44 protein-coding genes, 1 tRNA gene and 1 pseudogene are annotated in these 57,671 nt (G+C 43.4%); 17 read left to right on the plus strand and 29 right to left on the minus strand.

Going from position 1 to position 57,671, the window contains the following annotated elements; genetic code table 11:
- Positions 1-427: hypothetical protein (locus ACRBG0_RS19895; protein ID WP_431488604.1), on the minus strand; the 427-nt coding region annotated here is incomplete at its 3' end.
- Positions 428-1,117: 690 nt separating this feature from the next.
- On the opposite strand from ACRBG0_RS19895, the gene ACRBG0_RS19900 reads away from it, so the two are divergent.
- The 3 genes from ACRBG0_RS19900 (at position 1,118) to ACRBG0_RS19910 (ending at position 6,194) form a co-directional block, all read left to right on the plus strand.
- Positions 1,118-3,286 carry a S46 family peptidase gene (locus ACRBG0_RS19900; protein WP_431488605.1) on the plus strand — a complete coding sequence of 723 codons (2,169 nt, stop codon included), beginning with the start codon at positions 1,118-1,120 and terminating at the stop codon, positions 3,284-3,286.
- Positions 3,287-3,488: 202 nt separating this feature from the next.
- Entirely contained in the window at positions 3,489-5,129 is a 1,641-nt protein-coding gene (locus tag ACRBG0_RS19905; RefSeq protein WP_431488606.1) for an ankyrin repeat domain-containing protein, read from the plus strand.
- A 15-nt stretch (positions 5,130-5,144) separates the two neighbouring features.
- Positions 5,145-6,194 (plus strand): helix-turn-helix domain-containing protein, encoded by a 1,050-nt coding sequence (locus ACRBG0_RS19910; protein WP_431488607.1) that lies wholly within the window; start codon positions 5,145-5,147, stop codon positions 6,192-6,194.
- A 102-nt stretch (positions 6,195-6,296) separates the two neighbouring features.
- Here ACRBG0_RS19910 and aroF read toward each other — a convergent pair whose 3' ends face one another.
- The 15 genes and pseudogenes from aroF to pyrR all read right to left on the minus strand — a co-directional run bounded on the left by aroF (position 6,297) and on the right by pyrR (position 20,056).
- Positions 6,297-7,301 carry a 3-deoxy-7-phosphoheptulonate synthase gene (aroF, locus tag ACRBG0_RS19915; protein ID WP_431488608.1) on the minus strand — a complete coding sequence of 335 codons (1,005 nt, stop codon included), beginning with the start codon at positions 7,299-7,301 and terminating at the stop codon, positions 6,297-6,299.
- Positions 7,302-7,340: 39 nt separating this feature from the next.
- Positions 7,341-8,114 (minus strand): tryptophan synthase subunit alpha, encoded by a 774-nt coding sequence (trpA, locus tag ACRBG0_RS19920; RefSeq protein WP_431488609.1) that lies wholly within the window; start codon positions 8,112-8,114, stop codon positions 7,341-7,343.
- A 185-nt stretch (positions 8,115-8,299) separates the two neighbouring features.
- Positions 8,300-9,487 (minus strand): tryptophan synthase subunit beta, encoded by a 1,188-nt coding sequence (trpB, locus tag ACRBG0_RS19925; RefSeq protein WP_431488610.1) that lies wholly within the window; start codon positions 9,485-9,487, stop codon positions 8,300-8,302.
- Between the two features lie 5 nt (positions 9,488-9,492).
- The gene (locus ACRBG0_RS19930; protein ID WP_431488611.1) at positions 9,493-10,149 is read right to left on the minus strand and encodes a phosphoribosylanthranilate isomerase; all 657 of its coding nucleotides are present in this window, start codon (positions 10,147-10,149) and stop codon (positions 9,493-9,495) included.
- Between the two features lie 19 nt (positions 10,150-10,168).
- Complete coding sequence (gene trpC, locus ACRBG0_RS19935) at positions 10,169-10,984, minus strand: indole-3-glycerol phosphate synthase TrpC (protein ID WP_431488612.1); 816 nt, start codon at positions 10,982-10,984, stop codon at positions 10,169-10,171.
- Positions 10,985-10,990: 6 nt separating this feature from the next.
- Complete coding sequence (gene trpD / locus ACRBG0_RS19940; RefSeq protein WP_431488613.1) at positions 10,991-11,983, minus strand: anthranilate phosphoribosyltransferase; 993 nt, start codon at positions 11,981-11,983, stop codon at positions 10,991-10,993.
- Positions 11,980-12,576 carry an anthranilate synthase component II gene (locus tag ACRBG0_RS19945; protein ID WP_431488614.1) on the minus strand — a complete coding sequence of 199 codons (597 nt, stop codon included), beginning with the start codon at positions 12,574-12,576 and terminating at the stop codon, positions 11,980-11,982. Before ACRBG0_RS19945 ends, trpD begins: the two co-directional genes overlap by 4 nt.
- Positions 12,577-12,619: 43 nt before the next feature.
- A complete protein-coding gene (locus ACRBG0_RS19950; RefSeq protein WP_431488615.1) occupies positions 12,620-14,032 on the minus strand; it encodes an anthranilate synthase component I family protein in 1,413 nt (470 codons plus the stop codon).
- 240 nt (positions 14,033-14,272) lie between these two features.
- Positions 14,273-14,695, minus strand: coding sequence for a hypothetical protein (locus ACRBG0_RS19955; RefSeq protein ID WP_431488648.1), 423 nt, complete (start codon positions 14,693-14,695; stop codon positions 14,273-14,275).
- A gap of 41 nt (positions 14,696-14,736) precedes the next feature.
- The gene (gene holA / locus ACRBG0_RS19960; RefSeq protein WP_431488616.1) at positions 14,737-15,747 is read right to left on the minus strand and encodes a DNA polymerase III subunit delta; all 1,011 of its coding nucleotides are present in this window, start codon (positions 15,745-15,747) and stop codon (positions 14,737-14,739) included.
- A 59-nt stretch (positions 15,748-15,806) separates the two neighbouring features.
- Positions 15,807-16,298, minus strand: coding sequence for an asparaginase domain-containing protein (locus ACRBG0_RS19965; RefSeq protein WP_431488617.1), 492 nt, complete (start codon positions 16,296-16,298; stop codon positions 15,807-15,809).
- Between the two features lie 74 nt (positions 16,299-16,372).
- The coding region (locus tag ACRBG0_RS19970) for an insulinase family protein (RefSeq protein WP_431488618.1) at positions 16,373-17,935 on the minus strand (1,563 nt) is incomplete at its 5' end.
- A 2-nt stretch (positions 17,936-17,937) separates the two neighbouring features.
- Positions 17,938-18,411 (minus strand): annotated as a pseudogene (locus tag ACRBG0_RS19975) (insulinase family protein); the annotation flags it as partial.
- Between the two features lie 109 nt (positions 18,412-18,520).
- Positions 18,521-19,444, minus strand: coding sequence for an aspartate carbamoyltransferase catalytic subunit (locus ACRBG0_RS19980; protein WP_026211466.1), 924 nt, complete (start codon positions 19,442-19,444; stop codon positions 18,521-18,523).
- A gap of 9 nt (positions 19,445-19,453) precedes the next feature.
- Entirely contained in the window at positions 19,454-20,056 is a 603-nt protein-coding gene (gene pyrR, locus ACRBG0_RS19985) for a bifunctional pyr operon transcriptional regulator/uracil phosphoribosyltransferase PyrR (RefSeq protein ID WP_431488619.1), read from the minus strand.
- 23 nt (positions 20,057-20,079) lie between these two features.
- Between pyrR and ACRBG0_RS19990 the strand changes: the two genes are divergently transcribed.
- Positions 20,080-22,170: an HD family phosphohydrolase gene (locus ACRBG0_RS19990; protein ID WP_431488620.1), complete on the plus strand. Its 2,091-nt coding sequence runs from the start codon at positions 20,080-20,082 to the stop codon at positions 22,168-22,170.
- A gap of 331 nt (positions 22,171-22,501) precedes the next feature.
- On the opposite strand, the gene ACRBG0_RS19995 is transcribed toward ACRBG0_RS19990, so the two are convergent.
- Both ACRBG0_RS19995 and ACRBG0_RS20000 read right to left on the minus strand, forming a co-directional pair.
- Positions 22,502-22,666 (minus strand): DUF5522 domain-containing protein, encoded by a 165-nt coding sequence (locus ACRBG0_RS19995; protein WP_431488621.1) that lies wholly within the window; start codon positions 22,664-22,666, stop codon positions 22,502-22,504.
- A 14-nt stretch (positions 22,667-22,680) separates the two neighbouring features.
- Positions 22,681-23,232 carry a DUF6580 family putative transport protein gene (locus ACRBG0_RS20000; RefSeq protein WP_431488622.1) on the minus strand — a complete coding sequence of 184 codons (552 nt, stop codon included), beginning with the start codon at positions 23,230-23,232 and terminating at the stop codon, positions 22,681-22,683.
- A 139-nt stretch (positions 23,233-23,371) separates the two neighbouring features.
- On the opposite strand from ACRBG0_RS20000, the gene ACRBG0_RS20005 reads away from it, so the two are divergent.
- The 7 genes from ACRBG0_RS20005 (at position 23,372) to ACRBG0_RS20035 (ending at position 31,064) form a co-directional block, all read left to right on the plus strand.
- A complete protein-coding gene (locus ACRBG0_RS20005; protein ID WP_431488623.1) occupies positions 23,372-24,415 on the plus strand; it encodes an ABC transporter substrate-binding protein in 1,044 nt (347 codons plus the stop codon).
- An 80-nt stretch (positions 24,416-24,495) separates the two neighbouring features.
- On the plus strand, positions 24,496-26,361 hold the full coding sequence (locus ACRBG0_RS20010) for a M1 family metallopeptidase (RefSeq protein WP_431488624.1): 1,866 nt from the start codon (positions 24,496-24,498) through the stop codon (positions 26,359-26,361).
- Between the two features lie 222 nt (positions 26,362-26,583).
- Entirely contained in the window at positions 26,584-27,795 is a 1,212-nt protein-coding gene (locus tag ACRBG0_RS20015) for a glycosyltransferase family 4 protein (RefSeq protein ID WP_431488625.1), read from the plus strand.
- Between the two features lie 5 nt (positions 27,796-27,800).
- Positions 27,801-28,994, plus strand: coding sequence for a glycosyltransferase (locus ACRBG0_RS20020; protein ID WP_431488626.1), 1,194 nt, complete (start codon positions 27,801-27,803; stop codon positions 28,992-28,994).
- A complete protein-coding gene (gene ribB, locus ACRBG0_RS20025) occupies positions 28,966-30,120 on the plus strand; it encodes a 3,4-dihydroxy-2-butanone-4-phosphate synthase (RefSeq protein ID WP_431488627.1) in 1,155 nt (384 codons plus the stop codon). Before ACRBG0_RS20020 ends, ribB begins: the two co-directional genes overlap by 29 nt.
- A 41-nt stretch (positions 30,121-30,161) precedes the next feature.
- The gene (locus tag ACRBG0_RS20030; RefSeq protein ID WP_431488628.1) at positions 30,162-30,794 is read left to right on the plus strand and encodes a polyphosphate polymerase domain-containing protein; all 633 of its coding nucleotides are present in this window, start codon (positions 30,162-30,164) and stop codon (positions 30,792-30,794) included.
- Positions 30,795-30,818: 24 nt separating this feature from the next.
- A complete protein-coding gene (locus ACRBG0_RS20035) occupies positions 30,819-31,064 on the plus strand; it encodes an FUSC family protein (RefSeq protein WP_431488629.1) in 246 nt (81 codons plus the stop codon).
- 127 nt (positions 31,065-31,191) lie between these two features.
- Here the strand turns inward: ACRBG0_RS20035 and ACRBG0_RS20040 are convergent, their stop codons facing one another.
- From ACRBG0_RS20040 to ACRBG0_RS20050, 3 genes are all read right to left on the minus strand, one after another.
- Complete coding sequence (locus ACRBG0_RS20040) at positions 31,192-32,046, minus strand: MBL fold metallo-hydrolase (protein WP_431488630.1); 855 nt, start codon at positions 32,044-32,046, stop codon at positions 31,192-31,194.
- Between the two features lie 159 nt (positions 32,047-32,205).
- On the minus strand, positions 32,206-32,922 hold the full coding sequence (locus ACRBG0_RS20045) for an NUDIX hydrolase (RefSeq protein ID WP_431488631.1): 717 nt from the start codon (positions 32,920-32,922) through the stop codon (positions 32,206-32,208).
- A gap of 7 nt (positions 32,923-32,929) precedes the next feature.
- Positions 32,930-34,381 carry a nicotinate phosphoribosyltransferase gene (locus ACRBG0_RS20050; RefSeq protein ID WP_431488632.1) on the minus strand — a complete coding sequence of 484 codons (1,452 nt, stop codon included), beginning with the start codon at positions 34,379-34,381 and terminating at the stop codon, positions 32,930-32,932.
- Positions 34,382-34,567: 186 nt separating this feature from the next.
- Between ACRBG0_RS20050 and ACRBG0_RS20055 the strand changes: the two genes are divergently transcribed.
- Positions 34,568-35,155, plus strand: a complete 588-nt coding sequence (locus ACRBG0_RS20055; protein ID WP_431488633.1) for a hypothetical protein — start codon at positions 34,568-34,570, stop codon at positions 35,153-35,155.
- A 103-nt stretch (positions 35,156-35,258) separates the two neighbouring features.
- On the opposite strand, the gene ACRBG0_RS20060 is transcribed toward ACRBG0_RS20055, so the two are convergent.
- Positions 35,259-37,364, minus strand: a complete 2,106-nt coding sequence (locus ACRBG0_RS20060; protein ID WP_431488634.1) for a GEVED domain-containing protein — start codon at positions 37,362-37,364, stop codon at positions 35,259-35,261.
- 194 nt (positions 37,365-37,558) lie between these two features.
- Here ACRBG0_RS20060 and ACRBG0_RS20065 point away from each other — a divergent pair, with 194 nt between their 5' ends.
- Both ACRBG0_RS20065 and ACRBG0_RS20070 read left to right on the plus strand, forming a co-directional pair.
- Positions 37,559-40,516: a WD40/YVTN/BNR-like repeat-containing protein gene (locus ACRBG0_RS20065; RefSeq protein ID WP_431488635.1), complete on the plus strand. Its 2,958-nt coding sequence runs from the start codon at positions 37,559-37,561 to the stop codon at positions 40,514-40,516.
- Between the two features lie 115 nt (positions 40,517-40,631).
- A tRNA-Pro gene (locus tag ACRBG0_RS20070) sits at positions 40,632-40,705 on the plus strand.
- Positions 40,706-41,858: 1,153 nt separating this feature from the next.
- Here the strand turns inward: ACRBG0_RS20070 and ACRBG0_RS20075 are convergent.
- From ACRBG0_RS20075 to ACRBG0_RS20090, 4 genes are all read right to left on the minus strand, one after another.
- Positions 41,859-42,695 (minus strand): replication-relaxation family protein, encoded by an 837-nt coding sequence (locus ACRBG0_RS20075; RefSeq protein WP_431488636.1) that lies wholly within the window; start codon positions 42,693-42,695, stop codon positions 41,859-41,861.
- Positions 42,685-44,406 (minus strand): type IV secretory system conjugative DNA transfer family protein, encoded by a 1,722-nt coding sequence (locus ACRBG0_RS20080; RefSeq protein ID WP_431488637.1) that lies wholly within the window; start codon positions 44,404-44,406, stop codon positions 42,685-42,687. Before ACRBG0_RS20080 ends, ACRBG0_RS20075 begins: the two co-directional genes overlap by 11 nt.
- Positions 44,403-45,893, minus strand: a complete 1,491-nt coding sequence (locus tag ACRBG0_RS20085; RefSeq protein ID WP_431488638.1) for a hypothetical protein — start codon at positions 45,891-45,893, stop codon at positions 44,403-44,405. The genes ACRBG0_RS20080 and ACRBG0_RS20085 overlap by 4 nt, the downstream gene beginning before the upstream one ends.
- 110 nt (positions 45,894-46,003) lie before the next feature.
- Positions 46,004-46,423: a hypothetical protein gene (locus ACRBG0_RS20090; protein WP_431488639.1), complete on the minus strand. Its 420-nt coding sequence runs from the start codon at positions 46,421-46,423 to the stop codon at positions 46,004-46,006.
- Positions 46,424-46,588: 165 nt separating this feature from the next.
- Here ACRBG0_RS20090 and ACRBG0_RS20095 point away from each other — a divergent pair, with 165 nt between their 5' ends.
- Positions 46,589-47,812: a hypothetical protein gene (locus ACRBG0_RS20095; protein WP_431488640.1), complete on the plus strand. Its 1,224-nt coding sequence runs from the start codon at positions 46,589-46,591 to the stop codon at positions 47,810-47,812.
- A gap of 56 nt (positions 47,813-47,868) precedes the next feature.
- Here ACRBG0_RS20095 and ACRBG0_RS20100 read toward each other — a convergent pair whose 3' ends face one another.
- The gene (locus ACRBG0_RS20100; RefSeq protein WP_431488641.1) at positions 47,869-48,153 is read right to left on the minus strand and encodes a hypothetical protein; all 285 of its coding nucleotides are present in this window, start codon (positions 48,151-48,153) and stop codon (positions 47,869-47,871) included.
- A gap of 189 nt (positions 48,154-48,342) precedes the next feature.
- Here ACRBG0_RS20100 and ACRBG0_RS20105 point away from each other — a divergent pair, with 189 nt between their 5' ends.
- Positions 48,343-49,803 (plus strand): tetratricopeptide repeat protein, encoded by a 1,461-nt coding sequence (locus ACRBG0_RS20105; protein ID WP_431488642.1) that lies wholly within the window; start codon positions 48,343-48,345, stop codon positions 49,801-49,803.
- Here ACRBG0_RS20105 and ACRBG0_RS20110 read toward each other — a convergent pair.
- Together ACRBG0_RS20110 and ACRBG0_RS20115 are read right to left on the minus strand one after the other, a co-directional pair.
- A complete protein-coding gene (locus ACRBG0_RS20110; protein WP_431488643.1) occupies positions 49,796-51,091 on the minus strand; it encodes a hypothetical protein in 1,296 nt (431 codons plus the stop codon). The genes ACRBG0_RS20105 and ACRBG0_RS20110 overlap by 8 nt on opposite strands.
- Positions 51,063-51,857 carry an alpha/beta hydrolase gene (locus tag ACRBG0_RS20115; RefSeq protein ID WP_431488644.1) on the minus strand — a complete coding sequence of 265 codons (795 nt, stop codon included), beginning with the start codon at positions 51,855-51,857 and terminating at the stop codon, positions 51,063-51,065. Before ACRBG0_RS20115 ends, ACRBG0_RS20110 begins: the two co-directional genes overlap by 29 nt.
- Before the next feature lie 888 nt (positions 51,858-52,745).
- On the opposite strand from ACRBG0_RS20115, the gene ACRBG0_RS20120 reads away from it, so the two are divergent.
- The coding region (locus ACRBG0_RS20120) for a CARDB domain-containing protein (RefSeq protein WP_431488649.1) at positions 52,746-56,556 on the plus strand (3,811 nt) is incomplete at its 3' end.
- Positions 56,557-57,671 lie beyond the last annotated feature (1,115 nt).

Genomic DNA, 57,671 nt, shown 5'->3' on the forward strand with positions numbered 1-57,671 from the left:
GTTGATGGCGGCGCGGGTAGCATTCCAAAAGATTTTTTGCGAAAACGAGGTAGGCACGATACGTGAGGGCGTCTGCCCAAAAGACAACCTTTCTGCTTAGGAAAGCGCGCCAAAATTTAGTCATTAGCAACAGCCCTGTACGGTTGATGAGACCACAACCTCTTACTTGATTGGAGACTACTGTTTGGCCAAAGTAAATAGTAAGGAACTTGTCTCCAGCCAAGTCAATTTTTTGAATGCGCAGCCCCGTGAATCCTACGATACGTCCATTCCGGCGATAAAGTGCATAATGCGTGTTTCGATCAATACGCTCACGGAAATTTTTCTCCGAGTAATTGTAGTAGGGCTCGTAGATTGCCCACATTTCAGCAATTACCCATTCTTCTAAATCATTACCACAAAGTTCTATTTTGATCCTTTTCTGCATTGTCTTTTGTTATGTTGACAATACAAAACTGCTAGAAACACCATTGATTTAGAATAGCAACCGGGTAAGTGGTCACTTCTGGAGGGTAATGTGCATGTTTAATGATAAATAGCGAAAATTATGGGCGAGTAGAATAAAAAATACCAGCATCGTTCTTTATCCAGGTAAATGATAGACATAAAAAAAGCCCTGTCAGCCAAATGCTAACAGGACCCAAAAGTCATCCCTATGATTAATTCTTTAGCGTAATAGGAATTACGCAATATTCTTAGCGTAAACGCTTTAACAAAAATAGACTTCCTTTTTTTCGCTACAAAATAATATCGGCTTCCTTTACGAAACGTACACTAAACTAACGGGAACGGTGACTTTATGGACTTTTTTAGGCTTCCCAAAGTCGATTCTTGATTTTTTTTTATAAAAAAGTAAATATATAAGCAGCGTTTTTAAAACATAGGGCATCTAAGCCTTATACACGAGTTGATTTTCAGAGCGAACCTTTAACAGATTTTCCTTCAAATGAAGCACCACTGAGCGTAATGCGAGTGGTGCTTTCTTCATTTTACCCGTATCTCCTCTATTCCCAAGCCCTTCCTCTTTTATCCTTTTAGATTGTTCTTATCTTGTGAAAAATTAAGGCACAGGTAAATTAAGTGTACTTAGCTATATCAAATTAACCAATTTATCTATATGAGATCTTTTCTTTTGACAAGCTTAATGGTGATCACATTAAGCATTACTAGTTTTGCAGGGGAAGGCATGTGGCTTCCGCTACTACTTGGCCAACTCAATGAATCTGAGATGCAGGCCATGGGCATGAAAATGACGGCTGAAGACATCTACAGTGTCAACCAAGGAAGCCTTAAAGATGCCATTGTCCACTTTGGCGGTTTCTGCACCGGAGAAGTTATCTCTTCTCAGGGCCTCTTGCTAACCAATCATCACTGTGGATTTGGACAAATCCAGTCGCACTCCAGCTTGGAGAATAACTATCTCGAAGATGGCTTTTGGGCAATGACCAAAGAGCAAGAATTACCTAACCCCGGTCTTTATGTCACCTTCATTGTTAGAATCGAAGATGTAACGGAAAGGGTGAATAGCGTTCTGAAACCAGAAATGGATCCCAAAGAACGGCAGTCTGCGACTGATAAAATCCTGGCAGACATCAAATCTTCAATCACAAAGGAGGAATATCAGGACGTCTCCATTCGTCCTTTCTTTAATGGCAACCAATATTTTGCGTTTATCACAGAAACTTACAATGACGTAAGGCTGGTGGGTACTCCTCCGTCTAGTATTGGAAAATTCGGCGCTGACACCGACAACTGGGAATGGCCCCGCCATACAGGCGATTTCTCTATGTTTCGCATCTATGCTGGCCCCGATGGTAAACCAGCGGAATACAGCGAAGACAACGTTCCAATGAAGCCCCGCCACTATTTGCCTGTTAGCATGGATGGTGTGGAAGAAGGAGATTTTACGTTAATTTTCGGCTTTCCTGGTAGAACCAATGAATACCTTCCTGCGGTTGCGATGGACCAGATGGTCAACAAACTAAGCCCTGTACGTATTCGCTTACGCGATAAATCTTTGGCCATTCTTGATCAAGCGATGCGCGATAACCCCGAAGCTCGCATCCAGTACGCCGCCAAACAAGCAAGTATTGCCAATGGTTGGAAAAAATGGAAAGGAGAACGCCTAGGTATCGAAGCAACTGATGCTATAGAAAAACGTTTGCAAATGGAGCAAGATTTTGTAGCAGCAATCAAAGCAGATGAAGATTTGTATGAAGCTCACAAAAATCTCTTGCCTGAGTTTGATTACCTCTACAATAAGATAGAGCCTCTGGCTATCAGCCGTGATTATGTTATCGAAATCGTTTACCGAAATGTAGAACTCTTTCGACTGACAACAACGTTAAAACGGTATTTGAATATCTACAGAAACAATGGCATTGAGGCACTCGAAGACCGTCTACCTGGATTACAATCCTACCTGGAAGAATTTTACAAAAACTACAACCCAAAAATTGATCAAAAGATAGCAATGGTTATGATGCAGGTTTATCATGAATCTGTTGCACCAAAACATCAGGCCACTTATGCCAAAGATCAACTTGAGTTTGCTAGCGGTGATGTTGAACTCCTTATAAATAAAATCTTTGGTAACTCCTTCCTCACCAAAGGAGATTTAATGCTAGAAATTTTCAGCGAATATCCCGCAAAATTTTTCGAAGAGCTAGAAGGCGATTATGCCTACCAATACATCAATGAGCTACTTAGCTTTTCAGAAGAGAATATCTTCAACCCTTATAATGAAGTCAACGACCAAATCCAAGATGCTCAGCGCCGTTATATGGCTGCGCTTATGGAGGTCTTCCCTGATCGGCGCTTCTACCCTGATGCCAACAGCACCATGCGGGTTACCTATGGCCAAGTTGATGGCTATTCTGTAAGCGAAGATGAAACCTACGAATTTGCAACCGACCTTGATGGTGTTATTGAAAAATACGTCCCCGGTGATTACGAATTCGATGTCCCTGCCAAACTTCGGAAACTCTACGAAGAAAAAGATTTTGGTGAATACACCAACGACGAAGGTCGGGTTCCTGTTTGTTTCCTGGGTTCAAATCATACAACGGGAGGCAACTCAGGTTCTCCTGCTATTGATGCCCACGGTAACCTCATTGGTCTCAATTTCGACCGTACTTGGCATGGCACGATGAGTGACATTAACTACGACCCCGAGATTTGCCGCAACATCATGGTTGATGTAAAATACATCTTGTTTATCGTCGATAAGTTTGCTGGCGCAGGTCATTTGGTTGAAGAAATGACCCTGGTGCACCCTAAACAATAGGCGAGGTAATAAATTACCGCATTTGTATCAATATGAGTCATTCTGGATTTTAGCCTTAGCCAAAATTCGGGATGACTCATGTTTTTTCATTCTAGTTGTAAACAACAATTGTAATTAACAGGCTTCGCCGCAGAAACAGAGATACTTCCAATTGCTATCTGCACCTTTACGACCAATAAGTTCGTCTAAAAAAGATAGAGAGATGCGGTTAAGCTTTATTATTCTAATCACCCTTTTCGGAGGCCCTTGTCTTATTGCGCAACAAATCACTGACATCCTATTGGAGGATCAACTTGAAGCGTTTCGAAAACATTCTCCCGAGTTTCGAAAATCGCCCAACATCCTTCATCAGGCGGTTCAAGCAAATGCTGCACTTATTACCCAGTTTCTTCTTGATGAAGACATTGACCCTAACCAATTAGACGACCAACAACTTTCGCCACTCCATTATGCGGTTCAGCAAAACAACTCAGAGATACTGACTGCACTTTTGGCTGCTGGTGCAGCGGTTGATATCCCTTCAGGTGGTGAGCTTGGCGGCACGCCCCTTATGTGGGCCTGTGCCAAGGAAGACGCCAAGGCAGCGCGCTTGCTTTTACAAAATGGTGCCAACCTCAACGCCATCGACCAGCAAGGTGACCCCGTCATCAATTGGGCGGCCTACTACGGTCATCCAGAAGTACTCAAATTACTTGTAGAAAAAGGCGTTGACGTAAGTGTTCAGAGTAAGCATGGCGATGCAGGTGATGTATTATTGCGACTTTGGCATTCAGATTCTTTATTGGAAATTTTCCACTCCACTTCTATTTACCAGTCTCCTGGCGCTGAGGTTGAAGCTATTTTCAGTCAAACTACCCATAAGGACCTACTCTCGCTAGACAAGCTATTGCAAAGTGGCGATTTTGCCGATAGCCGGGATGGTTTTGGCAACGGACTTATTCATCGTGCTACCAGCCTTGGACGGACAGATTTAGTGGAACTGCTCCTGAAGCATGGCGCAAATGTTAATCTCCTCAATCGGGTTGGACAATCAGCACTTTGCATTGCTGCAAAAAATGGGGACGATGCCACGGTAAAACAACTCCTAACAGCTGGTGCAGACGTTAATGCTACAGATACCCTTTACGCATTGAGTGCACTTATTGGCGGAGTAGTAGGTGGTGATACAAGTCTTGTAAAAAGACTTATCAAAGCAGGTGCTCAATTGGATCATCAAGAGTATGTCAACCAAGCTACAGCACTACATTGGGCGATTTTTCACCAAAATGAGGCAATGGCCCTTCTCTTGTTACAAGCCGGCGCAAATTGGAAAATGAGCTTATTTAACAATCAAACAACAACCATTGAATTAGCAGAAAACATGGGAATGATGGATTTGATAGCGAAACTAAAGGGGTTTCAAAATCACCTTCAGGACTTGAGTGGCTCTTGGAAAATGGAACAAATTGAGTACCTCTATCCCGATACAACTTACCTGATCGCCCCTCCAGCTCCCGGTATTTTTGTTGTCAGTCCACAACGCTACGTTATTCAGTATCACCCCTCGAAAAATAACAGAGCACCTTTTTCGGATTTCACCAATCCCACTTGTGAAGAACTTAGGGCCGCTTTTCAGGGTTTGGTTTTTAATACGGGGCAATTCCATATGACAGATTCCTTATTTATAGCGCAACCCGATATCGCGAGGGTTCCTGGATTTGAGGGCGCGCGACAAGTTTACAACTATCAAATCAGTGATCAACAATTGGTGTTAACCCTAGAGGACGAACAATACCCCGATGGTACCCGCCCGGATTGGGTAGGAAAAATTAGCATTCGTTTTACCTTAAACAAAGAGGAGTAGGTATCTTTCCCCACCATGCTGATAAAAACAATTCTATTTGCTTATGCCATCTTGGCCATCTTCGTATCAGGAGGTTTGTTTTTTCAAAAGAAAAACCTCCACTATCGCCTGCTATCTTCATTTGTACTATTGCTGGGGTTGGAAATGATCTATTTCCTTTACGCTACTAGTCCTATCCGAGATCTTTACCCACAATTCGCCGGGAGATACTACTTTATTTCCGGTTTTTTTTATGGTCCACTCCTTTGGTTCCATTTACAATTTTCACTAAAAGGCAAAGAGAAATTCAATCTGAAAGACACTTGGCACTTGCTTCCTATAGGATTAGCTATTATCTACTTTACTGATATTCTTGTGCTCCCTGATGCTGAACGCATAGCCTATATACAGCAGCACTTCAGTGACCGAATCATGCCAATGAATTATGCACGAGCATTGAGTCAATTGGTGTATGGAGTAATTATTTTGATATTAGTTCACGGCCTCTCTGCAGCACTCCCTCCGCTCAAACGGATTTTCTACATCTGTTTAGTCAGTCTGTACTTCTTAACCTCTGTACTCATCAGTTGGCTTACCCAATTTGCGGATAGCTGGAATGATTTCATCGTCATCTATTTTGTAATAAACACGGTGGTAATGCTGATAGCATACATGCTCTATTGGCAACCCGATTTTCTGCTGGAGCTAGGTGAGAAATACCTCAACTCCGGGATTCCCAGAAAGGACATGAAACGAATCCAAGTCAAGATAACATCAGCACTTGCGGACGAGCAAATTTTCCTGGACAATCAGCTCAATTTGAAAGCCTTTGCCGCGCACATCAAAGAAAATCCTCATCATATTTCTCAAACCTTTTCTCAATTGATCCGTGAATCCTTTAGAGATCATGTTAATCGCTATCGCGTAGAATTTGCAAAGGTCCTCCTGCACAAAGAAGAACTACAACATTACACCATAGAAGCCATTGCACAGGAGGCCGGATTCAACAACCGGGTCACTTTTAACAAAGCCTTTAGCAAATTTGCCCGGACGAAGCCTTCGGCTTATCGCAACCAGGGTAATTAGTAGCAAGCTTTGATTCCAACAAAGTAATCCGGGTTACCCCTAAACCTCAAGGAAATCTCATCTAAAATTGGCAACTTGTTGTAAACCAATATTGGGGAAGGTCTACTCCTGTAACCACTCCATTCGCTTGAGCTGCTGGTACAGCTTTTCAGCCTGACCGAAACTCAAGGTTTGCTGACCATCGCTGAAAGCTTTTTCCGGCTCGTGGTGTACTTCCATGATAATACCATCCGCTCCTGCTACTGCCGAGGCCAACGCAATCTTATCTACAAAACGGCGTACACCAATACCGTGGCTAGGGTCAGCGATAACAGGCAAATGGGTTTTCTCTTTGAGCATCACCAAAGCGTTGATATCAAAGGTATTGCGGTATGCTGTCTCATAAGAACGGATACCTCGTTCGCAAAGCATAATTCGCTCATTACCATTGCTAAAAATATACTCCGCCGAAGCCAAAAGTTCGTCAATAGTACCGGAAATACCTCGCTTAAGCAAAACGGGGCGATCTACCTCCCCTAAAGCATCTAGCAAGTTGAAATTTTGACTATTACGAGCACCTACCTGAAACACATCCACATAGTCGTGCATTTCTTCAATTTGATCTACCATCATCACTTCTGTAATGATTTTGATACCGGCTTCCCGTGTCTGCTCATGCCACATCTTGAGGCCGTCAATGCCCAAACCACGGAAGCTGTATGGTGACGAACGAGGCTTGTAAACCCCACCACGCATGATACGGATGCCATTCTTTTTCATGTGCTCAATCGTGAGTGCTACTTGCTCCTCCGACTCTATGCTACATGGCCCTACCATCATCGCGGGTGAGCCCTCTCCTATTCGGATGCCATCTCCCAGGTCGATCACCGTATTATCTACTCGCCATTTTTTTGAAACCAACTTATAAGCATCGCTCACACGATGAATATCTTTAATGCCAGGAAGCGTGCCGATAGAGCGAATATCAAAATCGGTCTTACCTACTCCCACCAAATAATTGGCGTACTGGGTTTTCACAGGATTTACGGAGTACTTTATTTTGGTCAGCTGTTCTTCCAGCCCAGCGAGTTGATCCGTAGTAATTTGAGGTTCTAATTGAATTATCATAAGGTTGTTTTTTCTAAAATTCAGAAACAGCAAAAAAGGTTACCCTCGTACCATTGTCACAAATTGATCGGTCGTCGTTTTTACTTCGTTGCCTGCTGTTAACGCTTTGATATAAGCACTTCCTATAATTGCGCCAGCTGCATATTTACAGGCCGTAGCATAGGTAGCATGGTCAGATATACCGAAACCAATGAGGCGGGGATTACGTAAATCCATAGCAGCGATCCGCTCGAAATAGGCTATTTGCTGGTCGGAAATCCCACTTTTCGCTCCTGTGATCGCTGCGCTAGACACCATATAAATGAAACCATCACTCAGCTCATCCACTATTTTTATCCGGTCATCGGTCGTCTGCGGTGTAATCAGGAAACTCATGCTCAATCCAGCTGCTTCCACCTTCTTCCGATAATGTTGCTCATATTCATAAAGTGGCAAATCGGGCAAAATCAAACCATCTATTTCCGCTTTAAGGCAATCCTCTAGAAAGCGATCGAAACCATACTGCAAGACTTGATTAAAATAGCCCATCAACACCAGCGGAACATCCACCGACTTCCTCACTTCTCTTAACTGCTCAAACAAGAGTGGCAGGCTAAGCCCGTTGCGGAGTGCTTGGGTGCCACTCTCCTGGATAGTAGGGCCATCTGCAAGCGGGTCGCTGTAAGGCATTCCCACCTCTATGAGATCTACCCCAGCGTCAGCCAGGCTCTTGATAATGGTCACCGTATCTTCCTTTTGAGGGTATCCTGCGGTAAAATAGATGTTCAGGATATGCTCCTGTTTATTTTGAAAAAGCTGTTTTATACGATTCATTGTTGTTGTTTTTGTACTCGCTGACGCTCGTGATGGTACTCGTTCCGATGTATCGGAACTCGTGATTAGTGCTCGCTGCGCTCGCGGGGGTACTCACTGCGTTCGTGGTAGTACTCGCTCCCGCGAGTGGGGGCTGCTCGCTGCCCGTGCGGAGCGTGAGTCCCTACCTTTCGTCGGGATGAGCACTACCCTCTATCGAGATACTTCATATACGCCTCCAGGTCTTTGTCACCTCTTCCAGAAAGGCAAACTACGAGTACGTCCTCTGCATTGTATTTCATTTTATCCAAAGCAGAGAAAGCATGAGCTGACTCTAGCGCAGGAATAATGCCTTCGGTACGACTAAGATTCAGCGCTGCTTGTAAAGCTTCTTCATCAGTTACATGAATTGCTTCGGCACGGCCTGATTTGATGAGGTGGGCGTGCATAGGGCCAATTCCCGGATAATCTAATCCGGCAGAGATGCTATACGGTTCAATGATCTGTCCGTCCTCCGTTTGCATAAGTAAGGTGCGACTGCCATGGATCACTCCCTCGGTTCCCAGGACGCTGGTAGCGGCAGATTCTCCTGAGTTAATTCCTAGTCCGGCAGCTTCAACGGCAACCAGACGCACACGTTCGTCATTAAGGTAATGATAGAAAGCACCAGCGGCATTGCTGCCTCCGCCTACACAGGCAACGATGGCATCTGGATAATCTCGGCCAGTATGTTCTTCTAATTGATAGCGCATCTCCTCTGAAATCACCGACTGAAACCGAGCGACCATATCGGGATAAGGGTGCGGGCCAACTACCGAACCAATGATATAATGCGTATCCGTAGGGTTATTGATCCAATCTCGAATTGCTTCATTGGTGGCGTCTTTCAGGGTGCGGCTACCACTCAAGGCAGGTCGAACTTCCGCTCCCAGCATTCGCATTCTTGCTACATTAGGAGCTTGGCGGGCGATGTCTACTTCACCCATATATACGATGCACTGCACGCCCATTAACGCACAAACTGTTGCTGTGGCTACGCCGTGCTGACCAGCGCCCGTTTCGGCAATAATACGTTTTTTACCCAGGCGTTGGGCCAAGAGTATCTGCCCGATCGTATTGTTGATCTTATGAGCCCCGGTATGGTTAAGGTCCTCTCGTTTGAGGTAGATGGTCACGCCGTAGTGTTCACTTAACCTTTTAGCTAAATAAAGCGGCGTGGGGCGACCTACATAGTCGCGGAGTAAATGCTGGAAATCCTGTTGGAATTTTTCCTCTTGCATCATACTCAAGTAAGTCTGACGTAATTCCTCTACGTTAGGGTAGAGCATTTCCGGGATGTAAGCACCACCAAAATCACCGTAATACCCATGCTCGTCTACTGCTATTGTTTTCATTTTTCTCATGATTTTAGCTCACCCAAAAAGGTTGCCAACTTGGAGGCATCCTTTAAGCCAGGTTCAATTTCAAATTTACTGTTCACGTCAATTCCGGCCAGCGCGGAATGTTTTACTGCTTTTACCGATGTTGCATCCTCCGGGCCGATACCCCCACTTAAAAGGAAAGGTGTTTTTCCGGTGTACCGATCCAGAATTTCCCAGTCGAATTTATGACCAGTGCCACCGTATTCCTGACCTTTTGTATCAAAAAGAAAGTAATCACAGTAGGATTCATAATCTACGGTAATCCCAAAATCAAAAGCGCGGCTTACTCGAAACGCTCGAATGATCCCAGCCTTACGAATACTGCTATCTTGCCATAACTGCTGCAGCGTAGCGCAATAAACAGCGCCTTCTCCGCCGTGAAGTTGGACGTAATCTAGCTCGTAATCATGTACCGCTTCTAACACTTCTCTGAACTCTGCATTCACAAAAACGCCTACTCGTTTGGGCTTACCTTCATATCGTTTTTCCTCCTGAAGGAAAGCTTGAAGATTAGCTTGGTCGCCAATGTATCGCGGTGACTTCGGATAAAAGATGAGGCCTATCCAATCCATTCCTAAAGCGCTGATTGCTTGAATATTTTCCGGTTCACGTAAACCGCAGGTTTTGATAATCATTTTCTTTCGTTGTGAAAATTTAAGCAATAGCACCATCCAGTAAAGCTTCCAATCGCTGGATACGCTGAATAAATTCTCGGCAGTGTTGTCCGGGGTTTTCGTCGCGCATAAAATGCTCACCGATCAGAAAACCCTGGAAGCCAGCCCGACGCAACTCTACAATAGCTTGCGCATCGTTCAATCCACTCTCAGAAATTTTGACCATTTCCGTAGGGAGCATTGGAAAGAGTTCGATCGAATGCGAAATGCTCACCTCAAAAGTTTGCAGATTGCGATTGTTCACACCTACAATGTTTGCCAAAGGGCTAAGTTTATCCAGTTCTTGGGGGCCATGTAATTCGACCAAAACCTCTAAGCCTAAGCTGCGCGCGAAAGTCGCCAACCGGTGGAGTTCATCTTTTTCCAAACAAGCAGCAATCAACAGAATGGCATCAGCGCCAATACTGCGTGCTTCTACAATTTGGTACTCATCAATAATGAAATCCTTGCGGAGAATCGGACAGAAGTTGAATTTCCTGGCCTCGGTCAGGTCTGCATTTTTACCACCAAAAAAATGTTCATCCGTAAGGATAGACAAGGCCGAAGCGCCAGCCTGCATGTAGCCGATACTTACTTCTTCGACGTTTGCATACAAATTGATGGCTCCTTTCGAGGGGCTTTTTCGCTTAAACTCGGCAATGATTCCCTGCTTGTCTTCTCTTTGTAAATACTTACTCAGACTGACCGTTGGTGTCTTAAAGTAGATACTGTCTTCAAGTAGTTTCACAGGAAAGCGTTCCTTTCGATCCGCTACTTCCTGCTTTTTGTGAGCGACGATTTTATCAAGAATATCCATGGTTCGTTAGTTGTTTGAAGTTATTTTGTAAAGTTTGGCAAGCGCCTCCCCTGTTTCAATACTTTCTCGGGCTTCTTGCACACAATCCAGCAATGATTTTTCAGGACAAAGTGTATGAATAGCCAATCCTGCATTGGCACATACCACTGCTTTTTGAGCAGGAGTAGCCATATCATTGAGGACGTCCAGGAAGATCGATTTCGCTTCGGCTGGGGTTTCCCCACCATACAAGGATTTGGGATTAACTTGATACATTCCAAAGTCATCAGGCGAGAGCAATTGCTCACCACGAGAACTGTGCACCTTCGCAAGGCCCGTCAGGCTGATCTCATCATACCCGTCTAAAGCATATACGATGGTATAGTCTCTGCCAGATTCCTGCATGAGGTAATGATACAATCGGGAAAGTTCCTGGGAAAAGGTGCCAAATAATTGATGGGAAGGCTGCACGGGGTTTACCAACGGCCCCAGCATATTAAAAAAGGTCTTCATCCCCAATTGCTTACGCACCGGCACAACCGCTTTAAGGGCTGGATGGAAGAGTGGCGCATGCAAAAAGCAAATATTTGCCTTATCCAATTGCCGCAATAAGGCGTCGGAATCATTGGTAAATTCATACCCAAGCTCCATAAGCACATTAGAAGATCCTACCGCTGAAGAAACGCCATAGCTACCATGCTTGGTTACTTTATAACCGGCACCAGCCACAACAAAACAAGAACAGGTAGAGATGTTGAAAGTATTCTTTCCATCACCTCCAGTGCCAACAATATCAATGGTCGTTTGCCCGCCTACATTCAAGGGCACAGCCAATTCAAGCAGCGCATCACGGAACCCCTGAAGTTCGGCCATGCCTATACTCCGCATTTGGAACACCGTTACAAAACTTGCGATTTGGACATCATTGAACTCTTCACGGGCGATGCCCAACAACATTCTTCGGGCTTCTTCCCGATTCAATTGCTCGTGGGCAAATAATTTTTGCAAGGTCTTTCTCATAAGGCAACTGCGCGTTTTTCTTGAACAAAAGCAAAGAAGTTTTCCAGCATCTGGTAACCCTGCGGTGTCATGATGCTTTCTGGATGAAATTGGACACCAAACAACGGATATTCCCGGTGGCGAATAGCCATAATTTCTCCGGTTTGGTCTACTGCCGTCAGTAAAAACGCTTCGGGCAAAGTATCTTTCTTGATTACCCAGCTGTGGTAGCGCCCTGCCCTAAATTCTTTGGGGATTCCCTTGAAAAGGATAGGTTCTACCTCCGTCTGAAGCATATTGGTTTCAATACCATGGTACACTTCAGCGAGGTTTTCCAAGCTACCGCCAAAAGCTTCGCCTATGGCTTGATGGCCTAAACAAACGCCAAGGATAAACTTATCTCCCGCATATCGTTTGATCAGTTCAGGCATAATACCCGCTTCTTCGGGCAAACCTGGCCCCGGAGAAAGAATGATCACATCGTAAGCTGCGACTTCCTCTACCGTAATGGCATCATTACGAATGACGTCAACCTTCCGTTCCAGTATCTCCTGTACGTATTGTACCAGGTTATAGGTAAAGGAATCATAATTATCAAGCACTAAAACTTTCATATTTCTATTATTGGATCGGTAAAAAGGGTACTGGAATCAGCTACTAGATTTTTGTCGCTTCCTCTAGTGCTCGCTTAAGCGCACCGAGTTTATTATTGACTTCCTGCAATTCTTTTTCTTCATCGCTAGCCACTACAACGCCAGCACCAGCCTGATAAAACAGCTTATTGTTCTGACTCATAAACGAGCGGATAACAATCGCCTGGTTCATTTCGCCATTAAAATCTACATAGCCCAAAGCGCCACCATAAAAGGAGCGGTTTTGGTTCTCGTAACGATTGATCAATTCTATCGCCTTGTACTTAGGCGCTCCCGAGAGTGTCCCCGCCGGAAAGGTGTCCCCAAAAATTTGAATAGGATTACTGTCTGGGCCCAATTCCCCGGTAACGGTAGATACCAGGTGAATCACATGGCTGTAATAATGAATATCCTTCAACTCTCGCACCTGCACATCATGGGCGTGGCGACCAAGGTCGTTTCTGGCCAAATCGACCAACATGATATGTTCGGCATTTTCTTTGGGGTCTTCACTTAAGTCTTGTGCTGCCTGTGCATCTTCCTCCATGTTTCCGGTACGGCGATAGGTTCCCGCAATAGGATTCAACTTGGCCTGCCCATGACGGATAACCATCTGCGCCTCGGGGGAAGATCCGAAAATGCGGTAATCTCCATAATCAAAATAAAAGAGGTAGGGAGAAGGGTTTACAGAACGGAGGACACGATACACCTGAAATTCGTCGCCTTGAAAAGCCTGTTGAAACTGTCGGCTGAAAACGATCTGAAAGACATCTCCCCGCTGGCAATGCTCTTTGCCAATTCGTACCAGGTTTTTGAACTCCTCATTGGTAAGGTTACTGGTTTCTTCCCCATTCAAGGTAAAAGGGTGTACCCGAAACTGGGGGCTATTGATACGAGTTTGCAATTCATTCAGGCGGCTTTCTTCGCCAGGAAGTCGGTTCTCCAGCAAGTACAACTCGTCTTTATAATGATTGATGGCCAGAATAAAGCGGTAAAGATGGTAACGTAAATCCGGCAGGTCAAATTTGCGTTTTTCTCTCGGAAACTCGAGGGTGTCAAAATACTGTACACCATCGAAACCAGTATGCCCGAAGAGGCCATTAAACCCTCGAAAAGGCGTATCCCCCTGCGGCTCGAAGTGACTGAGAAAAGCCTTAAACTCTTCCGCTACCGTTTCTGTCTTTGCCAAAGGGCGAGCATTCGTTGCTTCTCCAGGAAACTGGGTTTTCACAACTCCAGCCTGTACCTGAAAGCTAGCCAGCGTATCCAAGCCAATAAAACTGAAACACTCTTCCTTGTTACTGATATCATTGCTTTCCAGCAAAACGGGATCGGTGTAATGATCGCGCAAACGCAGATACAGCGAAACGGGGGTAAGCGTATCAGAGAGCATCCTGCTGACGCTCACTTTTAGGACTATTTTTTTTGTTGTAGACATCTATGTTGCACTAAAGATTATGATCATCTGATAAAATAAAAATCGGCTTGCCGAGTGAACGACAAGCCGATTTTCATAGTGTAAACAAATACACGAGCAGCCTATTCACTCTGGTTAGAATGTATAGAATGCCACCACCAATTGTTTTGATTACACAAATTCATTGTAAATAATTATAGCGCCAAATATAAGGTACGAGGATTGACTTATGCAAGGATGAGCTTGATTTTCTTTTAAAAACTAATCATAAGGAGAAACATGCTGCTGTCTTTTTAATAAACTTATTATCCTAATCCTGTTATGTCTCTGTAGTAAAATTGGGTAAATGTTTACCAGCAAAAACAGAACACCTACAACTAAATAGTCAATCAATTTATATTCTTTATTTATGATCAAGGCTATTATCAAAAAGAACACCATCCCAATAATATGTCTAAACTCCCATTTCCTTGTTTGAACTTCAAATCTCAATAATTTTTGACACCTATCGGATGAGTCGAACTTCAAATGTCTTTTCCCAACATATCGGTAGATCAAATCTCCACTTGTTGGTAAATACTTTTTGAAAAAATTAATGCCAATATATTTGTAGATACTGCTTCGCCCATTTTGTTCGAATATTTTTGGTTTGAAGTATATTTTCAACAATCGGTTATCCAGCATTCTTCTTGGTTTTTCATACCCTAGGGTCTTTCCCCACAATGCTAAACATGCAATATTCGCCAAGTCATTTCCTTTAGTAACTCTCCTTCCGGCTTGCCTGTTGCGTTGTAGCCAACCCCTTTACTTTTGAGGTCAAACTCACGCAGGATGTGGATGACCTCTTGTGCCTTGCTAAGTGGGTAATGGCGAGCAGCACCTCGATATTCTCTGAGAAAGAAGTTGGAGCGCAAACCTAACGTTTGCAAGATTTCCGGCTCCGCAGCGCGAGCAACAGAATGAAAAAGGTAAATTTTACTGAAGTAATTGTACAAACTACCAATAACTACCTGGATAGGATTCTTGCGCGGATTGGCAATGAAATATTGCACCATCCGATTGGCTTTTAGCACATTCCTAACGCCCAGGGCTTTTTGAAACTCAAAAACGTTATAGTCTTTGCTGATACCAATGTGTTGCTCGATTAGTTGCTGGGTCACTTCAGAATCAGGGGGAAGATTGAGCGCCAGTTTATCTAATTCGTTCACGACTTTAGATAAGTCGCTGCCCAGGTATTCTGCCAATAATTCAGCTGCTGCTGGCCCGGCCTTTAGCTTCTTGCTGCGCAGATAATCCGCTATCCAATCGGGCACCTGATTATCATAGAGGGGTTTAGCTTCGAAGATGTTAGCGTTTGCTTTGACGGCCTTGCCAAACTTCGAATTGAAGTTGTACTTTTTATGCTTATGGCAAATGACCAATACCGTCGTCGGGCTGGGTTTTTCCACATAGCTCAAAAGGTCTTTAAGCGATTTCATCTCCTTGGCTTCCTTCACTATTACCAGCTGGCGCTCTGCCATCATAGGGAAGCGGCGAGCAGCATCTACTACCTGCAAGTTGTCTGTATCTTTCCCATAAAGGATGGTTTGATTGAAGGCTTTTTCGTGCTCGGCCAGTGCATGTTCTTCAATCGTATCTGCAATCAGGTCAATAAAGTAGCTCTCCTGGCCATGCAGGAAATAGATAGGAGCGAATTGCTTCTTTTTGACGTCCGCTAATATTTTCTGATAACTCATGCCTCTTATTACGCAAAAAACAAGTTGACCCTTTTCTCAACTTATTCTTGTCCTGTTTCTTATTCAATTTCTTCGAAAAACCCAGTTTTTGTGTTTTTGCGCACCTTATCCCAATCAAAGTACCGGCCATTCATCACCACATAAACTCCTGGAGGCAACATTTGGGCGAAAGCCAGTGCGCTCCCCAAGTTAAAGAATCCATCACTAGAAGTACCAAAAGCATAAGGAATCATAGCCCCCGTCAGCACAATTGTTTTATCAGCAACCCCTTGTTCTGCCAAATAAGTAGCTGTAGCAACCATTTTATCGGTTCCGTGGGTTAGCAAGATATTTTTGCTTTTCGACCGGCGACAATTATGTAAGATAATACTTCGATCGTCATCCGTCATTTCCAGGCTATCGACCATCATCAGGGTTTTCAGATCAATATCGAGGGTGCAACGGCCGCGTTCAAACATACTGCTTAAATGCGTATCCTTGAAAAACAATTCACCGGTAATCATATTGTACTCTTTATCAAAAGTACCTCCGGTTACAAAAATTTGGATCATTGGTTAGTTAAATTGGCTATTTGCGAAGGTAGTTTTTGTCAATAAGAAATAAAACTATTCCCTGTAGCCATTTTCTACTCTACTTTAAATAGGTCATCCGAGATTCCTTGGTTTACTTTTAAAGTGGTCACCTGAAAAAATAAAGATTCTTCTATAAAGCCACCGGTCATGATGATTTGATGTGGAAACTTCACCCCATTTATGGCCCGATAATCTGAAAAATCTGTTACAACCCCATCTCCATCAATACCGCCTACTGTACGTACCAGGTAACCTGTTCTGCTATCATAATAATGGGTAGATTGTCTTCCTGAAGGACTGGTAACTTCAATGGAATGAACATTTTGCCTATTCAATACCGCAGTACCTGTAAGTTTCAGCTGTACGCCTTCTTCTTGGTACCTTAACTGAGGAAAAATGATGGCCAACGAACGACACATCTCCAAATCTTCCGCTGTTATTTCCTTTGGGATAGTTGTTCTGGTAATACGGGCATTATTTCCATCAAAAACAATCTTAGCTAGTTCAAGATCACCGATGCGGAATTCTCCAAAAAACATCTCGTCATTTTTCTTGCTGCGCGTCATGATCATTGTTTCCGCCTGGAGTTTAGCCTCTGCTTCCATTTGAAAATCAGTAATCGCTGCTAGACGTTCCCGTCCTCCAATAGCTGACAAATACTTCTCTATAACTCCCTGTGCGGTAACATTTTCTGTAACACTCCCCATTTCTACCATTTCCATTTCCACACCTTGCTTTGTGTAATAATGTACTTTCTTATCTCCCGCAAACTGCGCAAGAGAGGGTGCAATGGCTTGGTCTCCAGCTACTACAATATGTGCCCGTCCTGGCAAGAGATATTCCCGAGCAACTTCCAGAATTTCGGAAGGAGTAATATTGTTTATCTGTTGTGAATAGTCGTTATAATAATTGCGGGGCAACTTGAACTGGACAATAGAAAGTGCTCTCCCTGCTTTGCTATCTTGATGGAATAATAACTCCTGGTTTTTCATCGCTTGACTAATCAGAGATGCTTTGGCATTAGCCAATGCTTCTTTGGTAACCAATTGGTTCCTAAAGACTGAGAGGGCGGCTAAAATGTCCTTTATCGCATCCTCTGCCATTTCAGGAAGAAGAACGCCTGGGGCAACCTTCAAAACACCCAAATGCTGATCAGGAATGACTGTTACGATATCATCGTACTCATTCCATGTTGCTTCAGCTAATTTTGCCTCTAAAAGTTGCTCTAAAACTGCCATCTTAAGTACATCCTCAGAACTGGGCCGTAAGGGAATTGCATAGCCAACTTCGATACTAACATACTCATCAGAAGGAACATTAACAAAACTAAGCCTCGTGCTCTCAGGCAAAGGCGCTGGATTGTAAAAAGCCGCAAACATTCCTCCCTGACCACGCCAATTTCCAAAATATTCCTCCGCTAAAAAGCGTGCTTCTTTTGCTTGAATATTCCCGGAAACAACCAAATAAGAAACAATGGGGCGATAGTATTTTTTGTGAAAATTCTGACACGTTTCCTGTGTTACATTGGCTACACTACTCTTCGACATCCTTTCTCCGTAGGGGTGATCTGTACCAAAAGACAATTGATTGAACAGATTACCAGATTGGTCAATGATNNCTCTAAATCACCATTAAACTCTTCTTTTAGCTTGTCTAACGCTGGTTTTGGAAAAGTGGGCTGCTGAATCAACTCTGCCAACAATGCCAAAACGCCCTCTTTATTATCAGAGGGTGCCGATAACAGCAGCTCTGCACGCCCTGAAGTCAACCTACAGTCCAATGCCTTTAACAGAGAATCAATTTCTGCCTCGGTGTGCATCTTTGTCCCAGCAGGCAATAACCGCTGAACAAGTTCGCTCACTCCTTTGTACTCTCCCTCTTGTACGAGTGGATAGTCAACGACTAGATCCGCCGAAAAACGGTGGCTACTGGTATCGGCGAGCACAATAACCCGGAGGCCGTTCTCTAGTTTAAAATCCGTAAAACCAGCATCCGTAGAGGGCTGTTCCTGCCCCCACAGGGCGTTTCCGAGACAGCAAAGTAAAAAGAATAGAACGAAGCTTTTACATGGCATTTTTACGTAATCTCTCATAGAAGTTAATTTGTGCTCTGTTTCTACTTAATAGAAAAAAACGATCTTCTCTTACCTAGAGATGGTAAGAACATTTATAAAAGTTTCTACTTAAATATTTTTGATCCTTCTACCGCGTGGCTGCCAACAGGTACAAGATAGCCATCCTTACCGCCACGCCATTTTCTACTTGCTGGAGAATGATGCTGTGATCGGAATCAGCCACTTCACTAGTGATTTCTACGCCGCGATTAATTGGGCCGGGGTGCATGATTACGATAGGATGATCCAATTCGTCTAACAAAGCTTTCGTGACGCCAAAATGTTGGGCATATTCGCGCAGTGATGGAAAGAATTTAAGCTCCTGCCGTTCCAGTTGGATACGGAGAATATTGGCCACGTCGCACCAATGCAAGGTGTCCCGAATGTCATAAGAGACTTCTACGCCCAAGTCTTTGATGTATTTTGGAATCAAGGTTGGTGGGCCGCAGACCCGTACTTTAGCACCGATTTTCAACAAGCAAAAAATGTTACTCAATGCTACTCGGGAATGCAGGATATCGCCAATGATCGCTATCTTTTTCCCGGCTAGGTCGCCCAATTGCTCCCGCATTGAAAAGGCATCTAAAAGCGCCTGTGTGGGGTGTTCGTGAGTGCCATCGCCCGCATTGACGATGTTGGCATTGATATGCTGAGAAAGAAAATGGTGAGCCCCTGGTGCAGGGTGTCTCATAACTACCATATCGACCTTCATCGACAGGATATTGTTGACCGTATCCAGCAGGGTTTCCCCTTTCTTGACGGACGATGACGAAGCAGAGAAGTTCACCACATCCGCAGAAAGTCGTTTTTCTGCCAATTCAAAGGATATGCGCGTTCTGGTAGAATTTTCAAAAAAGAGATTGGCAACCGTAATATCCCGCAAGCTGGGCACCTTTTTGATGGGGCGATTAATAACTTCTTTGAACTCTTCTGCCGTTTGAAAGATAAGCTCAATATCTGCTGCTGTGAGATATTTGATGCCCAGTACGTGCCGGGTACTCAATTGCTGAATCGTAGCCATTTAGTCCTCTGACGGTTTTTGTGGAAAAAGTATAATCTGGTCTTGTCCGTGATGCTTTTGATACTCTACACTTACGTAGGCATCATCGAGGGCATCTACCCGCATCCCCACGAAATCGGGCTGAATTGGTAAATGGCGATTAAACTGCCTATCTACCATCGTCAATAAGGTTACCGAACGAGGGCGTCCGAAATTGTTAAGTGCCGTGAGTGCTGCCTGAATCGTTCGCCCTGTATAAAGAACATCGTCAATAAGAACAACTTCTTTTTCTTCTACCAAAAAAGGCATTTGGGTAGGATTGGCTTTGAGTGGTTTCTCTCTTGTTCGAAAATCATCTCGGTAAAAGGTAATATCCAGCTTACCAAATTTAAGATCATCAATGCCAAGCAGCTTCAACTCTTCGATGATCACCTCACCGAGCCATACGCCTCGATGCTGAACGCCTACCAAGCAGGTACTAGAGAAGTCATCATACCGTTCAATCAGCTGATGACACAAGCGACGAATGGTAAGACCAAAACGTTCGCTATCCATTATTACACGACTGTTATCCATGTTGGACAAAGGTAAGTCTATATCCGCAAATTCAATAGTTCTTCGCACAGAGAAATTACTACCTTTGTTTAATGGATAACAGTAAACCCAGTACCATCCAGCGATTACCCGCTGCTTTTCGCCCCCTGGCTTTCGTGCTGGTTGCTGTGGCCGTTAGTTTTTTATTCCCCGCTGATCTGCGTTTCAAATACCAATATGAGAAACAGCAGACCTGGCGCTACGAAGACCTGGAAGCCCCTTTCGATTTTGCTATCCGCAAAACAGAGGAGGAACTGGCAAACGAACGCCAAGAGGTTGTTCAGCATTCTGCCCCTGTCTTTGTATTGGATCCCGATATTGCCAAAGAAAGAAAAGTAGCGTTCTCCGACCAGTTTCAACAGCAGCTTGAACAGGCTAAAAAAAGTGCTCAATTTCGAGATGTCCCTCTCCAAGCCCAGAAATACCTCAATTACGGATTGGCATTTCTGGATCGCATTTTTCAACGGGGTATTATCAAGCTCGATGGTAATCAGAAAACCATAGCGCAAGGAGAGGTTATCACCGTGCTACGAGGCAACACCTATCAGGATCAGACCCTCGAAAACGTACTCAACCTCAAGGCTGCTATCGAGCTTATCACAGACTCGCTCCCCTACAGTTCGCTATCTGAACCAGAATTTCTATTGCCGCTGCTACAAGACCAATTACAGGCTAATATCTTCTACAGTCGTGATCGGACTCAACAAATTCTCGACGATGCGCTTGGGAAAATTGTCACCTCTCGTGGGCTTGTTCAAAAGGGGGAAGTGATTATTACCAAAAACAGTGTTATCACAGAGGAACTCTACCAGGCCTTGTATTCTTTCGAGCAGGAGTATCAAGAGCAAGTTATTTCCAAACGGTCTATTTCTAACATTTTTTTCGGGTATCTCATCCTCACCCTGCTGGTGCTTTTCTTTCTGGCACTTTACCTGCGTAAGTATGCTCCACTCGTCTATAATCGTTTACCGAAACTGTTATTCATCCTGATTTGGCTGGTGATCTTCAGTTATCTGGTTTACCTGATTGAAAATACCGAAGGACTCAATAGTTACCTGATTCCTTTTTGTATTGTGCCCATTGTCGTCAAAACATTCTACAATGAGCGATTGGCGCTTTTCACCCACATCATTATTGTATTACTTACCGGGTTTCTTTTTTCACTGGGCTTTGAATTTGTTTTTCTTCAGATCATGGCGGGAATGGTCGTTGTTTTAAGTAGCATAAATACGCGGGACTGGTCAGGCTTTTTCTATGCTATCCTGTATATTTTCCTCACCTATTCGATTGGCTATTTGGGGCTGGCACTTATCCGGGAGAACAGTCTCAGTGCGATTGATTGGTCCATTTACACGTGGCTGTTCCTCAATGCGTTTTTGACCCTCCTATCCTATCCTTTGATCCCGTTACTCGAACGTGTTTTTGGGTTCGTATCCCCCATCACCCTGGTAGAATTGATGGATATGAACCAGCCTCTGTTGAGGGATTTGGCCCTCAAAGCACCAGGAACTTTACAGCATTCGCTGCAGGTTGGCAACCTTGCCGAGACAGCTGCCCGACGTATTGGAGCTGACCCCTTGCTGGTAAAAGTAGCCGCTTTATACCACGATATTGGTAAAATCAAGAATCCGGAATACTTCATTGAAAACCAATCGGGCCGTAACCCTCATGAAGGAAATACACCGTTGGAAAGTGCCGAAATAATTATTGAGCACGTCAGTGAAGGTGTAAGAATGGCCAAAAAAGCCGGACTGCCTCCGCTGTTGATTGATTTCATCCGAACCCATCACGGAGATACCCGTACCGAATATTTTTACCGTAAGTATCTTGATGATGACGAGCAAGAAAACGGACAGGACGAAGAAGAACACTTCCGCTATCCTGGCCCAAAACCACGTAGTAAGGAAGAAGCTATCCTAATGATTGCCGACTCGATTGAAGCAGCCTGCAAAAGCTTGAAAGACCCCACGGAAGAGGAACTCTATAATTTGATTGACAAAATCATCGAAGGGAAACAAAAAACGGGTCAACTCAAAGACTCGGTGATCAGTTTCCGAGAGCTGGAACAATGCCGCATGGTTTTCCGCCAGATTATGAAGAGCGTTTACCATGTGAGGGTGGCGTATCCGGAGGAGGAGGAATAGGTTAGATGGTTGATGGACACGCTTTTAGGTAAACCTATATTTATAAGGTAAGACTAGAATAATTAAAGGTCTCCCAAAAGTATCTCGGAGAGATGCCCTATTGGTAGAAAACAATGATAGTGTAATCAGATCGACCTCGGATGAGGTCGCACCTTAGGTGACCTGCTTGTCATCGCCCAATGTGTAGGCCAGCAGGCCGGAACACGCCGCATCCCGATCCATCGGGAGAGGAAGACAAGGGACGGGGATGGGCAGGAGCGGTAGCGACAGACAGCCCGGTGCCTTCTCCTGACTGATGCAGTCAGGAGAAGGCATGGCCCCCATAAAACGCCTACTCTCTTCCAAATTTACTGCACACGATTGCCCTGTCTTCCTTGTAGGGACAGTTTCGGCAATCATTGCCACAGCAATAACCACGTTGTTTAAGGAAATAGGCTGTCAGGACCATTAATCCGTTTTCCAGATAATAATCACGGCCTTCTACCAATGGAGACATAAGAAAAAGCGCTATTAAGCCAGTTTTGCTGGGTACTGCTGGCGAAACCAAGCGTAAGCGCCAAAGATCACTCCGCAGTAAAACAAATCACCAGCTACGGTACTCCAGAAGAAGGGAATACCTGCTACGATAGCGGCAATAAAGCCGGTAAAATCCTTGGTGTACAAAGGAGAAACCTGCCAAGAGGCTGCATTTGTGAGCAGGAAGAAAACGACCGAGGCTGTGAGGCTGGCTTTGATGACATTGCCTGTCTTGACACGGCCTCTAAGCCACCAGCCGATGCCCATGATCATTGCAAATGCAATGTATACGAAAGGACTGATTTTCCAGACAAAGTTATTGTAATAATCAGCGTAGATGATATTATTGATAAAGAGGTCGCTGAGGTAAAGGGCAACCAAAGGGATCAATAAAGCCTGCCATTTATCCTTAAGCTGTGAAGCACCAAAAAGCGCGACTGCACCTAAGGCCGTAAAATTAGGATAGTGAGGGATAATCCGGCTGAGAACAGCAAAGAGGACTAATACGATGGCCAGGATTAAACTTTTGGAGGGCTGATTATTCATAATACTAAAATACAAAATGGTTCGCTGCAAAGATATGAAAAGTTTACCTTTGCCCATCGCAAAAAAATGATTCTCTGCTATTCTTTGATAGCCAGAGAAGGAGAAAATTTTAAATGCCCTTCGATACATCATGGATGCTATGAAAAATATTCTTGTCTTTTTACTTATTTACTGTTTAGTTTCTGCGTGCAAGCCAGATACGGCTACCAGTACTCCACCAGCAGCAGCAAGCAGTAACCCTGAGAATATTGCTTTATTATCTCACCGTTACCTGGTACAGGATCAGCAGTTATTGACGACCTTTCGTACCAGAGCCAACAAAGGGGTAGATGTTTATATCTATGAAGGCAAAGACGTGGTGGAGCTGGCTCAAAAAGGTCCACTTAAAGGTGATCTTGTTATTTTAGAGGACCTCTACCAGGCTCATCAGTTGAAAAAGGCAGGTGTGATTTCGCCTTATAATGCGGGCACCTTTGGTGATTATGTTCCTTCTCGCTATGTGGATAACGAAGGTTATTGGGCGGGAGTGACCCGGTGGACGATGAGTTTTGTTTATCGCCCTGACAGAGTAGACATACTCCAAATGCGCAAATATGGCGGCATCCTTGATCCTCGTTACCAAGGCCGGGTTGCAATGGCTCATCCGGATAGTAGTGGGCTCATCAGTATGGTGGCCGGAATGATCGCTGCTCATGGAGAAGAACCCGCACGTATTTATCTGGAGACCCTGAAACAAAACCTCAACCACGCTCCTAAGGGCAGTGATTGGGAGGCCATCTCCTCCGTACTCAGAGGAGATGCCGACATTGCTTTTATCAATGGTTCAGAGTTTCTTCGCTACCAGCATTCCGGCAATCCGGAGATGTTTAAATCACTGGCAGCTTTAGAGATGGAGATTCCTACCGACAATGATGAAAACAATTATTATAACATCACACCTATTTGCATCTTAAACAATGCTCCTTATCGGAATTATGCCATCAACCTCGTGGAGTTTCTTACTATTGAAGAAAACCAAGGCATGTTTGCCGAAGCCTTTTTTGAGCATCCTGTTAATGTTTTCTCACCATCTGGAGAATTACTGAACAATACTTTCAATCTCCCTCAAGGGAAGATCACTGCGGAAATGACAGAAAATCAACTAGATAAGGCCGAGCAATTGGTTCACCAAATCTTCCGCTAGCATTTTTTCACTGTCTCCATCAGGGAAGACGTATTAAAAACCATTTTTAAACGTTAAGGTAAAAACGCAACACAATATATATGGGCTTTAAAAGACTACTCTACACTTCACTTGTTGTTCTTTTTTCTTCTTCTCTGCTCTCTGCACAGGCCAATTATTGGCAACAAGCAGTAAAGTATAATATGGACATCGACTTTGATGTAAACAAGCATCAATTCACGGGCGATCAAACCATTATTTATACGAACAACTCACCAGACACGTTGAATCGCGTTTTTTATCACCTCTACTTTAATGCTTTCCAACCTAATAGCATGATGGATATCCGCTCTCGTACCATTCGGGATGCAGATTCTCGGGTAGCAGACCGAATTCAGGGGCTAAAACCTAATGAAATTGGCTACCACGAGATAGAAATGCTCACCCAGGATGGCAATGCTACTACGTTTACTGTTGCAGGAACTATCCTGGAGGTTGATCTTCCCAACCCGATCCTTCCAGGAGCGAGTACCGAACTGAAGATGAAGTTCAATGCTCAGGTACCTGTACAAATTCGCCGCTCAGGGCGTGATAACCGCGAAGGCATCTCTTACTCTATGGCCCAGTGGTATCCAAAACTAGCGGAATATGATTACCAGGGCTGGCATGCCAACCCATACGTTGGTCGTGAGTTCCATGGTATCTGGGGTGACTTTGATGTAAATATTACCATCGACAAAGACTACCTTATTGGTGGTACCGGTTATTTGCAAAACAAAGAAGAAATTGGTGGCGCCTATAATGATGGTAAGGCTGGTACCGCAACCGGCAAAACTCGTACTTACCGTTTCTCAGCACCGATGGTTCATGATTTCATGTGGGCTGCTGACCCTGATTACAAGCACACTACCCTTACCCGTGCTGATGGTACTGTACTCCACTTCTATTACCAAGAAGGCGATGCCACGACGACCAACTGGGAGCTTCTTCCTGGAATTATGGACAAAGCTTTCGACTTTATCAACGCTAACTACGGGTATTACCCGTATAAGAAATATTCGTTTATTCAAGGTGGTGACGGCGGTATGGAATACCCAATGGGTACCCTTATTACCGGTGAGCGGAGCCTCAACAGCTTGGTAGGTGTATCGGTACACGAGTTGATGCACTCTTGGTATCAAATGGTATTGGCCACCAACGAAAGCCTCTATGCATGGATGGATGAAGGGTTCACAAGTTACGCCTCGGATGAGGTTATGAACCACCTCCGCCAGGAAGGGCTCATCCAGGGAGAAGCCGTAGCTGATCCTCATTTGAATAATGTAACCGGCTTTATCAATTTTGTAAAATCCGGGATGGACGAACAGCTCAGTATTCACGCTGATCACTTTTCTACCAATGCCGCTTATGGCGTAGGTTCTTATGTAAAAGGGTCTTTGTTTTTGTACCAACTGCAATACATTTTAGGTCAGGAAACTTTTAAGGCGGGTTTTCTTCGGTACTTTAACACCTGGAAATTCAAGCACCCCAATCCTAACGATGTGATTCGGGTCATGGAAAAGGAATCAGGCATGGAGTTGGACTGGTTCAAAGAGTACTTTGTATACACTACCCGTTTGCCTGACTATGCTATAGAGGGAGCCGACGAAGGAAGCAAGAAAAAGACATCCATCGTCCGTTTAAAGAATTTAGGCACCATGCCTATGCCCGTTGATGTAACGGTAACCATGAGCAATGGTGACGAGGTGCTTTACACTATCCCGCTAGGCATTATGCGTGGTGCCAAGCAAGCAGAAGGTGGAAAAACCTATAATCTTGCTCCAGACTGGCCTTGGACCAATCCCACTTATGAATTAACCTTGGATATCGCTTTCAAAAATATCCGCTCAATTGAAGTGGACGCAAGTGGACGGATGTTGGATACCGACCGTTCTAATAATACTTGGCAGCCATCTGACAACAAGTAACAACACTGCGTAACCCTTGCACCTCCCAAAAGCTATACCGATCTTAAAGCAGTTTGGGCCTTTGTCCTAACTACTTTGGTCGGTATATCCCGACTGATTTTTTGGACACAAGTTTCAAAAACTTCGTTATCGGGATAGTTAAGAGAGAAGGATAATTATTGGTTCATTGTACTACTGATTATCCTTCTCAATATCTAAGCAACTATCGTACAAAGCCAACGCATGAAGATTCTACTACTCTGCAAAAAATTTCCTTATCCGCTTAAAGACGGAGAATCTATTGCGGTGCATACACTTAGTCGTGCGCTTAGTGAATTGGGCTGTGAGGTCAGCCTTCTGGCAATGAATACCAGCAAGCATTTTTTCAAAGCCAGCACTTATCCACCTGAAGCCAGCCACTTCAAAACCATTAGAACTGTTGGCGTTGATAATCGACTGAAACCCGCTGCTGCTTTTCTCAATTTGTTTTCAGAGGAATCTTATCATATTTCCCGTTTTGTTTCTCCAGCTTTTTCTCAAAAACTATCTGAGATGTTGGAGGCGGAAAATTATGACATTGTTCAGTTGGAAACCTTGTACCTGGCTCCCTACATACCCACAATCAGGGCCAAATCACAAGCACTTGTAAGTATGCGGGCCCACAATGTGGAACACGAAATATGGGAACGCATCACGAGCCATACCAACAATGGCCTCAAGCGCTGGTACTTACGGCACCTTACTAAAAAGTTACGGCGTTTTGAGACGCAAGCCTTACGCGATTACGACATTTTACTTCCTATTACAGAAAGGGATTTGCGGTATTTCCGCAACTTGGGATGTGAAACACCAGCAGTAGTTACCCCCATCGGTATTTCCGTTGAGCACTTTGGCGAAACGGAACCCCTGAGTAACCAAAATCCTAGTATATCTTTCATTGGCAGCCTTGACTGGATGCCCAACCTGGAAGGCCTTGAATGGTTTATTCAGCGGGTATGGCCTTTAGTGCAGAAAGAGTTTCCCCAGTTAGAGCTCCATATTGCCGGCCGGAATACACCAAAATCATTGCTACAGCTAAAAAAGAAAAACATCATTGTTCACGGAGAGGTCCCCGACTCTGCTACCTTTATTAACCAACACCCCATGATGATCGTACCTTTACTTTCTGGTAGCGGAATGCGGGCAAAAATTCTAGAGGGAATGGCGCTTGGAAAAGTCGTTATCTCTACGAGTATTGGCTTGGAAGGCATCACTGCTACCCACCAGGAAGATGTTCTTGTTTCGAATACTCCTGATCAATATGTTGAAAGCTTACGCTATGTCCTGGGGACTGATCAGCGCTTAACCGATATAGGGCAACAAGCCCAGCGTTTTGTTTGCGAAGAATATGAAAGCCTTCACATTGCCAGCCGGGTAATGGAAGCTTATACCAATCACTTGGTGGAGACGGTTTGATGCTTATGTCCCTTTTTCTACAATGTATTTTCTGGTCGAGCCTTTTGGCGCTCCTATACACTTACCTGATTTATCCGATAGTGTTGTCTATCCTCGCACGAGGCAAGCAACTCGATACCGAACAATACGAATCTCCCGAGCATTTCCCACGTATTTCAGTCTTAATGGCTGTCCATAATGAGGAGGCCGTTATAGAGGAAAAGCTCACAAGCCTGATCGAACAGGAATATCCACATGGAAAAATCAATATCTACATTGGTTCCGACAACTCCTCGGACAATACGAATGAGATCATCAGCGGCTATGCCACACAGCATACTCACCTACATTTTTTCCCTTTTTCCAAACGTCAAGGTAAGCCGGGCGTTATTAATCAGTTGGCGGCAACAGCCACGAGCCACTTCCCTGCCGGGGCTGATCACATTTTTGTGATCACTGATGCCAGTGTGATGATGAGCCCAGGTGTTTGTGCTACTTTGGTAAAACATTTTAAACATCCTGACCTTGCTATTGTAGATGCTCAGATGTTGCATACCGGTATGCTGCAAAAAGACATTTCCGGTTCAGAAAACAGTTACATCTCCTGGGAAGGCCGTTTAAAATACTACGAGGGGGTCTTGTGGAAAAAAATGATTGGCCCTTTTGGAGGCTGTTATGCCCTGCGCTCCGACTTTTTTGCGCCCGTCCCTGACAACTTTCTTGTAGATGATTTCTACATTACCTTACAGGCTTTTCGCAAAGGTGGATTAGCGATCAAAGAGCCTTCTGCCTTGTGTTACGAACCTGTGGGGCATGAGCTTGACGAAGAGTTTCGGCGCAAAGCACGGATTTCAGCAGGTAACCTTCAAAACATGTTTACCTTCCCGGATTTATGGCTTCCGCCGGTCGGATTACCCAACTTTCCATTCTTTTCTCATAAAATTTTGCGTTGGCTTGGGCCAATATGGTTAATTTTGCTGTGGTTAACGGCAGGGTTGTTGTTCCACAACCAATTTTATGCCCTACTGTTTATACTGCTAACAGCCTTATATGTGCTTACACCACTCCTTGACGAAGGTCTTAAAAAGTTGCACATACACTGGGCTTTATTGCGAAACGTTCGCTATTTCCTAACCATGAACCTGGCCTTATTGGCTGGATATATACGCTATGTTAAAGGTATCAAATCCAATGTCTGGCAACCACCAAAACGACAATAAAGAGTTTAACCTCCACACTATCGAAGAAGCCATTGCCGCTATCAAGGCTGGAGAAATCATCATTGTTGTCGATGATGAGGATCGAGAGAATGAAGGCGACTTTATCTGTGCTGCAGAGTGTGTTACGCCTGAAATCATCAACTTCATGGCCACTCATGGCCGAGGCTTAATTTGTACGCCAATTGATGAAAACAGGGCCAATGAATTGGATTTACCGATGATGGTAACTTCTAATACGGCTCTGCACGAAACAGCATTTACGGTATCCATAGATCTTATCGGGCAGGGTTGCACGACCGGCATCTCCTCTTACGACCGAGCGACGGGCATCAAAGCCATGATTGATCCCAATATTAAGTCTACCGACTTTGCTCGCCCGGGCCATATCTTCCCACTCCGTGCCAAAACAGGTGGTGTGTTGCGGCGTACCGGCCATACAGAAGCTGCTATTGACCTTGCTCAAATGGCGGGATATGCTCCGGCTGGCGTACTCGTAGAAATCTTGAATACCGATGGGACGATGGCTCGATTGCCCCAATTGATGAAGATTTCTGAACACTTTGGTTTAAAGATTATCGCAATCAAAGACCTCGTTGCCTATCGTATGCGCAATGAGCGTTTGGTTAAACGAGAGCTGACGACCGAATTGGATACCCGTTTTGGTAAATTTACCGTGATTGCTTTTCGCCAACTAACGACTGATGATCTGCACCTGGCTTTCGTCAAAGGAGGAAAATGGTCTACCGAAGATAACGTTCTGGTCAGGGTTCATTCTGGAATGGAAAGCAATGGCCTGCTGAACTTACTCATGGGTGACAGCTATGTGAGCCTGGACAAAGCTCTTCAAAAAGTTACAGAAAAAGGAGAAGGAGTGGTGCTGTATATGCGGCACAGTGAAAAGCATGACGATATACTGCAACACCTCTCAGAACTGAATGACAGTAAGCCTAAGAAAGAAAAAGTCGCAGACAATAACCACCAGGTAGAACAACGTGATTTCGGCGTTGGTGCCCAAATTCTCCATGACCTAGGCCTTGGAAACATTGTGCTCCTGACCAATCACCCCCGCCGCCGTGTTGCTATTGATGGCTACGGGCTGGAGATAGTAGGACACGAGGAGCTCTAGTTTTATAGAAACCCTCTCTGACCACACCAAAGAACAACGAATTGCGATACGAAAGGAAATACCGGATCGAAGGCTTGTCTCCTCCTTGGGTAGCCCAGGTGCTACGGAGTCATCCAGCTAGCTTTAGACCGTTATTTCCTGATCGTCAGGTAAATAATATCTATTTTGACACGCCTGCCCTTGATGAGTTTTATCAAAATGTGGCGGGCAACCCTCAACGACGTAAACATCGCCTGAGGTGGTACGGAAAAACAGCCGTTCAACTTCCCCACCCCGTTTTCGAAATCAAGATAAAAGACGGTGAGTTAGGTACTAAAGAAAGTCAAAAACTGTCCTCTACGGACTGGAAAGACCTAAGGTCGCTGTTCCAGCAAATACCTGCTTTGCAATACCTCCCCTTACGCCCTGTGCTAATCAATAGCTATGATCGCTCCTACTGGGGTTCCGCTGATGGACGCTTCCGGATTACTATTGATTGGAAGATGAACTTCGCACCTTTCTCCTGGAGTCACCCGCCCGTCAACACCCAATTCATTGACGACATGGCCTGTGTATTAGAGCTCAAATACGAGCAAGAATACGATCAGGCTGCGCAGGACATTTTTGCACACCTCCCTTTCCGGCTTACGAAGAATAGTAAGTATGTGATGGGGGTGAGCTTGGTGATGGGCTGAGGAGTAACCAAAACAACAATAAACATGCAAAAAGAACTATCAGAATTAACAGATCAAGAACTACTAGCCGAAGCGAAGAAAATGAAATATGCTCCCATTTTGAGTGCGCTAACCATTGGGATTATGATTGGCGTTATCGCCTGGAGTATTTGGAAAAATACGGTTGGGCTTTTCACATTAATTCCTTTGTTTTTCATTTGGAAAATAGTTAACGATTCTAAAAACAACGAAGCTTTGGAAGAGCTACTGAAAGAGCGAGGATTGAAATAGATAATGGTGGAATATTGTAACACCTCAAAATGAAAACATGAAATCAATTTCAACCTTATGGAGTAGGCAATTGATGGTAAATATTGATCATGCAATGATTCAAAAGAATCGAGCCGCCGTTGAGTCCTTATCCATTAAAACCACTCAAATTCGTTAGCTCACCTACTCCCAGTCGGCCTTTTTCATTGCGTGCCAGGCGCGTAACTGCCAGCTGAGGATCATGCTCAAAGGCAATCAGCCAATCATTGGCTTCGGCCTCTTCTAGTAGGCGTGCTTTTTCGACTAGTGTATCCAGCGGTCGTACATCATAGGCCATCACATAGGGCATGTTGATATGGAAAGATGAAGGCAATAAATCGGCAGCATAAACCAAAGTTTGCCCTTGGTGCTCAATAATGGGCAACATCATGGCTTCTGTGTGGCCATAAACATAACGCAGGCTAATGCCCGGAAGCCATTCGAGATCATCTTTTTGTACATCTAGCATTTCAAGAACACCATGCTCTTTCAACGGTAAAAGGTTTTCTTTCAAGAAGGATGCTGCTTCTCTGGGGTTGGGATCGATCGCCCATTGCCAATGACGATCATTGGTCCAGTAAGTCGCATTGGGGAAGGTAGGCACCAACGCTCCTTTTGCATTGTATTTCACCGCTCCGCCTACGTGATCAAAATGCAGGTGGGTTAACAATACATCAGTAATATCTTCGGGTTTTAAGCCTTGTTTGGCTAGGCTCCCTATCAGCGTATCCTCGCCATGAGGATGGAAATGAGAGCGAAATCGCTCGTCTTGTTTGTCGCCAATTCCTGTATCTACGAGAATCTTTCGGCTGCCTGTTTCGATGAGCAAACAACGCATTGCCCAGGTGCAAAGGTTGTTCTCGTCGGGTGGGTTCAGGCGTTGCCATAATTGCTTGGGCACGACGCCAAACATAGCGCCACCATCAAGTTTAAAAAGTCCGGTAGGGATAAAAGTTAGCTTCATGACGACATATTGCGCAAAAAATAAATCAAACGTTCGCCTCGCAGCTACTTCGTGGTCTTTGAGGTTCTCCAAAAAATTAACACACTCGAAATGAACCACTTAGTTCTCTATTTGAAAAGGAAGGCTCAATTTATTTTTGTGCTGTTTTTAAATATAAGCTTAAATTTCGAAATCAACGCCCCGCTTGAGGAGATCAGCCTCTCGGTTCTGGAAGAGTTCCTCGTATTTTTCTTTATCAAAACTAAAGAGCATTGCTGGGCGGTGAGCAACATTGGTTTGTCGGCCGACCTCGTTTAGCACTCCCATTTTCAAAATGCGGGTACGAAAATTGCGCTTATTTAGACTGGGAACTCCCAATACTGTTTCGTAGAGCTGTTGCAATTGGGAAAGTGTAAAATGCTCCGGTAGCAATTCAAAGCCAAGCGGCTGGTAGCGTAATTTAGCACGTAAGCGATCAAGTGCAGTACGAAGAATCGTAGAATGGTCAAAGGCCAATTCAGGAAGCTCATTGATGCTGAACCAGGCCGCATCTCCTGCATCGGTATCCGCTCGCAGGGTATGTTCCGAGAGGTTGACCAGTGCAAAATAGGCAACACTGATCACCCTGCCACGAGGATCGCGGTCGAGACTACCAAAGGTATACAGTTGTTCCATGAACACATTCTCTACGCCAGTTTCTTCCTTAAGCTCCCGACGGGCCGCATTTTCCAAGGATTCCTCCATATGTACAAAACCACCGGGCAAGGCCCATTTATTAGCATAGGGATCTAGTTTACGCCGAATCAACAAGACTTTTAGCTGTTGAGATTCGTCTAGACCGAAAATAATGCAGTCTACCGTGATCGAAGGGCGTGGATATTCGTAAGTATATGGCATGCCTAAGTTACTTGTTTTGAGCGATCAATTGTTGCTTTAGAGCAGCTAATTGAAGCTCTAATCCATAAACATAGGGTTTGTCAGCCCTTTTTTCAAGGCCTTTAATTTGTGTGCGACAGAAGTCTTTAATTTCCTCTAAGGTAGGAAAATCATAGCAGAATTCTCCCTCTTTTATGATGGGAAGAAGGAGGTCTTTACTCTCCGCATTTTCGGGCAACTTTATAGTTCCAGCCATATTAAACGCGACCAACTCCGGCAGCACACCAGGGGGGCGTCCAACCTGATAAATGATATCTCCCACGGGAATGCCATTTTCATAAAATCGACGTACTTGCTGTGCACCAGGATTGGAGGTTTTGATTTCTTGGTCACTCAATTTGATACGCGGTTCTAACTGGCCTTCCTCATTGGCAATAGCAGCTAATTTGTACACGCCACCCAGTGCGGGTTGATCATAAGCCGTAGCCAGACGAGTGCCGATTCCCCAAGTAGTAATCTTTGCGCCAGCGTGTTTTAAATCACGTATAGCATGCTCGTCTAGATCATTGCTCGCGACAATCTTTGCCTCAGGGAAACCTGCCTCGTCTAGTAAATCTCGGGCCCGCTTACTGAGGCTAGCCAAATCACCGCTATCCAAGCGAATGCCTATCATTCTGTGCCCCTCTTCTTGAAGTTCTAAACCAACCTTGATGGCATTTTCCACGCCGGCTATCGTATCGTAAGTGTCTACTAAAAACGTACAATTATTAGGTAAAGCAGCTGCGTATTTCCGAAAGGCTTCCAATTCATCGGCAAAAACCATGATCCAACTATGAGCGTGCGTTCCCTTCACAGGAATGCCTAAATGCTGACCTGCCCAAACGTTACTAGTTCCATTACAACCACCAATAAAAGCGGACCTGCTGGCCGTCAGGCCACCATCGATACCTTGAGCGCGCCGTAGACCAAACTCAATCAGACTGTCGTCTCCGGCGGCTTGGCGCATCCGAGCAGCTTTGGTAGCGATAAGGCTAGAAAAATTGACCAACGTAAGCAAGGCCGTCTCTATCAATTGGGCCTGAGCCAAAGGGGCTTCAATACGAATTAAAGGCTCATGCGGAAACATCAATGTTCCCTCTGGTACAGCGTGAACAGAACCTGTAAAACGCATTCGTTGGAGGTAATGTAGAAATGTTTCTGAAAACAGGGCGCGACCATCTCCACCTTTCAGGCTACCCAAATACTGTACTTCTTCGGCAGAGTAACCAAAGTTCTGCAAAAAATCTGCCACCAATGCCAAGCCTGCGGCTACGGTGTACTGCCCCTTGAAGGGATGAGCCCGGAAGAAAAGATTAAAAACAGCTGGACGGTCATGTATCTTCTGCTGCCAATAGCCGTAGGCCATCGTGAGCTGGTACAAATCGGTGAGGTTCCCCCACCCTGCCCGGTATATTTTGCTTAAATGAGAGCCTTGAATCATTAGACTTAGTTTGTTTTCGAAACTAAGGTATAGTTTATTCTTGTAATTTGCAAAAAAGCACCACTTATTTCTGATACAACCTATTCAGGTAACTATTCGTCTATACTTACGTCACAATAAATACCTGGGAGACCGGTTTAAGAAACGAATGTGACCATAAAGATTACGACAAGTATGCCATTTAGTATGAAGATATCATTTTTGTTTTTTTTGACCCTTTGCTTTACCAACCTTCTTTTCAGTCAGGACGATGATGCCCTTGACCCTCTAAAAAGCTGGGAATTGGCCGAGGCGACATGGGAAGAAAAAGCCCATTTTGAGGGTAAGTTTCGCGTATGGAGCCCTGGTGATTTTCAGGAAAAAATTGACAGTATCGACACACCTCTGGGCAAGATGGTCTACCATACGCTGTACCTTGCGCCTACCAGTGAAAAAGCGGAGAACGAGGTTTACATGATTAGCTATGTGGATTACCCGGAAGGGGCACTACCCAAAGACAGTACTGATCTTTTGAATGCACTGTTTGACGAAACCCAAGAGGCTGCCCTGGAATCCGTTCGTGGCGAGATGATGTTTTCTCAAGATGGCTTTATCCAAACTTTTCCTTATCGCTATTGGCGGATTGACTACCTCAATGGCAGAGGCAGCATCCGCACCAAAGCAATCATTGCTGATCAACGTTTCTACACTGTCCAGACCGTCACGCGTCGGGAGTATGGGATGAATACTTCTACTGATAGGTTTATTGATTCGTTTACGGTTTTCAAGCAATAAAATAAGCCTGTCTGAATTTTGGCTTAGGCCAAAATTCAGACAGGCCAGAACTAAGCTGGACTTTTGGCAAAAAAAGTCGAAAACCCAGCTTAGTAATTACAATCTACTTCGCAACTACTAGTCGTTTAGTAATCTTTTCTGTGGTCGTTTGTAGGTTTATGAAATAGACTCCGTTCGCTAAACCAAGGCTTTGTAAATCCAGCGTTTGTGATTGCTGATCCACATTCCAGGTTTGGTACCAAACTACTCGGCCGACTTGATCTATTATCCTTAATTCCGCATCTTCAAAAAGTGGATTTACGCTAACATTAACGACATCCTTCGCAGGGTTAGGAGCTAGTTGTAAACCCAAGGTTCTGGCATCTGGAATAGCAATAGCCAACTGCGGTGACTCATCATTTGAGTTATTCACCGATTGCTGCTTTACCTCATTTGTCGTTTCCGCTTGTGCTATTTCGTCTTCCGAGACTATTAATCCCGCGGTGGAAACTACATTTACGGTATAGTCCTCTACTTCTCCATCGCCAAAATTATCGCAAGCGTTTGCATATTGATTATACTGCATGGCTACCCGCATACGGGTGGGGCCTGCCAATGCAGCTGTTGGCACCGTCAGAGAAGTTATAATATTTCCGTTGTCATTTTCTTGTACCATTAGTTCGCCAGCACTGAAGTTCCCATCTTGGTTCCAGTCTACCCAAACCCGCCAGTATTCTTGGTAGGAGCTGCCCGAAAACCCTGGCCGCAATCTCATGTTATAAGTTGATCCGGTTGTCACATTGGTACTCAGGGCCGTATAATCGCCATAGCCGCCATCGTCACCAGAATTGTTATTGATGCTTCTTAAACGTACCCTTCTTATCCATTCGTAACTGGTATTTTGTCCTTCGGACTCACAATAAGAAATACAACCGGGCACATCTTCACAGTTTGCAATAACCACCGTATAATCCTCTACTTCTCCTTCAAAATCATCGTCACAAGTATTCTCAAAATCACCATAACTCATCACAACGCGCATTGTGGTTGTACCCGTCAAAGTGCCTTCTGGTAGTAAAATATTTGCTAATTGCGGCCCCACTCCTTGTGTTTGAGCAACTCTTTCAGCAGGGTTAGAAAACACCCCATCCTCATTGAAATCGATATAGACGCGCCACCTTTCGGTGTAAGTGCTGGCTGCGTAACCGGGTGTGAGCGCTATTTCATAATTATTGCCAATAGCCAGCGTAGTGCTTAATGCGGTGAAATCAGCATATCCTCCATTATCTCCAGAATTATTATCTAGATCAGCTACTGCTACTGTTTCAATCCATTCATAAGTGGTGTTATTTGGAGTAGTAACTTGCACTTCCGTAAAACACGAATTCGATAAACTGCCATCACTAACGGTAAGCGTAACGTTATACGTACCGGGTGCGAAAGGACCTTCATTGTCTATGCTGTAGGTAAGCGGATCGCCATCTGGGTCAAAAGAGCCAGCGTCAAAATCGGCAGGAAATAATAGTGGTGATTCACAATCTCCACCTACGGAGACACTAAGCCCATCTAGACAAACAGCAACGGGAGCTTCGTTTTCACAAAAACTACCAGGATCAACAATACTCACCTCCGAGAAACAAGTATTGGTATTGCCACCAACATCTTCTACCGTTAGGAAAAGGGTAAATGTTTCTCCTACATCAGAGCAATCAAATTCCGTAGGGCCGCTGCTGATACTGAGGTCAATATCACAGTTGTCGAAACTACCGGCATCAATATATTCAGGCAAGGCGGTGATCGTACCGTCCGGGCCCAGGCTTACATTGACATTACTGACACAAATGGCCGTGGGGCTTATCTTGTCTTCGACAGTAACGGTACTCCAACATTGATTCGTAGAACTGCCATCACTAACAGTAAGAAAAACAGTATAAACACCAGGATCGTAAGGCCCTGGATTATCTAAACTAAAGGTAAGTGGATCGCCATCAGCATCAGACGAGCCTCCATCAATCATTGCTGGTGTTAGGGTAACATCGCAGCTGCTTCCTACCGCTACATAAACATAAGCAAGACATACAGCGACGGGCCCAGCCTCTGAAATATTTTCACCAGATGGTCTTGTAAAAGGGGCATTCTCAAGAATACTGCCCGCAAAAAGATGACTAAAGGTTAAGAATAAGGAACAGAAAAAGGTAAAGTAGAGACGTGTAATAGATAAATGCTTCATAGCAAATTCTTCTTTAGGTGTGTTTTGGGATATAGATTCATGTACAATTCCTGTATATAAATCTAATGATTATCAATCACTAAGATAATGTATTGAACAATAACACCATCAATCATATTAACATTTTTTTAAATATTTTTAATACTCACATTTAAAAGCTATTATTCAAAATACGGTCTAATACGTACCTTTAAATGAAAATGCTCGAACGAAACCGCCTACTCCTTTTCTCTTGCCTATTAGGTATTTCTTATCTCGTCAGTGCTCAATCTGATCCAGCTCATTTTCAAAGTTTGGAATGGCGTAATATTGGTCCTGCCAACATGATGGGCCGAATTGCGGATATTGATGCATTGAGCACCAACTACCGCCATGTCATTTGTGCCTCCGCTTCCGGAGGTGTTTTTCAAAGTAAGAATGGAGGGATCACCTGGGACGCTATTTTTGATGATTACGGCGCAGGGTCCATTGGATCTGTTGCTTTACACCAGGCGCAACCGGAGATCATCTGGGTAGGAACTGGCGAATCTGCCAATCGCAACAGCTCTGGTTGGGGTGATGGTTTATATAAAAGTACCGATGGTGGGCAAAGTTTTGTACGGGTTGGGTTTGAGGACAGCCATCACATTGCCGACATTGCCTTACACCCTACTGATCCTGACATTGCGTATGTGGCAGTCGTTGGTCACCTTTGGGGATATAGTGGAGAAAGAGGTTTGTACAAAACAATAGACGGAGGCGATAATTGGGAAAAACTCACGAATAACCTGCCCCAAGATGGTAAAACAGGCTGCACCGAAGTCGTTATGCACCCCGAAGATACCAGCACCCTTTTTGCTGGCTTCTACCATCGGTTGCGGCAACCTTTTTATTACACCAGCGGAGGCGAACAAGGGGGATTGTTCAAAAGTACAGACAGTGGAAAGACTTGGATAAAACTGACAGAAGGATTGCCTACCGGCGCTATGGGGATGATTGATATTTCCATTTGTAAAAAGTATCCCAATATTTTGGTGGCAGCCATAGAAGCGGATGAAAACTTGCCTAAAGGCGTACCTGGTTCCGGGGTCTATCGCTCCGATGACGGCGGTGACCACTGGCGTTTCATGTACAAACATGCCGTGCGGCCTTTTTACCACGGGCAAATAGAGATTGACCCCTCACGGCCTGATACCATTTACGTCGTTTCGCGTGACTTCCAAATCTCTTATGATGGTGGTGAAACCTTTAAGCCCCGGCGTTGGCGAACGGATGGAGGTGATGATCACGCCATGTGGATAGCCCCTTATGATAGTGACATCATGTACTTGGGCACAGACCAAGGTTTACGGATCAGTATAGATGGCGGAGCGACTATTCTTTCTTACAATAACATGGCTATTGGACAGTACTATGCCATTGGTGCAGACATGCAAGACCCTTACTGGGTAGGCGGCGGTTTACAAGATAACGGCCTGTGGGTAGGGCCAAGTAACAGCCGGGAGCGTCGAGGAATTTTGAACGAACACAACACTTGGGTAGGCGAAGGTGATGGTTTCCATTTCCAGGTAGACCCTACCGATTGGCGAACAACCTACTTGGTAAATCACGTAGGGTTTGCCGTAAGAATAAATCGCGAAACCAGAGGGTACGAGTACATTACACCAAGCCCTCAAACCATTAGCAATTACCGCGATCATTTCGATCCGAAACGGACCGATCCTTTAATTGAATACACTATTGATCCCGGAGAGCACTGGTTTTTCTACGAAGAAACTGACTGGCAAAAGCTACCTCCTCAATTCCGGTTCAACTGGAGTAGCCCGCTGGTGCTCTCTCCTACCCTTCCGCAGCGGGTTTATTTTGCGGGTAACCATCTATTCCGCTCCGATGATCGGGGAAAAAGTTGGCGTATCATCAGTCCTGATTTAACCAGTAATGATCCGAAATGGCGCAATCCATCCGCTAGTGGTTACCTCACGCGTAGTGTTACCGGCGGAGAAAATCACTTCACGATAGTGACCACCGCCGAATCGCCTATGAATACAGATGTCGTCTGGGCGGGTACAGATGATGGCTATCTGCACGTAACCCGAGATGGTGGTCATGAATGGAAAGAAGTAGGCATTAACCTCCCCGAGGTACCTCGCCGCGAGGCGGTCCCAGGAAAATCCTACGGAGGGAGTGCTTGGGTAAGTAGAGTAGAACCCTCTCGGCATCAACCAGGCCGGTGCTATGTCACGTTAGACAATCATCGTTACGATGATATGCAGCCCTATGTATTTGTTACCGAAGACTATGGGGAAACATGGGAGGCACTTCAAGAAGGCTTGCCCAAAGAATGGAGTTGCTACGTTGTTCGAGAAGACCCACAAGTAGAAAACCTGCTTTTTGTAGGTACCGAAACCGCTGTACATTTTAGCCTCGACCGAGGTAAGCATTGGCAGACTTTGCGAAACAATATGCCTCGGGTAGCCATTCATGACCTGATCATCCACCCGCGCGAGGGAGACCTTATTGCAGGCACCCATGGTCGAAGCATCTGGATATTGGATGACCTGAGTGCGTTGCGTGCCCTTGCGCAAGTGGGTAGCAAAGGAGAATTTAGCTTTCTACCAAGTCGGCGGTCTACCCGTTGGCAAAGTATCAATACCGGGCGCAAGCAGCCCTATTTTGAATTTAGGGGCGAAAACCCTGCGCCTGGCGGACTGATCCAGTGCTGGGTAGCTCCCGAAAATGCAGGAGACTCGTTGACGATTACCGTCAAAGGGAATCTGACGGAAAGCCAACGATGGAAAGTTGCTGCCAGACCAGGCCTCAATCGCATATACTGGGATTTGAACTTCCCGCCTGTTCCTGCTATCAAAGACATTTCTGTTATGCTGGAAACAATAGACCAGTTAAGAGGAAGCATTGAGGATAAAACGAAACGGAGCGAGCTAGCAGAGCTATATAATGAGTTTGTAAAAGTTAGGCAAAACTATGATGAACATCGCTATCTGGAATTATGGGATATGATGTCTGCTTCCTATGGCCGCTACGGATACCCATTAGGCAAAAGGCCACGTAGAACAAGGGCAGAAGCAGGTCATTATGCCGTAGAGATCGACTACCAGGGCCAAGTTGTAAGCGGGCAGATAGAACTGAGAGACGACCCAATACTCGATAAATAAACAAGTCTTTCCGCAAGAAAAGAAATAGGCTTTGGCTTGCAGGGTTAAAGAAAAGTTTCTTTCTTTGCGTTCCCCTGAATGGAAACTACTTCTTTTAGTGTTTTCTGTTCCATTTCGGGATGTAGCGCAGCCCGGTAGCGCGTTCGCCTGGGGGGCGAGAGGCCGCAGGTTCAAATCCTGTCATCCCGACTAGTAAACACAAGGGTTTCAGCCTATTTTGGCTGAAACCCTTTTTTCTTGGTAGGCATATAGTAGTCACAAACTGCTATTTTTCGCAGCAATTCCTAAGATAAGGAACTTGTCAATAACAACCAAAAAAAGATATTTCTAAGACACTGTCAAGTGAGTAGGGTTGTCTCTTTTTACGCCATCTGATTTTTGCTGGTCTCGTTTTTTCGTCGATCTCACTCCATAGGTCCATGAAGTTCTCCACCTCTTTTATTTTGTACCCTGTACAACCATGAAGTTATTGACTATTGAGCTATTGAAAACGTTTGAGCGTGTCGGCGACCAAAGCCAAGAGAAAGACCCACTTGTGATCGCTAAGTTCTTTCATCCGTTCCATCACCGGACACGGTATGCGACTGAATACGATCCACAAGACAGAATCTTCTTTTGATATGTGGATGGCGACTATCCTGAACGATGATCTTTCAGCTTGGATGAATTCCTTCAAGTCCGTATTCACGGATTAAAATTTGAAAGAGACAGACGATTCACACCGCGTAGGTTTTCGGAACTGAACCTAAACTAGTTCTAAGGGAGGCGAAACGTCGCCTTTATTTCTTAACCCTGTGCCATGTACTATTCTAAGGAATACGAAAAAATCCGCCGTCGTAGGGCGGAGCTTAGAAGGATTCGTAAGGGTTTTATTAGAGATATGCGAATAGCCGCTGTACTGCTCTTATTCATTGCTACCTGCCGGATTGGAAGTGTAGCGTTACAATGATAACCACACAACTAACCGAAGTTGGCATGGAATGGAAAGTACGTTGCTATTACAGTCACTAATTACCCGAGCATTCTATTCTATCCTCAATCAGACTAACGGAGTTTTTCATCTCGATAGACAAAAACAGAAACAGAATGATTTGGACGGGTTCGCTTCCCTTTTATCTTAAGTAATCAGCAAAACCTTACAAGCTGAAATACGATAGTTGACTGTACTACAAATCGAGAATAGCAAAAAATATATAACCACGATCTTTTCCATTTTCTCACTGAATGCAGCGGAAAAAAGGGTGTACTCAGTGGTATAATCATATGTATAATGCTACCTATAACCCACATTATAGAACACCTGTTTGGTTTTCAATAGGTTATGATAGGTTTTGAAATTCAACTAATCTCTATAATAGAGATTCCTTTCGCGGGACGAGACGTTCTGCCAACCGGACAAAAAATGCTCACTGATCTGATCTAATGACTTGAAGAGGAAGTATTCGTGTAAATGCTTGAACAAGGGGATAGACTGCAACTTTACGATGGTCTTTTCCATAATAGATGTATGCTCAAAAACCCATAGTACTCTATACCCTGTAGAGAAACCCAGCTTCTTATTCAGACTTCCTCTCAGCAACGCTTTAGCGTGGTTGATGCACTTTTCTACGCCCTTCGCGGTTTCCTTGCCGTTTTCCAGTTCCAAGACATAATACTCCTGTTGCTTCGGAGTTTGGAGGGAGAAGATGAGGTCGGCTTTCACGGTCTTAGAGTCAGTATAGTGAAAAGCCGTTTTGGACTTTAGATTCCTGGCAATTTTATTGTTTCCGGTAACATCGAAGTAGCGGTCACAGAAAAGGACATCGAGTCCTTCTATCTGGCAAGCTAGATCAAGCTCTATCTGAATTGAAATAATGCTGGTGCGATGTTTCTGATCCTGAGTGTCGGTCAGTATAGTACCTTTCGGGTAGTGAATATCTTCTTCAGGAATACCGTAGAGTTCTTCGAGTGCAGCCTTCCCCTTTTTAGTCAAGTAATGCTTGACCGGAATTCCGGCACGGTGAGGTATCTTCTTTACGTAGGGGCTTTTCATTTCCCTCAAGCCTTTCAAGGCGGTGGAAAGATTAGATGAATGATTTGCAATCCCCAACCTTATCATTTGATCGTAGGTCAAAAATTTATAGCGAGCTAACGCCTTGAGAATTGCTGTTTCTTTAGGGCTGAATCGGTTAATCATCATGGCCTAGATATAAGTCAAACTGTGGTTTCGGTGGGCCTTTCCGATCATCAATGGGTTGTTGATGAGATTCTCTTCGTGGGGTATGGTGGTCTTGTCCGGTCACTTTGTAGTAGCGTTCTAGCTGCATACGATCAATCTCTGCTTCCTGCTCTTCCGTAATGCCGTACGCCTTGGGGTTTTTGATAAGAAAATCAGGAGATTTGAAGACGGTTTGCTTTTCGTTACGCATTTTCAGGATAAACTCGTAGTCCCCCAACTTGAGGTCTTTGTCAACTTTTAATACCTCCTTTACATCCTCTTCGATGTCCCCGCCAACTATTTTGACGGCGGTGTTCTTCTTTACATCTTTTACTTGATCCCCGAACTGTCCTATGAATTGGGTAGCTAAGACAGTGTGCAATCCAAAACCACGTAGCTGGCTGAGAATATACTCGAAGCTACCCGATACCAAAGCATGAGCTTCATCCACAAAACAGAAAATAGGGATACCTGTATTCTTCTTACGCTTACGTACATACGACTTAATTGAGGCAATTAAGAATTTGCCAAAAGTGACTTGAGCCATCTCTCCAAATCCCGAAAGATCAAAGAGGACAATTTTCCCACTATTGAGGCATCGCTCCAGATCGAAGGTACTGGCACCACCCAATACTCTCTTTAAGGTAGGGTTCGTCAAAAGTCTGGATAGTCTGCTGTAGAGGCCATCACGGGTTTTGTTACCGGGCTTGAAAAAGAAATCGTCGAAAAGCGGGTCGAATTCGTTAGCCTCTTCTTTCAATGGTGAGTTAGGTGATAATAATTCAAGTAATGTATCCAGGGTCGACCCTCCTCTTCCCAATAGAAAATAGAGTGCTTTTTCAAGTACCGTTACCATGTTTTCTGTCGGTGCGCCTCCCTCACGAGAGAGCACCTCTTCAAAGGCAGCGATAAACTGTTCTGCGGCGTGTTGCACATTTTGTTCGGAATTATCCTTTAGATCGAAGGGATTGAAAGTAGGCGTATGGATTCCATCGTCCAGATAGGGATCAAAGCAGATCAGTCTTTCTCTTTGTTCGTACGATACAATATTCCTCTTGATGGAGAGGGCGAGATCACCATGTGGGTCGATCATCACCATTGAGAACTTCGGGTATCTGGTTTGCATTCGGTAAAACATAGCACGAAGCATTTCTGACTTCCCACTCCCCGAAGGGGCTACTACTAGCGTATGCTGTTTGAGTTTTTTGAGGGGCAATGAGGCCGATAGTTTTCCTAACTGCCCTAAGAAAAAGTCGAGCACCGTCTTACCACTTTCTTCCAGATAGAGTTCCAGGTAGTCATCTTCATTGGCTTGGTAGCGAGATAAATAAGTATAGCGTTGCTTCTTGGTATTGATACCGCCCTTCCGTTTGCGTAATTGATTGAAGATCGGGTAATGTGGGTATTCGCGTTCTTCGATATGGTCGTTAAAGAGGTCAAGAAATTCCAGATAAGTAAAGCCACGATGATAGTTGAGGTATTGTGCCTTATCACTAGGAGAACCATTAATTTCTATATCCAATTTCACGATAGTATCAACACGAGGACACCACAGTTCCATTAACGAAATAACCGTTTTAGGTTCGGGGACAGTGACAGTTCCTAATGAAATGGTATCCTCATGCGCTTGCAATGCGATGATTGATCGGGCAATCTCTTCAGCCGATAGGATGTTTTTGAAAAATTCCATCATCGAAGTACTCTACGAACAAACGCATTCTCTTCCCGAAGCAGTCCTAACCGCTGTTCGGAATGTGCCAGTTTGCCTTGTGTCATTTGGATTTGATGTTGGAGTCCTGCTAACTGCTCTCCTCTGCTCATTTTCTCCTGAAGCATTTGGGATTGATGAGCGATCTCGCTTCTTAGCATTTGCCCCTTTTGATACTCTAAGTCCTGGCGTGTCTGAAAGTCTCTACGGGCCGCTTCTATCCCCATCTTTTCGTAACCAAGTGATTTGATGTTCATATCCAGCTCATGCGCTTGATGATCGAGGGTCATTTTTGCTCTGCCTACCGCGTTTGCAAAGTCACCACGTTGGACGGCTATTTCTTTAAGCTGCAAGCCTATTTCACTACTATGGCTCTCTATTTGGAGACGGTTCCGCTCGTAGAGTGTCCTTGCTCGCTCGAACATCATTGAAGTTTCCATCTTGTTACGTTGCCCCTCCATACGTACTTTTTCGACCTGAAGGGAAACACTTTTTAGTTCATTATGATAGGATTCGAGTTTATTAATGATGGTTCCTGCATTCTGGTCAATACGTAAAATTTCCTTACCGAATTGGAGCTTAGTAGCAGCCATCTCCTCCTTGTATTCGGCTCGGAGCATGGTAATCATTTCCCTACACGCCGTCAGTTGTTCCAGCATGTGGATATGCAGCGAATTAAACTTTTCATCAACGTAGGACTTTAAGTCGGAAACGGTTTGCATCACCTGAAGCAGTGCAGTCTTGAACTCTAGTTCTTGCCTCATTAATCGCTCCCCTATTTGGCTGATTTCAAGCTTAAGTCCGCGTACTTCTTCTCTGACTTCATGGGTGAGATCAAGAATCTTTCCATCCTGATCTAAAAACCGTCGTTCCATTGTTACCTCGTTGCGTTCTCGCTCAATTTCCTCACGTTGCTTACGAGATTTTTCTTCTTCGCGTTGTTTCTCGTACTCGTCACTCCTTGCGTACCGTTCGTTTATAGTCATCCGATTATCGCCATAAATGGCCCCTAGCACATCTTTTTTTGTCTGGTAGGTAGCATTTTCAGCAGCCTCTTGTGCCATCTGTCTTGAAGTTTGTATCATCCGGTGCTCCGATTCCGAGCGTTGCTGGTGAAGCACCTCAAGTTCTTGTTTGACCGACTGCAACTCCCCCATAAGCAATTTGCCCTCTTCTGCCTTCTCTGGTAGCGCAAGTGTCTCATCTGCCCCATGAGGTAAAGAAGAATATCCATCTCGATTGTTGAGATCGAAGGTGCGTTCCATCCAGGCAGTGAGATTCCCAGTACGTTGGTCGTAAAGGCTGGCTTTGTACAATAGGAAGCCAATACCGCCTACTGCTCCCACGATGACCACAAAGTACATAACCGTGTGAAGCACTTCAATGATAACCGCTCCACCAAAAACAACGAGGGCGAGCATGAAACAGCCGATGGCAGCTTGGTTGTCGGAGGGCTTGTTTGGAATCTCCATATTGAATGACTTGATCGAGCAAAGATTTTTGATTCTTACAAAAGAAAGTGGAGAAGAGGCTTTTGTATCGTACAATCAAAATTTGCCCCTCCTCCTTCAAGACTAGGTGCCTATTTGATTGCTATAGCTTTTGCATCGTCGGCCAAAGCGTAAGCGACGCGGGGTTTGATAGCGAATGGAATCGAGAGTTCGAGCGTCTCGGTGCTCGCTGCTCCTATAAACAGGGGTGTCTTACGAGTAAGGTATTCGGTATCGTCACCTTTGGTATACTTGAGTCCTGTTTTTCCAATCTTGAAACTGTAGTTTGGACAAATATTTGTGTAACTCACCATTACCTTGCCATCCCATTGGAATGTTTTATCTAAGACCTCAACTTGAAGGCATTCTTCGATAATTTCTTGATTGGATTCTTTCAAGAATGGTAATGATCCAGGGATAGTTTTTTTATCGCCGCTAAATGCGTATAGTGAGGCGACAATGACTATGATGCCGATGATCGAGAATAAAAATAATGTTGAACGATTTTGCATGGCAATGCGATTTTGGCTCTACTAACAGTGAGCATTGTGATGAAACTTTATTGGTAATAAAGTTCTGATAACCTTTGCCAAGTAGTTTGGAGAAAAATATTTCTCACCAACGCTTACTCAAACCAAATCAATCGAACTATTTTAGCGTATAAAACTGATTTTCAATTGAAAAAGAGAGGATACTTTTACCATCATGATGTTCAGCACTTTGAACAATTACACCATTTTTTTGATAAATTAAAGGATCATGAGTTAACCGGAAATAGAGGGGTGCTTGCAAAAATGAGAGATATTGAAAAAAATAATGAGTACCTGTACCTTCTGAATAAACTAAGACTATATGCTAGAAAACTTACTTACAATGCTTACCTCAATGATCAACAGGTTGACCTTCCCACTAATAGCTTTGACCTTTTAGCAAGCCATATTGAACTTCAGAGAGAGTTAGTAAATAACGTACCTGTGCTGTACGCTTATGTGGAAGTCACTAATTTTATCGGAAGGGATCATAGTACTGATGTAACACCTAAATACATTTTCGCCCTCATTAGTATGATAAAAGAATTCAGTGACGATTTAAGTGATTTTGATTATCTAGACTTACTATCGCTTATTACAAATTGGTGTACAAAAGCCATTAATCTTGGACGGGTATCTCTTTGTGCTCCTCTCTTTTATGCACAGGTACTAATGGTAAACCACGGCAGAAATCTAGAAGGGAATAAGTATGTATTACCAATCGCGATATTCAAGAATATGATTATTACGGGAGTTTCTTACAAAGATGATATTCCGTGGCCTGAAATAAATTTAGTTGGCATAACACAAACAATTAACAAAAGGAGTGTATTCAAATGGGCGAAAGCAGTGATTTCTGAGTATAAAAAATATTTAGTCTCACCAGAAAAAAACAGTTATATCAAGTTTTGCGAAGCCTATTTGCTTTTCTGGCAGAATGAATACATACAGTGCTATGAAAAACTATTATCAATTGAATCTGCTCATAGAGCTTTTATCAATATTGATATTAAAAAAATACTTTTAATGACCCTGTACGAGATTGAGAGGGATATTATTTTGTATCCAAAGAAAAGAGCTATAAAACAGGAATTAATGACTATCCAGAAGGTAAAAGATAGTTATCGCCAACAGCTAAAGTATTTTGATAAGGAAAAAGGAACAATTGGGTATTTAATAGAATACCATCAGCGATTTTTAAAGGATTTCGGAGAGCTTTTTAGGTTCTATCACAAATACCATGATTTATATAAATCATCAGAATCAACTATTGTTTTTTTACAGAAAAAGAATGAATTAATCAAACGTGTAGAGGCTAACCCATATCCATTCTCACAATGGATCGTTAATAAATTAAAAGAAATAAGATGAGCGGGGCATGCCCCGCTCATCTCTAAATATCGCTTCCAATAGTTTTATTCTAGCGATTAACGACTTCGCCCCACCTGTGGCGCAACATTTGCTCGCCTGTTGGCCGAACGATTGTACCCCAAGTACTCCATCCAATATTTTTGGGTAAAGAACGGGCTAAAGAATTCTCGCAAATCCGTGATAATACGGCTCATTGGAGCACATTCTTCAATGGAATTCATATCATCACCAGAATCGCTTGTCAACGTCATGACGAGGTCATCCTGTGCAACTTGTGCTTCCGCCATTTGAGGAGTACAAATCGCAACACATAAAAGGAAAAAGAAAAAAAACGTTTTCATATTACCGAAATTGAAACCTAATAATTACCCTTGATCGGCTAATGGTTTCGCCTTCGGTGGCCACCTATTTGCGCAAGTATCTTTAACTTGCCGCGTGTTAACAAGAGTAAATTTGGTGGAGATTAACTACAATTCCTTTGCAACACATTTGCAGTTTTTTTTTGCAATAAAAAATAAGAGATTGATACTATGAAGTCTACTAGCATTGCAATGTTTTGGGATAAAATCACAGATGAGATTAGTATTGAAACGACTTTAGGGCACCCCTCCCAATGGAGGAAGAAAGAGATTGACACCTTTAATGGCCTATTCATTGACGAGGTCATTTTTCAATGTAAATCAGATAGCCGAAAAGCAATTTTGTGTAGTATTCCAAAAGTTCAAGGGAACTATATGTTTGATAGTATCAGTGTCAGTTATGACACCCTGAGAAGAGTATTAGTTAAGAAGAGTTCCCAAGGAACCCCAACCCTCAGAGAAATGTTTGCAATTTATATTGGTGAGCAAAGCGTTCACTCATTTATGGTAAAACATCAAATTTTGAAGCTTGATGTACCGACTACTATTGATCGAAAGAGCAGAAACCTTCAACAATTCAATGCTATCAATGCTAGTACAACAACACTCCTTATTGAGCATATTGAAGATGAATCGAAAAAAGTAATAGCCTCTAGTAACCTGTTCGATATAGCAAAGGAAAAAAAGTCAAAGAATTCACTGAATACGGAAGAGGTTATTGAACAAATGCAAGATAATTACCATCGCTTATCCAATGCACTTAGTCAACTTGAAGTATCAAGAGGTGTAGCAGCAGTAAAAAGGTATGACTACTCACTAGGGGCGGCACATTTTATAAAGTCCATATCATTAGATGATTCTCAGGAGTTGGCACACTTAGGCTTAGCGCTTTGTTATTTTGAGTTGAGAGATTATACAGAAATGCTTACCGTCCTTAATGAAGCAAAATGTAAGGATCAAAGATTTAAGCTAATTCTCACAGCATTAGCCTATTTCAATTCTGGAAAAAATAAGGACGCAATATATCTACTTCAAGAAAAAGTTACTGGTCTATCGAAAGAAGGACTGGTGAAGGCTGCACCAATCAGCATTACACTTGCTGTACTTCTAGCTAGTGAGTATAGACTAGAAGAAGCGTTACTAATACTTCGGACTACTAAAGCTGCGATCGAACTTTTGTCGACAGAATCCAGTGGCAGCTATTACTCTTGCCTCTTCAACTTAGCCAGAGTGTATGATCTTCAAGATAAAAGTAACGAAGCCGAAAGGCTTTATAAAAAATTATTAGATGCACCAAGAAGGTCATTAGAAATTGTGATATTTGAAAATTCACTTACTCGCTTGTTCTTCAGTAAACTATTGGCTCGTCATAAAAAAACAGAAGCAGCTATTGCTATTCTTGTACCAAACATTGATGCATTAACAGAACGTCCTCAATTACTTAATTCACCAATCTTTCTCTCGTCTCTTTATGACATGGCGAACCTACAACTTGCAAATGCTGATTACAAAGAATCAAAAAAACACTTTGATAAACTGTGGGAGGTTTTCTCCGTAATCTACGGGCGTGATAGTTTACAAGCTAAACTCGCCCTAAGCCATATTCAATTTCTCAAAGAGAAGCTTAGCTAAATGTTCGGCTATTAATTCGGTCAAATAATAATTTAATCATATCAACAAATCTAGCCTCATATTGAAAAGAACCAGTTCTGAGAAAATCTTCTGTACCCTCTACTTTTACTCGCAACTGTCGGTCATATTGTCGAACCAAAGAAGGTGTAGTAAAATCAGTAGGCGAATTCATTAATCCACAGATAGCCCCTTCTAAGGACAGTGATGAATCCATTGGATTATATTGCAGTGCCACATTAAAATTAGTTTTTATCAAATCACTTTTTGAGACTCCTTTCCTCTGGAGTAAGGTTCCTAACTCATTTTCAAAAATTTGACGGTACGACGTTATTAAGCGTTCTCTTATACTCAGAAGTTCTTCCAGTGAAAGCAGAAATTCTGAGGAGTTAATATCGCTGTTCTTTTGGACAGCTCGTTGTACTACCTGTTCATATTCTTCCATGAAGTCAGTTTCCAAAAGGGGTTTCCTAATTTGATTTAAGTCTTCAAAAGATAATAAATCTAGAACCTCTATTGGCAATTTAGGCTTGTTGATCGTCTCAAAAAACAACTCAAGAAATATCTTCCAAAAGATTTGTGTATCGGATAATATCGTTTCCCGATTCTTTATATCAGAGATGCTATAATCAATGTAATTTTCCTGAGGCAAAACGCTTTCACAATTAACTACTCTTGCTCCAGAAATCTGATAAAGTAAATCTCTAAAGTGCCGTATAATATTCCCTTCATGAACGGGCAAACCCTCTGCAATTTCTTCAATTAGCGGCTTGTCCAATACTTCGATTGAAGAAATTCGTAACAAAGTGGTCTCTAATTGTTGATGGCTTAACCCTTCCAAGTTCATACGGAGTACAGAATCCTTGTTACTTAGACCTTCCAGAAATTGAATTCTAAACCAGTCTGAATTGTCTTGCAATTCCCAACTCACAGCATGTGTATAGTATTCTTCATAAAATTGACGCATTTCTAGGAACTTTTCCTTGGAAACATTCTTAACTCTCTCTAGATAATAAAGGGGACTAGTCTTGTCTTTTCGGAGAGCAGGTATAAGAAGATTCTCTTGGAGAAGAATGGGGTTCTCTTTGAGGAACTCATATGCAAACGTAGTTGATGTCAGATTTGACGCAGCAGATACAACTGTACCTTTTATTAGGAAGAGGATTTTGAGATCGCGCTCAATATTTTTGCGCAAAATCATTTCATTAGCTGATTTTTTCACAATGTGTCTATCGAAACTTGTGAAATACGCTCTTGCGCCTTTAAGAGAAGAAGGGTCTATCAGAATCATAAGCTCGCTGTAGTGTTTCTGTAAAATAAGCTTTAAAATCATCAGAGTCTAAATGTACCCAATGCCCTGCATCTTTAAAATGATATACGTTTACATTTGGATACCTTCCAATTGCAACTCGGTGTTCTTGTCCAGGTGATGAATCACCATAAACGTAATCAAAGGGCAAATGTGATGACAATATTAGCGATTGTAGTTCTTCAAATCGTTTGTACACATCTGATTTAAGTTGAAGTAATGCCTGTTTGCTCGATCTCCGCACATTTTGAACATAAATTGGATGATAAAAATGCTTATTGTTCTTATCCCTAACCTGAAGATTTTTGTGCCCTTTCCCAATTGGAGGTTCCTGAATATAGGAGAAAAAATCAAAGTCCCCTTTAGTTATTGATGGTTCAATGGTAATTCGGTGTATAACTGAGATTTTCGACTCCATTGAGGCTAGAAGAACAAGCAAGCCTCCAAGAGAATGTCCTACAAGTATATTTACTGCTCGTCCTTCCAATTCTAACAACTCAGATAATGTATCTATACACTTATCCAAGTTAACGTTGTCGATTCCCGCATTTTGCCCGTGACCAAGTAAATCTATAGTAACACATCTATATCCTTGTTGGTGAGCAAGCTCCATCAACTCTCTAAAATGGTGATGGTCATCGCCATAACCATGCACAAAAAATACGGTAGGCTGTAAATGGTCTTGACTGACGACATAACGGCAATCTCTCATCTTGCGAGTAAGGAAACTAGGCTGTTTTGTATCCATTTTCTTTCTCCAAGTTTAAAGCGCATAAAATCAGCTACTTATGCAAGAATACGAGCTTTTTTATATCTGTGTACCTCCACCTGTCATTCTTGATAGTTACGAAATATACATAAAATCTAATTTCTTGCATCAAAATAACATTTGAGTAACAATAGTATGCAATCAGCTCTAAAACCTTGGCAGAACAATATTCTTTATACAATTCTACTAGTAGTACTGTACCCCTCAATAATACTAGCAGATATTGATATTAACGCTACTCCTAGTGGTTATGTCCCATGTCCATCAACCGTGTATGGCACGTGTACGAATTCTTCCTATTTAGGCAACACCGTTCAAATGGATTATTGGTACAATGATGGAGTGAACATCGTATTTAGAGTCCGTCTATGTAATTCAGGAACCTTTTCATCATCTGGTACCGCCTATCTAAAAGACGGAGACATATGCGGTACTATCGTTGATTCCCAAAGCTATCCTAGTGGTGCAAGTACAATATCACTAGAAGTTCCAATGAACTATTGGGTGTCAGGGGATAAAGACTTCACAATCACTCTCACTTCCTCAACGACTGATCGATTTAATGCCGGTACTATTACGATCACTAAAAGCTGTGAGGATTATCAGGTCTCGAACGTAACCTTAAGCGATAATCAAGTTTACCAAGGGCAACAAAATGTAACAGCTTCCTGCAATATTAGCAATATTGGAAATGAGCAAGGCGCCGATGATGTGACTTTATTTTGGTCAACGGATTCAAACTATGATCCGGGATCGGATGCAGATTTGGGTGATGAAAATTTCAATCTGCTTGGTGGACAAAGTACAACTCTGAGTCGAACTTTTGATGTTCCACCCACTATGCCGCCCGGAGGGTATTATATGGTTATGTATGCTGATGAAAATTTCAGCGATGAGGAATGTCAAGAATGGAATAATGGTAGTTTCAGCTATTTCCAAGTCTTAGCTGCTCCCGATCTAGAAATCACGGCGATAAATTCTGATGACATTCAATATTGCCAGGATGGTAGTCCATCTTTGATGTATACTGTCAGAAATACAGGAGAAGCTAACGCTCCAGCTTTTCATGTCGACTTTTACTTATCGAATAACCAGTCACTGGGTTCTTCCGATATTCATCTAGGGAGAGTAACATCACCATCTCTAGGTGATGGTGTTACCCAAACCCGAACGGCTAACAATTTATCTATACCAACTAGCACATCCCCAGGAGACTATTACATCCTAGCCGTCATTGATGATGATGAACTAATCCCTGAGCAATTTGAAAACAACAATCTATTTGCGACTAGCTATGAGATAGATGTTCTGCCAAGTCCAAATATTATTTACCCTAGTGAAGGAGACGTAATTTCATCACTTACTCCTACTTTTCAGTGGTCCAGTGTATCAGGAGCAACAGCGTACGCTATTATTGTTTTTTCCAGCACTAATAGCGTTATCTATTCTGCTAATGTTGGAAATACTACCTCATTTACGTTACCTACAAATATTTTGGATTACGATGAAGAGTACTCTTGGGTTGCGGGGGTATCAACAAGTGCTGGAATCTGTCCTTCTGATCGAATTTATTTTTCGGTGGGATGTAACGACTACTTCGAGCCCAATAACACTTTCAGCTCTCCTGACCTGTCAGCCTTCTCAACTTTTGGAAGCTCTCCAAGTGCAGAATCCATAAATGCATACATCACCTCAGAGAGCGATGTGGATTATTACTTAATCACTACCAGCAATTCTGGAATACTCAATATTACGTTAAGTAGTCTTTCCGAAAATTACGATCTAGAATTACACTATGGCGATTACTCTGACCTTATTAGTGCTTCCACGAATCTCGGTACGATAAGTGAAAATATTAACTATCAACACCCAGGTGGTACAAGTACATATTTAGTCAAAATCTATAGCTTCTTTGACGAATATGATTGTAGTGATAGTTATGACCTAACTATAGCATGGACCCCAACAGGCGACGGTGGCGGACTCGCTTTATTCCAGTCTATTAATACTTCGCCTTCCCCCATCGTATACAATCGTACAGGCTACTTCGCCACAAGGATTATTAACAATAACGGATTGACTTGGCAGGGTGATCTACGATTAGAACTACTTGATGAGCAAGGAAATGATCCTCCTTTAAACGTCATAGCAGAATATAATGACACCAGTATTCCTTCAGGTGGTACCGATACTCTATTCCACATAACTAATATGCCTGTCAGTACGCTTCCTGGTGACTATACTCTACGAGTTAGATATAGTGATGACAACGGTATCACCTGGAATACCGTTGGGAATGGAGGTTTTCCACAACCCCAACCCTTTAAAATTGTCTATTCACCAATTGCACTCAATACCGCTATTAGTGTTACACCAGCGACGGTCTATCAATATTCTCCCGCTGAATTTTCAGCTGAGATAATAAATTTTGGCAACACAGGATTTACAGACTCAATTGCGCTACAGCTTCTCAATGCCCAGCAAACCTATCTCACAAATCTTGATATTGATTATGTCTCGCTTGCATCGGATGACACTCATATACTTCAACTTCAGTCAAACAGTATCCAATCCGACCCTGGCACCTACTATGTACAAGTAGGTGCTTATATTGACGGAGTATGGAGAAAAGCTCACGAAGGCGCTTTCGTTAATCCCTTCCAATTCATCATTGCCGCACCACTCAACCAATTAAGCCTGACAACTCCTAATGGTGGAGAATCCTATACTGTTAACTCTACGATCACTATTACTTGGACCTCTACAGGGACTACTGGAAATATAAGTCTTGAATTAACCGATCCATTGGGAACTACTATTGATGTGATCGCAGATAATATTCCCAATACTGGTAGTTTTACCTACACCATACCTAACTGTTTACTGGCAGGTGATTATCGAATTGAACTCTATGAAACTGCCAACACGGTAAATAATGATATTTCCGATGGTGTATTTTCTATTTCTGGTCAAGGAGATTTTCCTTGTATTTGCTCAATTGACTCACCCAGCCTGGAAAATGGTGATGAAACAGAACTCGTAAACGCAGCTAACTTCCTCTGTAGTGAAGGGATCATCATCGAAGGAGATGGTAATACCCGCCCTTATGATAATATCACACGTGGGGAGCTAGCCCAAATTGTCTTCTTAGCACTTTTTGGAACTACCGAAGCACAGCCTTCCGATAACTTCCCATCACCATTCGGCGATTTACAGACCTCATCTGCTTGGTACTATCGTTTTGCAAAAACGCTTGCTTATCTCGATTACAATGATGGTACAAGTCCATTTGATCGCGAGTTTGACAACTTTCGTCCCTATGACCCTATTAACCGACAATATGTTGTAAAAGTCCTCTTGGAGGCATTCAACATTTCCGAAGATGGTTTGAATTTCAATCCTTACAGTGATGTAAATACGGGTACTGATAATTACTCACATATTGTTACAGCCTATGACCTTTGCCTTATTGGGAATCCACCTAATTTTCGACCAACAATTCCGGCTACTCGTGGAGAGGTGTTCCTAATGATATATCGGCTACTACAAACTTGTGCAAGTAATAATGTTGCAATTCCAACTCCTGCAAATGATGACTTCTTTTGCCCTGGAAACTATACACCTGAAAACCTTGCCCGGTCAATTGGTATGGCAGAGGGTAACTTCAACACCTATTCACACAACTCGTTTGCCATTCCCGGTGTAAAATTACCATTAGTGTTTGGCTTTCAGTATAATTCGTATTTAACCGAATTACCTGACGCTCTTTTTCCATTACGTCCACTTGGACATGGCTGGACGCACTCCTATGACAGCTATATCCTTCCGGTTCTGGGGTGGTCTGACGCTGCTGGTACAACTATCGAAGATCAGCTTATTCTTGCCTGGCCAACTGGCCAACGCGAAGTGTACTTCGATTCCGGTGGTAGCTACCCATACACTTGCACAGCAAGAACAGAAGGGACTTATAATACCCTAACTGTTCTTTCTACCTCCGTTATTGAAGTAAAAACGAAAGGGCAAACAGTATATCGTTACGAGAAAATGAGTGTCGGCAACGGTGGCGAAGAAGCCTACCTCCTGACCAGTATCATTGAGCGGAATGGACATACTATTTCGGTTGCTTATGAATTGGGAGAAGCTGGTGAACACCGAATTGCCACAGTAACCCGACAGTTGGGCAATAGTAACACTGTTCGTCGCCAATTCTCTTTCTCTTACAAAACTGGCACAAATTATCTGGAGTCCGTTAGCATTGAATTGCCTGGTATGACTGGCACCTCTATTTCTTTCTCCGTTGACAACGAAGGGGACTTACAAACATTCACAGACCGTCGTAGTAAGACTACGTCTTATGGTTATGCCCGTGACCTTGTACCCAATATGCCCGCCGATGAGTATGAACGAGTTAAGCATTTACTCTACACTGTGCAGCTTCCTAAAGGAAACACCATTACAAACAGTTATGATAAGCGGAAACTTAATGCTTCAGCAACCAATGGTGAACTACTTACTCAAATTGACATCAATTTTCAGTATCAGGATGAACTTCAACCGATCACATCTAACATCCAAACCATTAGTAATGAAAACAACAATGGCACTATCACCCAACAAATAAATGTTGATTTTGATAAAGGTAGCGGCTCTGCAACACGTGTAGTCTTAAATGGTGACGNNGACGTAACTGAATATCGTTTTGATGATAATCGACACCCTTATCATCCTACTCTTATAATTGATGATGGCCTGAAAACAGGCATTCAATACAACCAACTAGCAAGCCCTACTCGCATAAGTGATACGCTGACTCAAGAAGGTATTGTTTTTGACCATATTTTTGCTTACGATAATTATGAAAATGTAACGTCTTACACTAATCCCAAAGGAGACGTTATTACGAATAGTTTTGGAGGCTTTGCACCACAGGGACTTGTACAAAACGTCACCGATCAGGAAAATTATCAAACAGCCTATTCCTATTACCAAGCAAACGAAGGAGCATGGAAAGTAGGAGCACCTAAAACCGTTACCAGCCCTTTAGGCATTACACTCAATTACACCTACGATGCTTTTGGCAATCCTGACAAAGTTACTGCTCCTGGTAACATCGAAATAGATGTTAACCATGATCTATTTGGTCGACCCGAACAGTACACTAACCCTAATGGTCATCAATGGCAATATACTTATTACTCCAATGACATATTACGCCAGTCCATTAACCCGTATGGAGATGATGTAGAGAATTTTATTGATGATAACGGTAATATTATTGGTGTTGAAAATGAAGCCGATCAGACAACTTCTCTTGGGTATGATTTCGATACAGACCTACTTGAAAGCGTATCCTTTGGCCCTAATACAGAATCTTACACATACTATCAAGATGGTCGCCTAAAAACCATTGAAAAGCCCGACGGTACTATTATTACCATTAACTACTATAATAGTGGATATGGACTAGGGCAAGTTGAAAATGATGGTTTTGCTAGCTACACCTATGACAGTGAACTTCGCCTCAAAACAGTAACTAAAAATAATGGTTCTACTACGCATACCATTACTTATCATTATGATGGATTGGATCGAATCATTAGTTACGATTATACGGTTACTGGAAGCCCCAGCTATAGTTACACCATCGAATATCAGTATGACCTCAATAGCAATATCTCAACAATCAAATATCCGAATTTGGGAGGTAGTGGGACGCTAAATGTCCAATACCGTTATTACAAGAATGATTGGCTTAAGGAGGTAGAAGATTGGGAGGGTAAAATAACGCAGTAT

The sequence above is a fragment of the Lewinella sp. genome (genome assembly GCF_050633125.1).
In the GTDB taxonomy this organism is placed as follows: Bacteria; Bacteroidota; Bacteroidia; order Chitinophagales; family Saprospiraceae; genus Lewinella.

Excerpts from the sequence above, each read along its gene's own strand:
- ACRBG0_RS19900 (WP_431488605.1), top strand. The coding sequence starts at position 1,118 with ATGAGATCTTTTCTTTTGACAAGCTTAATGGTGATCACATTAAGCATT.
- ACRBG0_RS19905 (WP_431488606.1), top strand. The coding sequence starts at position 3,489 with ATGCGGTTAAGCTTTATTATTCTAATCACCCTTTTCGGAGGCCCTTGT.
- ACRBG0_RS19910 (WP_431488607.1), top strand. The coding sequence starts at position 5,145 with ATGCTGATAAAAACAATTCTATTTGCTTATGCCATCTTGGCCATCTTC.
- aroF (WP_431488608.1), bottom strand. The coding sequence starts at position 7,301 with ATGATAATTCAATTAGAACCTCAAATTACTACGGATCAACTCGCTGGG.
- trpA (WP_431488609.1), bottom strand. The coding sequence starts at position 8,114 with ATGAATCGTATAAAACAGCTTTTTCAAAATAAACAGGAGCATATCCTG.
- trpB (WP_431488610.1), bottom strand. The coding sequence starts at position 9,487 with ATGAAAACAATAGCAGTAGACGAGCATGGGTATTACGGTGATTTTGGT.
- ACRBG0_RS19930 (WP_431488611.1), bottom strand. The coding sequence starts at position 10,149 with ATGATTATCAAAACCTGCGGTTTACGTGAACCGGAAAATATTCAAGCA.
- trpC (WP_431488612.1), bottom strand. The coding sequence starts at position 10,984 with ATGGATATTCTTGATAAAATCGTCGCTCACAAAAAGCAGGAAGTAGCG.
- trpD (WP_431488613.1), bottom strand. The coding sequence starts at position 11,983 with ATGAGAAAGACCTTGCAAAAATTATTTGCCCACGAGCAATTGAATCGG.
- ACRBG0_RS19945 (WP_431488614.1), bottom strand. The coding sequence starts at position 12,576 with ATGAAAGTTTTAGTGCTTGATAATTATGATTCCTTTACCTATAACCTG.
- ACRBG0_RS19950 (WP_431488615.1), bottom strand. The coding sequence starts at position 14,032 with ATGTCTACAACAAAAAAAATAGTCCTAAAAGTGAGCGTCAGCAGGATG.
- ACRBG0_RS19955 (WP_431488648.1), bottom strand. The coding sequence starts at position 14,695 with ATGCTGGATAACCGATTGTTGAAAATATACTTCAAACCAAAAATATTC.
- holA (WP_431488616.1), bottom strand. The coding sequence starts at position 15,747 with ATGAGTTATCAGAAAATATTAGCGGACGTCAAAAAGAAGCAATTCGCT.
- ACRBG0_RS19965 (WP_431488617.1), bottom strand. The coding sequence starts at position 16,298 with ATGATCCAAATTTTTGTAACCGGAGGTACTTTTGATAAAGAGTACAAT.
- ACRBG0_RS19990 (WP_431488620.1), top strand. The coding sequence starts at position 20,080 with ATGGATAACAGTAAACCCAGTACCATCCAGCGATTACCCGCTGCTTTT.
- ACRBG0_RS19995 (WP_431488621.1), bottom strand. The coding sequence starts at position 22,666 with ATGTCTCCATTGGTAGAAGGCCGTGATTATTATCTGGAAAACGGATTA.
- ACRBG0_RS20000 (WP_431488622.1), bottom strand. The coding sequence starts at position 23,232 with ATGAATAATCAGCCCTCCAAAAGTTTAATCCTGGCCATCGTATTAGTC.
- ACRBG0_RS20005 (WP_431488623.1), top strand. The coding sequence starts at position 23,372 with ATGAAAAATATTCTTGTCTTTTTACTTATTTACTGTTTAGTTTCTGCG.
- ACRBG0_RS20010 (WP_431488624.1), top strand. The coding sequence starts at position 24,496 with ATGGGCTTTAAAAGACTACTCTACACTTCACTTGTTGTTCTTTTTTCT.
- ACRBG0_RS20015 (WP_431488625.1), top strand. The coding sequence starts at position 26,584 with ATGAAGATTCTACTACTCTGCAAAAAATTTCCTTATCCGCTTAAAGAC.
- ACRBG0_RS20020 (WP_431488626.1), top strand. The coding sequence starts at position 27,801 with ATGTCCCTTTTTCTACAATGTATTTTCTGGTCGAGCCTTTTGGCGCTC.
- ribB (WP_431488627.1), top strand. The coding sequence starts at position 28,966 with ATGTCTGGCAACCACCAAAACGACAATAAAGAGTTTAACCTCCACACT.
- ACRBG0_RS20035 (WP_431488629.1), top strand. The coding sequence starts at position 30,819 with ATGCAAAAAGAACTATCAGAATTAACAGATCAAGAACTACTAGCCGAA.
- ACRBG0_RS20040 (WP_431488630.1), bottom strand. The coding sequence starts at position 32,046 with ATGAAGCTAACTTTTATCCCTACCGGACTTTTTAAACTTGATGGTGGC.
- ACRBG0_RS20045 (WP_431488631.1), bottom strand. The coding sequence starts at position 32,922 with ATGCCATATACTTACGAATATCCACGCCCTTCGATCACGGTAGACTGC.
- ACRBG0_RS20050 (WP_431488632.1), bottom strand. The coding sequence starts at position 34,381 with ATGATTCAAGGCTCTCATTTAAGCAAAATATACCGGGCAGGGTGGGGG.
- ACRBG0_RS20055 (WP_431488633.1), top strand. The coding sequence starts at position 34,568 with ATGAAGATATCATTTTTGTTTTTTTTGACCCTTTGCTTTACCAACCTT.
- ACRBG0_RS20060 (WP_431488634.1), bottom strand. The coding sequence starts at position 37,364 with ATGAAGCATTTATCTATTACACGTCTCTACTTTACCTTTTTCTGTTCC.
- ACRBG0_RS20065 (WP_431488635.1), top strand. The coding sequence starts at position 37,559 with ATGAAAATGCTCGAACGAAACCGCCTACTCCTTTTCTCTTGCCTATTA.
- ACRBG0_RS20075 (WP_431488636.1), bottom strand. The coding sequence starts at position 42,695 with ATGATGATTAACCGATTCAGCCCTAAAGAAACAGCAATTCTCAAGGCG.
- ACRBG0_RS20080 (WP_431488637.1), bottom strand. The coding sequence starts at position 44,406 with ATGATGGAATTTTTCAAAAACATCCTATCGGCTGAAGAGATTGCCCGA.
- ACRBG0_RS20085 (WP_431488638.1), bottom strand. The coding sequence starts at position 45,893 with ATGGAGATTCCAAACAAGCCCTCCGACAACCAAGCTGCCATCGGCTGT.
- ACRBG0_RS20090 (WP_431488639.1), bottom strand. The coding sequence starts at position 46,423 with ATGCAAAATCGTTCAACATTATTTTTATTCTCGATCATCGGCATCATA.
- ACRBG0_RS20100 (WP_431488641.1), bottom strand. The coding sequence starts at position 48,153 with ATGAAAACGTTTTTTTTCTTTTTCCTTTTATGTGTTGCGATTTGTACT.
- ACRBG0_RS20105 (WP_431488642.1), top strand. The coding sequence starts at position 48,343 with ATGAAGTCTACTAGCATTGCAATGTTTTGGGATAAAATCACAGATGAG.
- ACRBG0_RS20110 (WP_431488643.1), bottom strand. The coding sequence starts at position 51,091 with ATGATTCTGATAGACCCTTCTTCTCTTAAAGGCGCAAGAGCGTATTTC.
- ACRBG0_RS20115 (WP_431488644.1), bottom strand. The coding sequence starts at position 51,857 with ATGGATACAAAACAGCCTAGTTTCCTTACTCGCAAGATGAGAGATTGC.